The organism is Pseudanabaena sp. PCC 6802 (assembly GCF_000332175.1).
Lineage (GTDB): Bacteria > Cyanobacteriota > Cyanobacteriia > Pseudanabaenales > Pseudanabaenaceae > PCC-6802.
Genome location: NZ_KB235914.1, coordinates 4,293,277 through 4,350,947 on the forward strand (window position 1 = coordinate 4,293,277; position 57,671 = coordinate 4,350,947).

The following is a 57,671-nucleotide window of genomic DNA, read 5'->3' on the forward strand; positions in this document are numbered from 1 at the left end:
GGCTTAATCGACACTGGAATTAAGATCCTAGAGTACGCTTTCGCTCGACAAAGCGCGGACGGAAGTTTCCCAAGTTTTCTCCCAGAAGGGGCTGAAGGGATTCCACGTAGCGTTTCCTTTTTCTTTCAAGATTTAGGGCGCAGTTTTCTACTTGCCCAAAATTCTAGCTGGTTCCAAAGCAGTTCTCAAACAAAAGGTTTGCGCGATCGCATGAATAAACTCATTCCTCCCGCTACTAAATCTTTGCACTGGTTAATCTCCCAGGAAGGCACGCTCAAAAAACACGATCGCAGTGCCACGAATCGGCTCTTTTTCCATGCCCTAGCTTACTATCTGGTGGGTAAGGCAACGCGCAGACCGGATGCGATAAAAATAGGCGAAAACTTTGCGCGTATGGCTTTGAAGCAACAAAGCAAGGAAGGCTTTTTCCCTGAGAATAGAGGTTACGACACCAGCTACAATGGAGTCTCATTGCAACAGGCTTTGATTTTATATACTAACCTCGATGCCAATAGTTCGCTAAGACAGGATCTGTGGCAAGGAATCGAGCGAAGCGTAGCTTGGCAAAAAAACTTTTTCCTGCCTAGTGGCGAGCTTGCAACTACTGGCAATACCAGGATTCGTACTGGTGGTGAGAGATTCTTACGGCGCAAGAAAACAGTCGATTATGTTCCGTTAATTGTAGCTTTCAACTATTACTCCAAGCTTTCCGGCGATTCTACCGTGCAGATGCTAGCCGATCGCACCTTCGCCTTTTACCGCGAAAGTAAGGAAAGAACTACCAGGAGGGAGAGGGAGCGATAGGTTGTACGATGAAAACAGGGAGCAAGGGAGCAGAGCATGAGGATGTCAAAGATCCCGCATTATTCAGCATAGTTACGATACGAGTTGTTCATCTTATAAAAGGAAAGTTGTATGGATAGTAAATTAGTTTCTGTAATTGTGCCGACCTATAATTCTGCCAATTACATAGAAGCATGCCTGAAGTCGATCGTAGAGCAAAGCTACGAGCACATCGAACTAGTAGTTGTAGATAACAACTCTAAGGACAATACAAAGGAAATCGCCAGGAAATATACACCGCACGTATACAATCGAGGCCCCGAAAGGAGCGCTCAGAGAAACTTTGGCGTACGTCAGTCGAAAGGCGATTATCTGCTAATTATTGATAGCGATATGGAACTTACCAAAGATGTAGTAAAAGCTTGCGTGCAGTCTATCTCTATTGACGATCGCGTCAAAGCCCTGATTATCCCCGAAGAATCATTTGGCGAAGGATTCTGGACGCAATGCAAAAAACTGGAGCGATCGTTCTACAGCGGTATTGACTGGCAGGAAGCAGCTAGATTTTTTACCCGCGAGATTTATGAAGAACTGGGTGGCTACGATGAGAATCAAACTGGCAGCGAAGACTACGATCTGCCCAATCGCCTTGAATATCGCTATGGGAAAGGTAGCATTGCCAGAATCAAAGAGAAGATCTACCATAACGAGCAGAAACTGAGTTTGCGCAGGGTTTGTTGGAAGAAATTTTACTATGCCAACACCCTACGGTCGTACGTCGATCGGACTGCTAATAAAGCGAGGCTTTCTAAGCAAACTTCAGTACTCTTGAGATACTGGGTATTTTTCTCTAAGCCAATCAAACTATTTCGCAATCCTATTATTGGCATGGGCATGTTGTTTATGAAAACCTGCGAATTCGCCTCAGGTGCAGCCGGTTTTCTGTTAGGCAGTCTTGCTCCCGCCAATCAAAACAATAGTAATGCCATATAGCACTTTTCAATTGAGAACGGGTTTTATTGATGGGGTGAAGGGGTTCCACCCCTTCTTGGGGGCAACGCCCCCAAACCCCCTTCTCGTTTTCATCTGAAAACCGCTGTAACAAGTTGCCAGTGAATGATGAGTAGTAAGTAGGTGGGCATTGCCTGCCCCACCTGTGCTGCCCGTGCATAAGTCTGAATAGAGATAATACCAATTCTCTAAAGTAAAATTACAGATCGCTGGAGGGGCGAACGGCCGTTCGCCCGTACGTAGATTGATATGTAGTTCGATTTTGAAGAATTGGTATAAGCAGTCGGCTCAATATTAACAAGCTAATCTACCTTAGAATCCATGTTTAATCCCGATCGCGCCTTACCTTCTAATATCATCAACTCATTATCTGAGATAGATCCGCTCACCCCTCCCAACTATCTCCACGATCGCAATATCTCAGGGTTAGATGGCAACACTATGCTAGCTAGCACCGTCGATCGTTTGGAGACAGCAGCAGAGGATATGTCACAGCTAAATATGACCGATCGCGGCTCTAATGTCATACCAGATCGACAACTCCAATTGGATGCTTCCCAGCTTAAATATATTGACTCTCTAACTGGTTTGGTTAAAGATGAACCTACTTTCCAAAGTACTTCTAATAGCATTGTGGGAGGAGACGAGCTGTTGGAACCCAGTCGAGAATTAGCACAAACTGCTGCGGTCAATTCTGCTTCCTCTACGCCTTCAGCCTCAGAATGGCAAGTAATTTCAGAGAATCCCAGTCTCATGCGCTACTACTCGCGCTCTGTTGATGTCGATCGCAATACTGGTGCTGTTGGTTTAAATAAGCAAGGTTACATTTCTGTTGGATTGCAGCGACATTCCAGTCAGCAACTAGCTTATGGTCTGTTAACTAAGGATATCACTCTACTTGATACCAGCATAAAAGTGTTAGAGTATGGTTTCGACCGCCAACAACAGGACGGCAGTTTCCAAACTACTCCTCTTAGCCTTTCTACTGGAGTCAGCGCTCAGGATACAGCTTTCTTCTTTTATGATGTCGGTCACACCCTATTACTGGCAAAGAATTCTACATGGTTCCAAACTGCGCCGGAGACTGCCAACTTGCGATCGCGCTTGCAAAATCTGCTCGATCCCATATCCCATTCTCTCTCTTGGCTAAACCAGCAAAGTTCAACTCTACAATCAAAAGATAAAAGCGGCACCAATCGTCTCTTCATCGATGCCAATGCATATTATCTCGTCGGTAAGGCACTGGGGCGCGACGATGCGATCGCGTTGGGGAAGAATTTTGCGCGTATGGCTTTGCAACAGCAGTCTAGTGAAGGCTTCTTTCTAGAAAGAGGTGGATACGATAGCAGCTATAACGCCGTTGCTCTCCGCCATGCCATCTTGTTTTACATGAACCTGGAACCCGAAGCGAAAACCTTACGGCAAGAACTATGGCAAGGGATTGAGAAAGGGATAAACTGGCAGTTGACTCGCATTGCCCCATCGGGAGAAGTTTTAACCGCAGGCAATACCAGGATATTGCCTAGTGGCGAGCAGTACGCTTTAACTGGAACCGTGAAAAAGGTCGATTACAAAGAAGTAATCTTAGCCCTGGATTACTATGCCAAGATTACAGGAAGTGCAGTTGCTCAGGATGCGGCTAACCGCGTTCGCAATTACCGCCCCTAGCCCCCTAGAATTCTGTGCTTTTTACCCATAGCGCAGTTACCTGCTTTGAGGTACGATCTTGGGCATGACCTATTGCCTTGGAATTATTACTAGACACGGCCTGGTAATGGCTGCCGACTCCCGTACCAATGCGGGGGTGGATTACGTTTCTACCTACCAAAAATTATTTGACTTCAACCATGCCAACGAACGCACTATTCTGGTCTGTACCTCCGGTAACCTGTCCGTAACTCAGGGCGTTCTAACTTTACTGCGTAAAGATATCAAAACACAGGCGGATAACAGTTTATACACGCTACCCACCATGTACGAAGTGGCACAGTATGTGGGGCATAAGTTACGGCACATTCAGTCGCAAAACCAGGAATGGTTAGAAAAAGATGGGATCGACTATAAATGCAATTTTCTCTTGGGCGGGCAAATTAAAGGAGAAGAGCCAGAACTTTACCTGATTTACAGTCAGGGCAATTTCATCCAGGCAACTCCTGAGACTCCTTTCCTCCAAATTGGGGAGACGAAATACGGCAAACCGATCTTAGATAGAGCGCTTAATTTTGAAACCTCGCTGGAGGCCGCAGCTAAGTGTGCTTTCCTCTCAATCGATTCCACTATGAAATCAAATATTTCTGTGGGGCCACCCATCAATATCGTTGCCTACGAAACTGATGCATTCATAATTGAACGACGGCTAACCCTACGCTTGGGCGATCCCTATCTCTTCAAAACTAGAAGGCAATGGGAGACTTCTCTAAAGGATGCCTTTGTTCGCATGCCAAATATTGACTGGCAGCACGATTATGAGGTATCGGCAGAAGAACTATATACAGATCAAGTTTGATCGCATTGAATGGCGATCGCAGAATCACCTAAAACACTTCACAACAATTTACCGATTTGGGGACAGGTACAGCAAATCGCATTAAAGCGATCGCATGACAGGCGTAAATTTCATGTAGGCATTTAGTTAGGGGAAGGGGCGATCGCAGAGGTTTATGAAAAAATTTGCGCGTAGCGCTATTTGTTTTAGCTATAATATTAGTGGAATCGCATCGGGTCTCTAACATAGACTCAGTGGATACGCCTCCGACACCCCGTTGCGAGCACGAAGGGTGCAAAGGCAATACCAAACCAGGCTCAGGGAAGATGCGGCTAGGGAGATCCGGATTAGAAAGTGCGAGACCTGTACACCCTAGATTGGTTCTGGAGGTAGCCAGTGCACAATTTGGTTAATTGCTGAGCGAACCTGGTTGATACCAACTGGGTTCGCCCTTTTAGATTTGCCCTTTTAGATTTGCCCTTTTAGATTTGGTAGTGGCATCTTAAGCGGGATTATCAAATGAGAAGGAGACGGTATGCAATAAACGCGACCCACCAGAGCATCAAGCTCACGAAGATATCTACGTTGCGATTCGCGATGCCTTTGATAGCGCAGAGCGCAAGCTCAGGGATTATGCCGAGCGACAACGAGGCAAGATCGAGACTCATAGCAATGGGAGGAAAATATGATTAACGTCGTACGCTATAGCCAGATCGTTGGCCTGGTGACTGTAGACAGCTCTACATCGTCGCGTTTGGGTGCGGTAGAGGAAGTTTGGCTGGATGATTCCGGACGAATTGCTTATTTATCCGGGGTAACTGGATATCTGCCCTTGGAGCAAGTTGCCAGGATAGGAACGAGCGCTGTATCGACCTACGGGCATCTCGTGGTAAATGCACCGATGGAGCTATACCGCCTCCATCGACTAGCGGTTCGCTCGCCTGCTGGCGAGCCTCTAGGATGGGTAGAGGATTACCTTTTTGACTGGCACACCGGCGAGATCGTAGCTTATATCCTGGCTGGCGCGATCGCAGATGCTTTTGGGGAAAGGGCTGTCTTGCTACCCGGAGACGTGCAAGCAATTGCGGCGGAAACTGTAATTATTCGGGAAGATGCCAAGGCGCGTTTGAGCAGCGAAGCAGATGGCCTTAAAGGTTTCCTCAGCGAAAAATCCCACCAGGTTCGACATCTCGTGCAAGTAATTGGCGATCGCCTCCACGACCTTATTGCTCCGCACGATCGCCCAGAAGCCGTGCGCGTTAAGATTAAGATGGTAAGCGATGAGTTGACCTCCTCTGGGGAACACGATCGCCACGTTCTGCAAGAAGCCACGGACTTCTTACACGAGCAGTGGCACCACTTGCAGCAGAGCATTAGTCGGGCAAGCAGTCGAGCTAAGGTAGCTCTAGATTCAGCCTGGCAGCACTTTACAGGCAAGGCATAATTGGGTAGAGAGCGTTTATATAGCGATCGCAAATGATTCGTGAAAAAGGGGGTGTGGGGGCTGCGCCCTCAAGCAGGGGTTCTACCGCTGTACCCCGTTCGTAAATGATTTACGATCGCTATAGATATAGCCATAGACAGATCTGTTAGGACAGGGGGGTGTGGGGGCTGCGCCCCCCCGCAGGGGTTCCACCCCTGCACCCCGTCCTGAGCCTGTTGGCTATAGCTATAGATCGACAACCTTTGGGAACGGAGGAAAGAACTATGATGTCACGATTCCAAAATCGCACTGAAGCGGGTAAACTGTTGGCCGATCGGCTCAAAGAGTATACCAATCGCCCAGGTGGTTTAGTCCTGGGACTTCCCCGTGGTGGTGTTCCAGTGGCGTTTGAAGTCGCACAGGCGCTCGATCTGCCATTGGATATTTGCTTGGTACGCAAGCTTGGCGTACCGGGACATAAGGAGCTGGCAATGGGCGCGATCGCATCAGGAGGCGTGAGAGTTCTGAACTACGACGTGGTGAGTTGGTTGGGTATCTCCGGCAAGACGATTGATGGGGTAGCCGCTAAGGAATTGCGCGAATTACAGAGGCGCGATCGTGCTTATCGCGGCGATCGACCTTCCCCTGATGTTCGCGATCGCACCGTCATTCTAGTTGACGACGGTCTCGCTACGGGTTCGACCATGCGGGCTGCCATTACCGTCCTGAAATCGCAGCAGCCCCAGCAAATTATTGTTGCCGTTCCCGTCGCCCCCCTAGAAACCTGTAACGAACTGCAAGCTGAAGTAGATAAACTGGTTTGTTTGATAACGCCGGAACCATTTTATGCGATCGGTCTTTGGTATGAGGACTTCGCGCAAACTACCGATGATGAAGTACGAAAACTGCTAGCAAAGCGATTGGCTAGCAGCATCCCAATTTCGTAGGGGGTGGTGTCCCCGTGCTGCCCACATCTCTATTGATAATGACGAGAGCCGTTATACCAAACGACACGCAACAAATTGACATCCTTGCATTGTGCAATAATATACATCAGTCCATCGATCCTGTAACAGATGGAACATATCGCTTTAGCGCGATCGCATATCGCACAACAGGAGTAATAATATCAAGTAAATGATAGTTTTAAAATATAGACTTACTCAAAAGGATTACGTCGATGCACATTACTTAAACAGTATGCATAGTAAGCCTCTAAAATCAATGGTAGGAATCTCTTTAGCTATTGCTGTTATTGTGGGGTATGGATATTCAATTATCGCTTCAATTATCGCTTCAGGGATGGGGTTAGATATTTGGCTCTCAATATTGTTCTTGGGGGTAACACTATGGGTCGTTATAGACACTTTTTTTCTGATCCCCCTGCGAGCTCGTCGAGATTTCTCACGTCGCAAGCATCCTCAAGATGAAGACGAAGCAACCTTATATCCTGAAATAATTGAGCTTGTATCGAGATATGGGACAAGTAGAATTCCTATTTCTGATTTTGATAAATACAGAATTGGCGAAACTATGGTTTTGCTTTATTTACCCAACAGAGTATTTCTTATTTTCCCTCGTCGATCTTTTCCCTCGGAAGAAGATTTTCAAACCTTTCTCTCATATCTTAGAAGTAACCTTGGCAAACCGAAGTAGCTGAGAGAATGATAGCAACTAATCCCAAGTAGATAGCTCGCCGATCAGACCTCGCCACAGAGCTAACATGCGATCGCGCCGCGCCTCAAAATTCGCCACGATCAGAATCAATGCGATGCCAGCACAAATCAAAATTGCCCAAATCAAAAACGAATACTGGGCGATCAGCGACAGTACCTGCATCAGCACCACCGCTATAAAGGTAATCGTGCCCACAAATAGATATGCCCGCACGCGCAGAGCTAAGCCGGATATCACAAATACAATAGCGATCGCCGCCGCCACCAAAGACATGGGCAGATCCGATGGAGAATGGAGCAATGCCGTCAGGCCGATGGAGCCAGCAGCAAACAGGCGGAAGGTATGGCGCGTTTCTCTGGCTTCAGCAGATCGCAAGCTCGGCTCCACCTGGATGAGGTACAAAGCAGACATCCCCAATGCCAAAACATACCAGAGCGAATGCGTAAGATCTTGGGAATGATAAAAACGGAATAGCGCCCAATTGCTCAGGATAACGCTGATGTAGGTCAAGCGAATGGCGTTATAGAGACGCGCGATCGCGGCATAGAAAGTCGCCACAACTAATAAACTAGGGACGGTAGCTGTATCAGCAGTGAGAATCACCATGACTAATGGCAAACACCCCGCCGATCGCCGCCAGGGTCGAGGCGACCAACCCCATTCCCACCAGGGCAAGACGAATAATCCATAGGCAATTATGCAAGCTAATATCGACCCGTAGGGTCTGAGAATCGCCGCAACTATTTTCGATTCCGGGAAGGCAAAATAGATGAGAAAAACCAATGCCCCCATCGCAGTAATTACGCTGGCATATACCCAAGCTTCTTTCCTTGCGGTTGGGATTGAAATCCCATCGGCGATCGGTTCGGATAAGTTACCAGGGAGTGAAGCGCGATTGCGTCCTTGCCAAGCGGCATAGATTGCTAAAACTACCAATACCATACAACCCAGCCAGCCGCCTGTTTGGCTGGGACTGAATACCGCTGCTGTCAGCAATAGCGCTGCACCTGCAAACCAGTGTAGATGAGCGATTCTGGCAATCTCATGGATAGAGAGTTTGAGATAGAAGTTGAGCCAGCGAGCGCAGGTTCTGTAGGTAACCGCGATCGCCGCACTCAAACTTCCCATTAAGATTAAACCATCGCCCCAACTACCACCACTAGCACGGAATAATTGATAGATCAGAAGTTGATATAAAGAGAAAGTTATGCCTGCAACTGACAGATAAATTAAGCTCCTGAAACCAGAATTAGATTCTGCTTCTCTTCGTCCAATACCGATAAAAATCAGAACTGCGGCGAGCGAATATAAACCTGACACAGCGCTGAATGTCGATAGACTAAATATCCAACCCAGAAAACCACACGCTAATGGCATCGCCTGCCAACTCACAGGATAACTGCGCATTCCTCTACGTACGTACAACCAGTCCCCTCCTAACTGCATGGCTAGACCGACAGCGAGGTTGGCAATTCCTGCATGTTCGTTGGTACCATTGGCAGCAATTACGCCGCGCAAAATCAATAACTCCGCGCTCCAAGCCACAATCCAGGTTACCCAAGGTGCTGGGGCTTGCCAGATGCGATATATCGTCGCACCTGCGATCGCTGCCGTGCTAAAGAGAGTTTGCGTAAAGGCGCGATCGATCCAATCCGCTGCGATCGCGGGAGCCATCCCCCAAACTGGGAAAATCGCCAAAGTTTGGCAGGTCAAAATTATCAGGGAAATGGGAATTGCCCACAAATCGAATGCTCGAACGTACATTTGATTGAGGGGTAGATCTAAATTGCTGGGGGCGCGTTTCTGGCGATTTCGCAACCAATGACCGAGCAGAAATAGAATTAGAACGCTAGCAGCGGCTCCATTCGTGTAGAACGCAAGTTGAGATTCTAAGGGATCGTTCTGTTTGAGCAACCAGAGTAACGTTCCCATAAAGCCCAAACCTAATCCCACTGTGAACCAAGCAGTACTAAGATGCTCGCTTTGCCTGATATTAAACAGCATCAATATTGTGGCTGCACCTAAACTGAGGAGAAGGGAATCCGGGGCATCCCACATGAGAACCTGCGCGAGTATCAGTGCCGTAATACTGCAATCAGTAGCTAATTGAGCTTGCCGAAGATAGCGGCGGCTACCTAAAAAGGTAAGGGCAGCAGGTATGACGAGCCAGAGGACGCGCAAATTACTGGAGGTCGCACTCAAGCCATCACCCAACCTGAGATAAAGCCATTGATAGGTTAATCCCAGGATTGCGATGTAACTCAAGCCAGCTAAGCACAATCCTATATTCCAACTACTATCAGACCAAATTCCACTCCGTTGCGAGCCTGATGCTATGCCAACTAACTGGGCATTTATTTGGGCGCTACGCCTGCCTTGATAAAATACATTTCCCCACTCCACCAGCACGATCGACAGAATAATTCCGATCCAGGCAGCGGCATCTAGTTTGGGCAAGAAATAATCAATTGCCGAAGCGATCGCTCCCAACCCAGTAATATGCGCGAGATAGATTAATCCAGTCCCAGATACAGCTTGCTCGATATTTTTCTCTCTTCTCTCTAGAACTAAAAGCGTGCTAGCTGATAGGAGCAAGTCGAGCGTGCGAGTCAGCGGACTGAAGAGGCTGACATAGGTTAACAAACCTCCAAATAATAAAGCAAGTACTTCTCCATGTCGGGCTAGATCGTTATGGCGACGCGATCGCAGTCGGTTGGCGAACCATAAGGTCAACCAAACATATGGAATAAAAACTACACCTAACATGGGCGTTCCGGTTGAAGTGTTAGTAAGTCTCGCTGCCCATTCCACCAGGCTGTCCTTTACACCTGGCGGGATGAATGGGACGCACAGAGCGATTGTCTGCAATCCCAGCAGAAAGATGGCTGTTAATTGGGTTTTGGTGGGGGTATGTTGCGATCGCTCCGTTAAGAGTCGATCTGCCAATAGAACCAGTGCGATACAACTGATAATTAACGCCTGCCAAGGATAGATTTCGCCCACTGATACCAGCCAGCCGATTACGAGCAGCCCAATCCCCAGGTTTTGATTGGCTTGAACTTGAGGAATTGAGAGATTAGATCGCTCTGTCGATCCAGGTTCAGGTTGAGAATCAAATTGGGGATCGGATTGATTTTGCTGAGGTTGTTTGGGCAATGCCATCAGGTGCAGGATTAATCCGCATAGTCCGAATGCTAACCCCAGTTGACTCAATCTCACATCTGCAAACAGGAGCGATCGCACGACCAGCAAAACAATCGCAGAACCCGACGCAATTAAGTGGATGGGAAACCCTATGCCTGCACCAGTTGGACTGTTTGTACTGGCGGAATTGCGACGACTGCTTTGCTGCGGCAGCAGAGCGATCGCCATACTCACAATGCCCAAATAAACTGCGATCGCCGGATAAAAGCGCATCCCCCAACCTAAATGCAGCCAACTCAGTAGAATTAATCCGATGGCTGCGAGATTCGACGTTCGCGTTCCTGCCTGTCGTAGTAGATATACTGTAATGCCAGATAAAGATACACCTGCGATCGCGCCAATTCCAATTCCAATTGGGTTGTTGAGCAATCCCAAGCCATCAATTGCCCAGAAGTTGGCGGGAACGATCAGCAGCGTGACTAACTGTAAGGTGCGCGTGGTGAGGAGTAAGTTGCCCTGTTTCAGCGTCCAGAAACTCACACCCCAAAATGCCAACGTATAGGCAAACAGGATCAGATATTGCCCCTGAGCCGAAAATCTATCCCACTGCGTCGCAGCTAATACACCAGAAGATACGACTACTAGAAATACGCCTAAAAACAGCAACCACACCAGGCTAAATTCTGCCACCAGCGATTTCGCCATCTCACCTAAGGGGGTTATGGGGGTTGGGGGTTGAGTAACTGGAACGGTTTCGGCGATCGCGGGGATTTCAGATGCAGCTCGTTCTCGATTGCTAACAGGAGGAGTCGATACATGCATCGATGTAGTTGAGATATATGATGGACTTGCTTGCGGTGCCATCGATTCTACGCGATCGCAGGTTAATTCTCTGCCACAAAACCGAACTACATCAGCAGTAGAGAGAATGCCTAAGTTCAACCATTGCTCTAACCCTTCTAACAATTCTGGCTTGATTTCGACCTTCAGCCTGGTATAGCTAGCGTACGCTTGCTGCGTTTGAAAGCGCAAATCGACTCGATCGATCAAACCAAGCCGTTGCCAAGCTTTCAAGCCATCTAAAACTTTCTCGAAGTTAGCAACTATATCGATCGCTAGTTCGATTTGAGCATAACGATTGGGTGGTGACGACATAGGCGTATCTGCATAAAAGGGCAATATCTAAAGGTTTTACCTTAGATACGAATCGCTGTTATGGTCTACTATGCCACTTTTGCGATCGTTACATATAGCGGTTTTCACTTGAGAACGGGTTTTATTTTTGGGGTGAAGGGGTGAAACCCCTTCTTGGGGGCAACGCCCCCAAACCCCCTACTCTTTCTGATCTGAAAACCGCTATAGCTAAGTGGTATGATAAACCATGACTTCTAAGAAGTGTTTCTGGCTTGAAACAAGTTAAACAAAGCTATGCAGGCACAAACTAAGCAGCGCTATTTTACGCCCGCCGAATATTTGGAGCTAGAGGAGAAAGCTGAATTTAGAAGCGAATATCATGATGGAGAAATCGTCGCAATGACCGGTGGCTCGATTAACCATAATCGTATCGTAGGAAATCTCAATGCTGCCTTAAAAATTGCGCTTAAAGGCCAAGCCTATGAAGTATTCACAAACGACCTGCGATTGTGGTTATCGCAATATCGACGTTATTTCTACCCCGATCTGATGGTCGTAGCTGGAGAGCCATTATTTCATGAGAATCGCAATGATACGATTACAAATCCTCTAGTCATCAGAAAGATGGGTAGAAATCCCGTCCTTTAACAACGCGAAGGACGGCTTTACATTAATCAAATTGAATACTTCACAGAATGCGTGCTATAATGTAAAGTATGGAAAAAGCTTTCAAGTACCGATTCTATCCAACTCCTGAGCAAGAAACCTTGCTGAGAAAGACGATGGGATGCACTCGACTCGTCTATAACTGCGCCCTCGCCGCCAGGACTGAAGCATGGTACAAAAGACAGGAACGGGTCGGGTATATTGAAACTTCTGCCATGCTGACTCAATGGAAAAAGCAAGAAGACTTGCAATTTCTTAATGAGGTTAGCTGTGTACCATTGCAACAGGGTTTGAGACACCTCCAAACAGCCTTTAGTAACTTTTTTGCAGGAAGGGCAAAATACCCCAACTTCAAGAAAAAGCATCAAGGTGGTAGTGCTGAATTTACTAAATCTGCTTTCAGATGGAAAGATGGCAAAGTATTTCTGGCTAAAAGCTCTGAACCGCTTGCTATCCGTTGGAGTCGTCAACTGCCTAAAGGCGCAGAACCTTCTACCATTACGGTAAAGCTTTCGCCCTCTGGACGATGGACGGTTTCCCTGTTGGTGAATGTCGAGATCGAACCATTGCCTAAGTCTGCTCATCAGATTGGGATTGATTTGGGGATAACAAGTTTGGTCGCCTTGAGTAATGGCGAAAAAGTTGCTAATCCCAAAGGATTTGCTGCTAAACGTATCAAACTGCGTAAAGCACAAAAAGCTTTGAGTCGTAAGCAGAAAGGGTCTAATAACCGACAGAAAGCTCGCCTCAAGGTAGCAAAAGTGCATCAAGAAATTAGCGATGCCCGTAAAGATTTTCTTCATAAGCTGACAACTCAATTGGTGCGTGAGAACCAAACCATTGCAATTGAGGATCTCGCTGTGAAGAATATGGTCAAGAATCGGCAACTTGCCCTTGCGATCGGTGATGCTAGTTGGGGTGAATTGGTCAGACAACTTGAATATAAATCCGACTGGTATGGTCGGACTCTTGTTAAGATTGACCGTTGGTTTCCGAGTTCTAAGCGTTGTGGGCATTGTGGTTACATCGTTGATAAGTTGCCGTTAAATATCAGAGAGTGGGATTGCCCTCAGTGCGGTACACATCACGATCGCGATCTCAATGCTGCTAACAATATTCTTGCCGCAGGGCTTGCGGTTAAAGTCTGTGGAGCGAACATAAGACCTGATAGGCATAAGTCTAAAGGGCAGTTGCGAAACCCCAGTAATGGGAAGAAACAGAAACCTAAGTCGTGAGTCTTAGGAATCACCGTTGCTTTAGCTCGGTGAGCATGTCAAAGTAGAGGTTTTATCCAGGTCAACCAGCAGCTACTATCGCTCTCTCCCCGAACTGAGGGAATATATTCTCATCGACCAGTATAGCTTTTACATAGAGCAGTTCGTCAAAGCATCTGACGATCGGTGGTTGTTTGGCGATCGCGAATCAAGCGATGCCGTACTCACATTTTCGGCGTTAGATCTGCAAATTCCACTACAGGAAATTTACGAATGGGTTAAGTTTAATCCCGACTAATATGCGCCCTTACTAAATAGCACGATTCTAAGTGTTTCAATCAGGATTTCCAGATCGAGGTTGAAAGACCAGTGATCGATGTAAAAGAGATCGAGGCGAGCGGCATCGTCAATGGTATCGATTTGAGAGCGCCCGGAAATTTGCCAAAATCCAGTGATGCCGGGTAAAACCAGGTGTCTGGTGTGATGCCACTCGTCAAACCGCGCCACATCCCTAATTGGTAAAGGTCTTGGTCCTACCATGCTCATTTGTCCCATGAGGACATTAAACAGTTGCGGCAACTCATCAATGCTGGTACGACGCAAAAATCGTCCGATCGGGATAATGCGCGGATCGTGCTTAATTTTGAACATCACGCCATCTTTACTTTCGTTAAGTCGCTCTAGCCCTGCTTGTTGCTTGTCGGCATCATTACACATGGTACGAAACTTCCACATGCGAAATACCTGTCCGTGCAGTCCGACTCGTTCTTGACTGTAAAACACGCCACCTGGCGAGCTGAGCTTAATCGCGATCGCCACAAACGCAAACACAGGTGCCAAGCAAATAATGCCGAGTAACGCCCCACAAACATCAAATAAGCGCTTTAATCGATATTCCCAAATGGCAAAGAACTGCGGCTCGATCCGAATGGTGGGCATTCCTGCAAAGATCTCGGGCGCGCCGCGTCGATGCAGCATCACCAGGCTAGATGGTACTAGAAGCAAGCTAATTCTGGCATTACGCAGTTGCCAATATAAATTAGAAGCGAGTCTAGTTTCTGGTAAGCTATCCGCTAAAACTTCCCTGGCACCAGATGCTTTAATTAGCTGCATGGTCGAAGATATATGTGCTTGCGATGATTCCACCGCACCGACCACCCGATATCCCACCCGTTTTTCCACCATCTCGGTTAGTAAAGCAATGCGATCGCGAGGCGCGATAACGAAAACGGGAATTTGGGGACGTGTAAAGCGGAACTGATGTAGAAAAATCGTGATTGCCAGCCGGATACCAATTACAAAGACGATACTACTCGTCCAGGCAGTGAAGAACAGCGATCGCGGCGCATCGAGTTTAGGATCGTAAAAATAAGCAACGACCAGAGACAGTAAATAGACCGTACTGATTACCTGTGTCTGCTTGACGTAATTGCGCCACTGCGACGTTGCCGAATAAAAATTGTGGTAGGCAAACAGAACAATAATGAAAAAGGCAAATACCCAAAATAAGCTGGATAGACCCAGCCATTCCCACCACACCAACTGCTTGGGAATGGGTGCAAATGATTGGTTGAGCTTCTCGGCGAAATGCCAAGCTATAGCCAATCCAGCTATATCCCCTAAAGCTAGTACAATTGCCACAAACCAGCCAACTTCAGGCTGAGGCATAGCATGCGAATGCTTGGAGGCTCGAATATCACGCATATTTTCAGCAGAGCGGAGATCGCACTTCAGAATCACAGTAACTACCACTAAACCCTAGATCATCTTGCCCATAATTAGTAGCGCTCATAGCAAATTACTTTAAGCGATCGTTTTGTCCGAGGTCTTAATCTATTGTTTGCGATATAGCGGTTTTCAGATGAAAACGAGAAGGGGGTTTGGGGGCGTTGCCCCCAAGAAGGAGTTCCACCCCTTCACCCCGTCAATAAAACCTGTTCTCAATTGAAAAACGCTATATCTGGAGTACTCTTCGGTGTCGGTTTTGCTGGTGGGGGTCTCACAGTATGGTTGGGAAAAGGGAAGTAGGGGAAAAATATAAACGATCGCTATTGCAATAGCGATCGCGATCGCAGGGATTTCGGCAAATATACTCTTAAATAATAGTAAGTGTTAAAAACTATCAACTATTTGTTGTGAGAGTATAAATTCTAAAGCCATAGCCCCTTCCACTTTTAAGGAGGTTTTATATATGACATCACCTACTGAGCCAAACCCTGAGCAACCGTTCCATACCTCAAAAGCAGGACGGGCGGCTCAGATTGGCGTGAAGTTAGCAACTTTTAGCGGCGCTGGCAATCTCTCCCTGGCATCGGGAATTACCCTGGGGATGATTTTTGCGATCGTGCTCGTCCTGATCCTTGGAATAACCCTAATTATGGGCAGCGAAAATCCCATTGCGGGCTTAGGGGTTGCGGTTGGGATTACTGTTGTAGTTAACCTGGTAGTCTTTTTTCTCTCTCCATTCCTGATGGATTTAATGCAGCGCTGGCTGTACAACACGCGCTGGGTTTCTCTAGATGAAATTGCTCGCCGTAGCCCCGAGACCTCTGCCACGATCCGCCGCGTTTGCGCCGAAAAAAATATTAAACAGCCTCGCTTAGGCATCATTGACGATGAGAACCCCACAGCTTTTACCTATGGTTCTTTACCAAACAGCGCTCGCCTGGTTGTGAGCCAAGGGCTATTTACTTACCTCGACGACGATGAAGTTGCCACAGTCTACGCCCACGAGCTAGGTCACATCGTGCATTGGGACTTTGCTGTCATGACGCTCGCAGCGACTATGGTGCAGATTGTCTTCCTAATCTATGTCACGGCAAGGAGCATGAGTCGCGGTGGTGGTGATAATAAGTTAAAAGATGCTGCTGCGGGTGTTTCTCTAGCTGCCTACGTTTTTTACATTGTTGGTACATATTTGATGTTGTACCTATCGCGCACCCGCGAGTATTTTGCCGATCGCTTTGCGGCTGAAACCACTGGTAATCCCAATGCCCTATCCCGCGCGCTGGTCAAGATTGCTTACGGTATTATTGAGGTGGGCGAGCGCTCTCAAGAACCCAGTCGGTTAGTGGAAGGGACTCGCGCTCTGGGTATTTACGATCATAAAGCAGCAGCTTCAACCGGCACGGCCTATCGCATCTCTTCTTCTCCCGAGCAGATCGGTCGCGTATTCCTGTGGGATATGTTCAATCCTTGGGGATGGTGGATGGAATTAAACTCAACGCACCCACTCACGGGCAAGCGCGTGCGTGCTTTGAGCACCTATGCCGAACAATTGGGATTGCCGACCGAGTTCAATATGGCACGGGTTGTTGCTGATGGTAAGAGCCTGGATCGGAATAAGTTATACGGCAACTTTGCAGTCGATGTCGTTCTCTACGCCGCAGAGATAATCGGTATCTTTGCCGGGTTAGCGCTCGGGATCGCGATCGCCAAATCCTCAGGCAACAGCATGTGGTTCCTGACTGGCCCATTGGTTGGCCTCGGCGCGGGCATCTTAATCAAGGCCCTGGTGTCTTTCCCAGACTACAGTAGAGCACCTGAAACCAGCGTAATTGAGTTAATGGCAGACCCCTATGCCAGTCCGTTACGGGGCAAGCCCGCCAGACTGAATGGCGATCTGATCGGTCGTGGCGATGCAGGCTACGTGTTCGGTTCCGACCTGAAGCTACAGGAGCGCACGGGCATGATGTACCTCCACTATTCTTCTCGCTTTGGCTCAATTGGGAATTTCCTGTTTGGTATGAAGCGCGTCAAGAATCTCATTGGCATGAAAGTACAAACGGTGGGATGGTTCCGTCGCGGTGTTGCACCTTGGGTCGATCTGATTCAACTCAAGACCGACAGCGGCACAGTTGTAAACAGCTATCACCGCTTCTGGGCGTTTATCTTGGGCGGCGGTGCAATCATTCTAGGTTTATTTCTTTTATCTCTCCGCTAATCCTATAGCTATAGTCAACAGGCTTAGGACGGGGTGCAGGGGTTTCACCCCTGAGTGGGGGCGCAGCCCCCACACCCCTTGTCCTAACAGATCTGTACTATGGCTATAATTCTAGATATAGCGGTTTTCAGATTGCAAAGAGTAGGGAGGCTGGGGGCAATGCCCCCAAAATAAAACCCGTTCTCAAGTGAAACCCACTATATCCACGCTCTTTTACCCAGTCTAACTCAGTCAACTTAAGTAGGTATAACCGCGCAGACTATGCTCGTAGTTCTGTAATAGGAGCCTTGCTTCTTCGAGCGTAATTTCCTTTTTCTGAAGCGCTGCCTCGGTAGCGCGACGCATATTCTCCAATAAGGCATCGGAACTATATTGCACGTATTGCAGTACCTCGGTCATGGAATCACCTCGAATTACGTGTTCCACCTGATAGCCCGTAGGTGTAGCGTGGATGTGTACGGCATCGGTATCGCCGAATAGATTATGCAAATCGCCGAGGATTTCCTGGTACGCGCCACCGAGAAATAGACCGAGGTAATAGTTTTCTCCAGGCGTAAAGGGATGGAGTTCCAAAACAGATTTTACATCGCGCAGATCGATAAATTTATCGATCTTGCCATCGCTATCGCAAGTCAGATCGGCCAGCGTACCGCGACAGGAGGGTTCCGCATTCAAGCGATGGATGGGGGCAATGGGGAATAGCTGATCGATCGCCCAGCTATCTGGTGCCGACTGGAATACCGAAAAATTACAGTAATAGGTAACTGCCATGGATTTCTCCAGATCTTCGAGATCGTCGGGCACGTAATTTTGCTGGCGCACGATCTTGAGGATGCGATCGCAACATTCCCAGTACAGGCGCTCGGCTCTGGCTCGTTCCTGCAAATTTAAATAGCCGAAGGAAAACAGACTAACTGCTTCATCTTTAAATTGGACGGCATCGTGATATGCCTCCTGATAGTTATCTTCGTTGATTTGTTCTAATGTTTCAAATAGATTGCGGATAGTTAGATGTTCGCCCTCATCGAGTGGAGGGATTTTGCCATTAGGTGTCTCGCTGACATTGAGAACTTCAAACACGAGAACCGATTGATGCGAAGCGATCGCCCTGCCACTTTCGCTAACAATTGTGGGAACGGGGATGTTTTTAGGGGCACAGGCTTCCTTAACCGCCGCTACAACGTCGTAGGCATAGTTTTGCATGTTGTAGTTTTTGGAAGCGTAGAAATTAGTCTTAGAGCCGTCGTAGTCTACCCCCAATCCCCCACCAACATCGATGAAATGCATGTTCGCGCCGATCGCTGCTAGCTGCACGTAGATTTGGGAAGCTTCCCTCAGCGCATCTTTGATCGTGCTAATCGAACTAATTTGAGAGCCGATGTGAAAATGGAGTAGCTGCAAAGACGAGAGCAGGTCGGCAGCCCTAAGACGTTCCACTACTTCCAGGATTTCCCAAATACTGAGACCGAATTTAGCGCGATCGCCAGCGGAATCTTCCCAGCGTCCGATCCCTTTGGAGCAAAGTTTGGCACGCACTCCCACAATGGGTTGAATTTTTAGCTTTCTAGCTTCCTGAATGACGATATCAACTTCTTCCAGTTGCTCGATCACGATAATTGGCGTTTGTCCCAACCGTTGTGAGAGAAGGGCAGTTTCGATATATTCCCGATCTTTATAGCCATTGCAGATCAGTAGAGCGCCTGGTGTTTTCAGCGTGGCAAGGGCGATCAGTAATTCGGGTTTAGAGCCTGCTTCTAAGCCAAACTGGTAAGGCTTGCCGTAGTTGACCAGTTCCTCGACCAGTTGGCGCTGCTGGTTGACCTTAACAGGGTAAACGCCGCGATAGGTGCCGTTGTAGTTGTAGCGGGCGATCGCTTTGGCAAAGCAGGCATTCAGGCGTTCGATGCGATCGGCCAAAATATCAGAGAACCTTAACAGCAGTGGTAGTCGCAGATTGCGTTTTTGCAGATCTTTGACTAGTTCGTACAGATCGATACAACCACCGCGATCGCCCTGGGGGGAAACGGTAATGTGGCCAGCTTCGTTGATGCTAAAGTAGGGATCGCCCCAACCATTGATGCGATAAAGTTCCTCGCTATCCTGGATCGTCCAGGTTTTACCAGTTGCAACTTTACCATTTGCATTCAGAGTCTTTTGAATTTCCTGCACCATTGGTTAACTGTTCCTTGCAATTGAGATCGGCACTCCAAGCAGTCATCATCCCGGCTAAACAATATGGTTGTCAAGCCCATGCGATTTACTTCCGCAAATCTGCGAAACCTGTAGGGGCAACTGTTTGCCTCTGGATTAATTTGTTATAGCGGTTTTCAGATGAAAACGAGAAGGGGGTTTGGGGGCGTTGCCCCCAAGAAGGGGTTCTACCCCTTCACCCCGTCAATCAAACTTGTTCTCAATTGAAAAACGCTATACTGTAAAAATCCGCTGACGTAAGGGCAGGTTTGGCAAAAATTTGTTGACTTTCATCAATAGCGCTCTGACAAAACCTGCCCCTATATGTGGGGTATCTAATGAAAATTTACAGGTGGCATAGTTCTAACTTGCATTAGATATGGATGCTCATCATCAGCATCTCTAAAGGTAAACCTGGCTGAATCTCATCGCGCCTCTGCCACAGCAAATCTTTTAACAGCGAGCTACCGTTTTCCATAATTGGATTGTAGCGAACGCTTGAAAGAGTCCAGGTAATCAGTACCTGACCGATATTCCTTTTGGCAGCCACTGCGGGGTCGAAACTGGGATGTTTCTCATCCCACAGACCAAGTGCGGCATATTCTATATCGCCACCATCTTCGTATTGTTTGTAATTGGTCCAGGAATGTAAAAATGATGAATGATAAATGACATAGATGCAGAGTTTCTTCAGATCGTTAATATTATGAATTTTTAACGTGCCGAGTTCTCGTTTGAGAATGGAATGACCGACCAGATCCTGCGACATCCCTTCAATTTCTGCCCAATCCGATCTAATTGCCGACTCATAATCCTGGAAAAATTTCCCTACATACTGCTCGACAATCTCCCACACGGCGATCGCAGCGCGATCGTAATGGTTATTGCTGACAAAATCCTGTAGAGCTTGCATGCGAGGATGCCAGGTATGATAGTTGAGCCGACTGACCTCCTCTTTGAGCAGTTTCTCCACGTCTGTTGTACTTATAGTTGAGGATTGGGGGATAACTCCCTCGTCGCCAAAGATGATATTTGCACCTAGTTTATTAATATTGAGCAGACCCTCAAAATGAGGCTCCAGTAGCTCCGCAATTTTATTGTTTTTGACGTTGCGATAATACGCCATGGCATATTGTTCGACATTCAAATGAGTGCGCGCCAAATGTGCCTGCGTTTCTTGAAACAGAAACTCGGCACTGCGAAATAGGCGTTTTGCCCATTCCCAATCGGCATCGCCAGGAGAATTAGTAATGGGCGCATTGCTGATATTATTTCCTTCTCTCAGCACGTACTGAATGGAGTGCGCGTATAGACTATGCCCTCGCAATACAAACCTCGCTTCGATAGTCGCGGGCAAAATTCCACCTGGATCGACTGCATATTTGCGGCAATCGTAGCGAACGACGTACTGCCACTCTTGTCCGATCGTGCGATTGAGCTTACCTGGATTGAAGCCATTGAGGCGGCGATCGACGAAGAAGGCATCGCTAAACTTGTCTGGACGGCAGCGCGTTAAATTCGCCGGCATGATATTGGGGGTTGGCATTTGCTGTATGATGTCCGTCACGCCTGCAATCCCCAAGAGTGCCAGTGGTGGAACGGGTTTGGCTGGGATAGTATGCAACCCCATATTAGCTACCAACCGAGGGTTGGGTGCTACCTTTGGTGGCAAAGGCTTCTGCGGATCGAATCTGGGCAAATCTTCTCCCTCTTTGCCGATATAGGGAAAGAGATCTTTAGGCAGTGGTTGTGTACTTGCAGTCATAGCTTTACTTGGCTCCAATAGTGCATAAATCGATCGCAATGAGACTGATTCAATTAACCTGCACGCTCAGTCAAACTTGGATCGTCAACTTTCACGCGATCGCTATCCATAGAAACTTGAAATGTCAGCAATCGCTACAGCAATAGTCGATAAAAGTTTGACTTCCAACAAACTGCTACCATTTTAAATCCTACTGGGAGATAAAAATATAAAATAATAGAGAAATTATTGAGCTGGATGTTGTTTCCCGTGTATTCCCAAACTGAAGCTTTTACAACTCTACAGCAAAAACTCAATATCCCACCTCATCAATGAGTTATCGAGTTCTTATTAACCTGCTGCGTTATAGCGGTTTTCAGATCAGAAGGAGTAGGGGGTTTGGGGGCGTTGCCCCCAAGAAGGGGTGGAACCCCTTCACCCCAAAAATAAAACCCGTTCTCAAGTGAAAACCGCTATATGCTACCGCTCCAGAAACAACAATGATTGTTCGTTCTACCAATAGTGTATTTTTATAGATTTTTTTAACTTTGACCACTAAATCTAGATAATGTAGTGTATAGTTTATTGCGATCTTCAAGGATAAATTTTGACTTATGGTGCAAGAACTTGAAAGGGTAAAGCAGTCCCAGCAGTTCCCCGATAGCGCGCCTGTGGCTAATCCCGTGTTTTTCCGCACGTATAGTCGCAAAGCAGCAAAACAGCGCGAGAGTTGGGCTGAGGTGTGCGATCGCACGCTAGCAGGTCTAAAGCAACTAGGTAACCTTACTGATACCGAAGCTGACTTAGTAGATCGGATGCAGCGGCAGCTAAAAGCCCTCACCTCGGGACGGTGGTTGTGGGTGGGCGGCACGCCCTGGATCGAGCAGCCGGAAAACTTTTCGGGTGGCTATAATTGCACCTCTACGAATGTAATTGACTGGCGCGCTTTCGGCCTGATGATGGATCTGGCCATGCAGGGGTGCGGTACGGGTGCGGTGCTGGAGCCAAAATACATTAACCAACTACCCGCGATTCGCAACCGCCTGCACATTACGGTCGCGGGTGAAATTGGTGCTACGCCTGCGGCAGAACGCCGCCAGTACACCGAAGTAGAATTTAATCTCCCCCAAAATCAAGTCACTATTTATGTTGGCGACAGCCGCCAGGGTTGGGTGCAGTCTTACCAGACAGTATTGGAACTATCGACTGACGATCGCTTCACGGGTGATATCCAGGTAACTATCAACATCAGCGATGTTAGAGCTTCCGGCGAACCGCTCAAAGGATTTGGCGGCATGGCAAATCCGATCAAATTACCTGCTCTCTACGAACGCTGTGCTGGGATTTTGAATAAAGCGATCGGTCGTCAACTCACATCCATTGAATGTTGCCTTCTCATCGACGAAGCCGCAGTCACCATCGTCGCTGGGAACATCCGTCGTAGTGCTGGGATGCGGCAAGGAGACAGTAATGACGCACTGTTTGCAGGCGCGAAAGAGAATCTCTGGCAACAGGATGCTGAAGGAAATTGGCGCATCGATCCGGAACGCGATTCTCTTCGGATGGCAAACCACACGAGAGTTTTTCACCGCAAACCAACTCTAGAGGAATGCATTGAAGCGGTTCGCAAGCAATATTATTCTGGTGAAGGGGCAATTCAATGGGCAGGTGAGGTAATTGCTCGCTCCAATGCCGACATTCTCTCTAATGAGAAGTTAAAACGAGAGTTTATCGCAGTTTACGAGCAAGGAGAAGAGGCTGCTCGTGTATGGATAAAAAATCATCATCCTGACATGCAAGATCGAGAAATCGAGCATAGGCTGCAGAGGTATGGGCTAAATCCCTGCGGAGAAATATGCGGTGCGGATTTTCATTGCAATTTGTCTGAAATTCACCTAAATCAGCTAAATCCGCACGATTTTACCGAACAAGAGAAAGCATTTACTGCTGGTGCGATCTCAGTAGCGGCGTTGCTAAATCACAAATTCCAAGAGCCGCGCTATCAATACAGCCGCGAACTAGACCCCATCGTCGGTGTTTCGTTTACGGGCTTGTTTGATTTCTTTGTCAAGGCTTTTGGTGTGGAATGGTTGCGCTGGTGGGAAGCAGGTAGACCGGATACGGTGCAGGGACTCGACTTCAAACAACGTGAAGCGGAATATCTGAACCGCTGGCAGGAAATCGTACATCGGGTCGTCTGGGATTACTGCGATCGCCACGGCATTCGTCGTCCCAATCGTTGTACTACAGTGCAACCATCGGGGACAAAATCACTGCTCACTGGTGCATCGCCAGGCTGGCATCCACCTAAAGCGCAGAGGTTTATTCGGCGCATCACCTGCCGCAAGAACGACCCAGTCGCACTTGCCTGCGTTGACTACGGCTATAATATCGTGCCATCGCAATCGGATAAGGATGAGAATGGTAACTTGCTCAACGATCCCTTCGATCCTAGATGTACCGAGTGGCTGGTGGAAATTCCAGTGAGCGTCATTTGGGCGGACTTACCTGGTGCCGATGCGATCGAAATTTCCAAATTCTCAGCCTTGGCACAAATGGATTTCTACATGCAGGTACAGAAATTCTATACGCGCCATAACACCTCAGCTACGATTGAGGTACGCGAGAGCGAGATTGAGAGTTTGGGCACTCGCATCTTTGAGGCAATTCGCGATGATGAGGGTTACATTTCCGCCGCATTACTAGCCCGCTTTGACGATCTGCAAACCTTCCCCCGTCTGCCCTTCGAGCCAATTGATAAGCAGACCTACGATCGCCTGCAACGGGAGGTAAAAGAGCGCCGCATTACCAATGACTTCAATGAAGCTTTGCGACGTTACGACACGGGCGAGCATCTAGTAGAAGCAGGGCCAGCGGGTTGCGACTCGGATAAGTGTATGCTGCCAGAAGAAAAACCAAACTCATAACTCACATAGCCTTAAGAGCAGAATTAATCTGCCCTTAATAGAGCTTTGTTGTATATAGCGGTTTTCAATTGAGAACGGGTTTTATTTTTGGGGTGAAGGGGTAGAACCCCTTCTTGGGGAAAACGCCCCCCAAGTCTTCTACTTTTTTCGATCTGAAAACCGCTATAATATCCCTTTCAAAGGTCTGTAGAATTGGGGTTTTATATTAGACTTAATCGGAAATAGTCAAAGCCATGTTACACAAGGCTTTCAGGAACGACCTGAAACTAAGCGAAATGCTTACTGCATAAGCTTTTGATGGTATTTTACCCTTTTTATTGCTGATAAAGTCTATTCTATACTTGCAGTCTTCTATGAATCCAAACATCATTGATATCTACTCAAAAAGGCAACAGCGTCTTCGTGGAGAAGTACCTGATGTATATCAATATGAGGATATACCAGAACCACTCAGAGTTCAAGTAGTTTATATAGTGGCAGATTTCTTTGATCCTCACAATTTTGTTCTCGAAAATATTTATAGCAAACTACTTAGAATACTTTGTGAGGAATATGGTGTGCTCAATCTCATTAATGATCGCTTTCGCAATCATCCCTTTATTGAGGTTTTACTGTCTCCAGACAATCTTTCACTCCCCTTAAGGATGAGGAATTATACTGAAATAGTACTTGACATAATTGAAATCGTATTCAAATCGATGGAATCTGTCATCTCCTCTGACATGTCGGCTAAAGCTATTTTAAAATTAAATGAGAGATTTAAGGAACATAGTTTTGGATTTGCATATCGCAATGGGCAGATTATTCGTATTGATTCAGAACTAGTTCATGCTGAAGTTGTCAAGCCAGTTTTATTTCTATTATCTGATTTAAAATTTAAAGGAGCTAACGAAGAATTCCTTAAAGCTCATGAACATTACAGGCATGGGAAGTATAAAGAGTGCCTTAACGAATGTCTTAAGTCCTTTGAAAGCACTTTAAAAACAATTTGTAATATTCGCAGATGGCAATATAACCAGAATGATACGGCAAAGAAGTTAATTGATATCTGTTTGATGAACGGACTGATCCCACAATATCTCCAGTCTCAATTTGCTGCTGTTCGTACAATTCTTGAGAGCGGAGTACCAACTATTCGCAACAGGTTAGGAGGTCACGGACAGGGAACACAACAGATTACGGTTTCACAAAATATGGCATCGTACATGCTACATCTTACTGCAACAAACCTGTTATTTATCATTGAAGCTGAGAAGAATTTGCCATAGTTGGTTGGCGATGATAAATCTTCATTGCTATTTACTAACAAGTCTAATAGATACTTGGAGTTGCATGCTCGGAGGAGCAATAATTTTTTGATCGCTAATGTTTATTAAGAGGATTTATAGAGGTTTTCAGATTAGATCAAGAAGGGGTTTTGAATCATAGTCCCCAAGAAGGGGTTATGCCTCTTCGCCCCACACAAATAAATTCGTTGCAGAGCAACGGTGAATCTACCCTTAGAGATTGAAAAGCGCTATACTGAGTGGGAGAGACGTGCGATTTGGAGAGGATAAATCCATGACTAGCTTCTCATTCAAACCAAACACAACCAGATACGAGCCTCAAAATGCTCTGTGGTTGGGGCAGTCTGCCAGATTAGTTTACAGCGATTCAAAAACGATACAGGCAGAAACGGCTACCTGGGGATTTAGCAAGTTCCGCTTTTTCGATAAAGAAGGGACGCAGGCATTTGCGATCGCTAATGACGAACTCGCGATCGTCGCCCTGCGAGGCAGCGAGGAGGTTATTGATTGGGTGACAAATGCAAAGTTTAATCTAGTTGATGGGATGGGGGGCAAAGTGCACCAGGGATTTAACCAGGCTCTGACCTTAGTTTATGCAGATATCCGCCAGACTATAACAGAGTTTCAAGATAAGGGGCAATCGCTGTGGTTTACCGGACATAGCCTGGGGGGTGCCCTTGCGACGCTGGCAGTTGCTAAGCTGCGCTACGAAGAGGATAAACCCGTTTACGGACTTTACACCTACGGTCAACCGCGCTCTGGCGATCGCAATTTCGAGCGCATTTTTAATGCAGATTTCAAGTCTAGAACTTTTCGCTTTGTCAATCACAATGATATCGTATCGCGCATTCCACCGCGATCGCTCTCTTATAGCCATGTCGGTACTTTTCTCTACTTTGACGAACAAGGCAATATCCACAGTGACGCTGCCTGGTGGTACAGATTTCTGGATCTAGTCAAGGTGGATATCAATGACCTCCAAAAGACGGTGAACGACCCGATCGAGGATCATGAGATGGATAGATACTTGAAAAATCTTCAGAAGAATATCAATGTATATCCAAGAATTTAACTGCTAATTCGGTGCATCTCACATTTGCAGGTTAATTACCCCACCCATTTTCCCTTACTAAGCAGAGGTGCCGGAGGCGGAGGAGTAATTGCACAACTGGGATGCTCCCCAATAGACTTTATTGGAAATAAGAGCAATAAAATTCGCAGTAATCTCGTTACAAATTATAAATTACAGGATCTTTTTATGCGCTCATGAGAAATGTAAATCAAAGAAATCCTAGAAACTATCAAGCCCCAACTCGATAATTTCTGGCAACATAAGAATTATCATCCCTTTAAACAGTTGACTTCGCCATGCCTTTATAGCGTTTTTCAATTGAGAACAGGTTTTATTGACGGGGTGAAGGGGTGAAACCCCTTCTTGGGGGCAACGCCCCCAAACCCCCTTCTCGTTTTCATCTGAAAACCGCTATAATGCAAGAGATTTAATCTGTCAAACTCATAAGCGAGTTGCGCTTTCGATTAGGGCTAACCGAAGAACAAAACGTAGCAAAATCTAGCAGCCCATTCTCAATAACAAAGCTGCGAGCTGGTATATATAAAAGCTAAAACCTCTTCTGTGCAAGTCTTTTGAGGAATGGACACAACTGGACTCGAACCAGTGACCCCTACGATGTCAACGTAGTGCTCTAACCAACTGAGCTATGCGTCCTGCCGGATAGTCAGTATAACACAATGCCTACTATTTCTACCAAGACTCGATCGAAAAATCTACCAAAAATAAGGCAATGCGATCGCCACAAACCAGAGACTTGCCTTACCTGACGACTGGGGGGTGGCTACACAAACAAAGTCCACTTGTGTGGACTTCAAACAAAGGAGGATAAAAAAGTTTGGCTCCCCTTTGAGGAGAGGAGTTAGGGAAGAAATCTAATAACCAGCGGCTATATACTTAGCGATCGCGGTTTCCACTACTTCCTTCATGCTCTTTTGTTCCTTATCGGCGGCTTGTTTGAGTTGCTCGTACACTGATGTTGAGAGCGTGATGCGATGCCGTCGATCCTTGCGCTGGGAGGTTTTGGCCTCGCTCGCGTCGATCGCTTCAGGAACGTAGGTGGCAGCAAATTGTTGTAAATCCTCATTGCCTTTACGATCGCAGAAATCACCAAAGCCTTCACCTACCTGGCGATCGCGCTTAAAGTAGGCGAATAGAGGTTCGAGCGTTTCCTCTAATTTCTCTGCTGGCATCCGCTGCATGTAAGGCTGTGCCAAGCGGGTAGAGTTAAAGCTACCACCCAACCATACTTGATAGGCATCAGTAGCACTGCCGACAAAACCTAACTCTGCCATGTAAGGACGAGCGCAGCCGTTGGGACATCCAGTCATGCGCGTGACGAACTGCTCGTCACCTAAGCTCAAGCGATCCAATAGAACTCTGATGCGTTGAATTATACCTGGAATAGCGCGTTCCGATTCCGTAATAGCTAAGCCGCAGGTGGGAAATGCGGGACATGCCATAGCGTAGCGGGTGAGCGGATCGATCTTTTCCGGTGGGAGTACGCCACAGCGATCCAGGATGGATTGAATTTCGTTCTTTGCCGTGGGAGAGATTTCACCGAGTAAGAGATTGTGGTTGGGAGTGAGATAGATGGGGAGATGGAATTTTTCCTCGATCTCGCGCAGGGCGGTTTTGAGGTGCAGGCCATCGCGATCCAAAATACGTCCGTTCTCAATTGATATACCGAGGAAATAGTTGCCGTCACCCTGCTCGTTCCAGCCTAAATAGTCCAGATATTTAAACTCCGGTAACGGCCTAGCTGGTTGTAGAGGAGTGGGATAGTAATCCAATAAGACTTGCTTGAATTTTTCTACACCCCAATCGTGCAGGATGTACTTAAATCTGGCATGGCGGCGGTTGTGGCGATCGCCGTAGTCTCGTTGTACTGCTACTACTGCTTTGATAGCCTCGTAAAGATCGGCTAGGGGAACAAACCCAATACAATCTGCCATGCGAACGATAGTAGCATCGTTATTATGCGTGCGCCCCAGCCCGCCACCTACGTAGAAATTAAAACCTTCTAACTGCTGGCTGCTATCTAAGATCGTTACCAGTGATAGGTCGTTGGTGAATAGATCGACGGAATTGTCACCCGGCACCGCGATCGCGATCTTAAATTTACGCGGCATGTAGTAGGTGCCGTAAATCGGTTCGGGGTTGTCGGGAACGTTCGTACTGGTTTTGCCCTTGCCTGGGTGCGATCGCGCTGCCGTTACTTCTGGCGCTTCAGATGTCATGACCTTCTCGCCATCCAGCCAAACATCATAATATGCGCCTGCTTGCGGTGCCAGCAGATCGGCAATTTTAACCGCGTATTCCCGCGCTATTGCATATTCCGGCTTGTTTTTAAATGGAGCTGGTGGAGCCATGACGTTACGGTTAATATCGCCGCAGGCACCCACGGTCGAACCCATATTATTTACGATATCGGCGATTACCGTTTTCAAGTTTTGCTTCAGAATGCCGTGAATTTGGAAGCCCTGGCGGGTAGTAGCCCGCAGTGTACGGTTGCCATAGCGATCGCATAGCTTGTCCAGCGTGAGGTAGAGTTGCCAGGGGATGTATCCACCTGGACTGCGAGTGCGCAACATCATGCTGTAGGCTGCTTCTTCGCCTTTAGCCTTAGCTTTCTCTAGATCGCGATCCTTCTGTTGGTAGGAACCATGAAACTTGAGGATCTGCGTGCCATCCTGACTGAAATAACTGTGCCCGTCATTTAGCTCAGCATCAATGGGGCCGCGGAGGAAATTGCTTTGCTCTTTGAGATTTTCAACCTTGGAGCGTTTGATGGTGTTAATCATATGCGATCGCTAAATTCAGTCAGTAGGACTTTAATTACTTGCCCCACCTATTATATTTAAGTTGGGACTAAACACGCATAGCCCCATCGGAATTCAGGGAAATTCTTAAGATAACTTTAAAGAGTTAAGCTTTTATAGCCGTAGGGTAATGCTGCGCTGAATCTGTGGTTGCTGTTTCTTTGCAAGCTCTGTCCTCCTTAATTTCATAATGTCAGCCCACAGAATCTGGGACATTACCAAAATTGCTTAAGCAACATGTAGCCATTCAGTGATATTTTGAGGATTGGTTGAGATTGGCTCTAAATCTCTAAAAGATGATTGCGTCAAATATTTTCCACTATTTAATCGAATTAATAAGCTGGAGCAAGCAGCAAGCATGGTCACTACCGCAGAAAAAACTAATACTGGTTACATCACTAAAATTATCGGTCCCGTTGTAGACGTAGAATTCCCCAATGGCAAAATGCCTGCGATCTACAATGCCCTGGTTGTCCAGGGTAAAAACGAAGCAGGTCAGAATGTGAATGTTACCTGTGAAGTTCAGCAACTCTTAGGTGATAATCAGGTGCGCGCTGTCGCAATGAGCACTACAGATGGCATCGTGCGCGGCATGGAAGCTTTAGACACGGGTGCAGCCATTAGCGTACCTGTTGGGAATGCTACGTTGGGGCGTATTTTTAACGTTTTGGGCGAACCTATTGACGAGCTAGGTCCGGTTGAAACCGAGGAGAAATTCCCGATTCACCGTCCAGCCCCCGCATTTACAAGTTTGGAAACAAAGCCTTCCACCTTTGAAACTGGTATTAAAGTGATCGACCTGTTAGCTCCTTACCGTCGCGGCGGCAAGATCGGGCTATTTGGCGGTGCTGGTGTGGGTAAAACTGTGTTGATTCAAGAACTGATCAACAATATCGCCACCAAGCACTCCGGTGTATCTGTATTCGGCGGCGTGGGCGAGCGCACCCGCGAAGGTAACGACCTCTACCAAGAAATGAAGGAATCGGGCGTGATCAAGTATCTGGCTCTGGTTTACGGTCAAATGAACGAGCCGCCTGGAGCCAGAATGCGCGTCGGTCTTTCTGCACTCACGATGGCTGAGTACTTCCGCGATGTGGCTAAGCAGGACGTGTTGTTGTTTATCGACAACATCTTTCGGTTCGTGCAAGCAGGTTCTGAAGTGTCGGCATTGCTCGGTCGGATGCCATCCGCTGTAGGTTATCAGCCCACTCTGGGTACAGAAATGGGCGATCTGCAAGAGCGGATTACCAGTACCCGCGACGGTTCGATTACATCCGTGCAGGCTGTATACGTACCTGCGGACGACCTGACTGACCCTGCTCCTGCAACCACCTTTGCCCACCTGGACGCTACCACTGTATTGTCCCGTTCCTTGGCATCTAAGGGGATTTATCCTGCTGTCGACCCACTGGATTCCTCTTCCACGATGTTGCAGCCAGGTGTGGTCAGCGACGATCACTACCGCGTAGCGCGTGCAGTACAGCAAACCTTGCAGCGTTATAAAGAATTGCAAGATATTATTGCCATTCTGGGCTTAGACGAACTATCTGAAGACGATCGCGTGATCGTAGCTCGTGCCAGAAAGATCGAGCGCTTCTTGTCGCAGCCCTTCTTTGTGGCTGAAGTATTTACGGGTTCGCCTGGGAAGTACGTCTCCCTCGAAGAGAGCATCAAAGGTTTCGACATGATTCTCTCCGGCCAGCTAGACGAGCTGCCAGAGCAAGCTTTCTACCTGGTTGGCAATATTGAAGAGGCGATCGCCAAAGCTGAAAAGCTTAAAGCATAGGCAGATTAAGCAACCAGGAAGTAACAACGATGACACTAACAGTAAAAGTGATCTCACCAGATCGAACCCTAGTCGATGCTTCTGCTGAGGAAGTAATTCTGCCCAGCATTACCGGTCAGCTTGGTATTCTAACCAATCACGCACCGCTGATTACCGCTTTGGATATCGGCGTGATGCGGTTTAGGCAAGAAAAAGCCTGGACGGCGGTCGCCTTGATGGGTGGATTTGCTGAAGTCGAGAGTAATGAAGTCACGATTCTAGTCAACGCGGCGGAAGCAGGTAGCGACATCAATGCTGAGGTAGCCCGTAATGAGCTAGCCGCAGCAGAAGAGCGCCTGAAAAACATCAAAGAAGACGACAAACAGGGCAAAATTCAAGCCGATCAAGAAATGCGTCGCGCCCGTGCCCGTTTACAAGCAACAGCCACATTCTAAGTAGCTGCGGAATTTATTACATTTATTTAGAGGGCTGGAGTTAACTTTTCCAGCCCTTTTTTATAGTTATGCCCTTTCGTGGGGTCAACGCTCCGCCCTCTCTGTAACCCAAACAATTTAAATTGGTATAAGTATTTGCAGAATATCAAAACGCAGAAATGGATAAGCCAGACGAAAATAAGCCACCAGTTGAAGGTCAAACTCAGCCACAGCTTCAAAAGCAAACCATTTGGGGTGAAATCGTGAAGGGATGGTATTGGGTAGTATTCAGTTGGAAAATGTTGCAGCGTATGGGTGGTTTCAGAGCGATCGCGCGATCGCTCGCCACTACTTTAGGAATTTTACTGAAACGATCTAAAGATAATAAATAGTTAACAGGATACTCAGATTACTCAGATTACTTAGATTACCATGTACTACAAAACCGAAGATTTTGAATTTACTTCCGATCTAGAGGCAAACTGGCAGAAAGTCAAGCAAGAAGTAGAGCAAATTAACAGCCGTGACTTTGTGGAATGGCCAGAAAGACACCTGTACGGTAAGGGGTGGGATGTATTTGGTCTATATGCTTTTGGCCTAAAACTAGGCAAGAATTGCGATCTTTGTCCGGAAACCACAAAATTAGTAGAAGCCATTCCTGGCCTCGTAACGGCAGGCTTTTCATCCCTCCAGCCTGGCACTCATATTGCTGCACACACGGGCTACCCGGATGGCGTACTGCGCTGTCACCTCGGTTTAATTGGCTGCGATGGTTGCTCTCTGCGCGTCGGCGACGAAACGCGTAGCTGGCAGGAAGGCAAATGCTTTGTTTTCGACGACACCACCGAGCACGAAGCATGGCACAGGGGCGATCGCACCAGAATTGTTTTACTGCTTGATTTTAAGAATCCGGCTTTGGTTAATAAACAGAGCGATCGGCAGTCTGAGAGTACTGAGAAAAAAGGCTTTTGGCAAAAAATATTTGGCAGTTAAATCAATTCTTAATCATGTCTTTAATCTAAAGGTGTAACCATGATTTGCTTGAGGGTAGTTATGCCCTTTTTGACCTGCCTGGATACAGTAACGGCACTAATCCCTAACATTTCTGCTACTTCGCGGTGGGTAAATTCTTTAATAAACACAAACTCAACCACCTGCCTCGTCCGTTCCTCTAAATGGGATAAGGCTTGGTACAGCCTCATACTATCTTCTTGAGCTAGTTGAAAGCTCTGATATTTAGAATCGGCCATCAAATCGCCCAAGGACGAACCCTGATCGCTATCATCGCTAATTGGCGTGTCCAGACTAACGGGAGCGCGATTTTGACAAGCTAGCTTAATTTCTTGCCATTCAGTTAATGGGATCTCCAGGTGCTCGGCAATTTCCCGATCGGTTGGCTCGCGTCCCTTGGCCTCCCTCAGTTGCCGTAAAACTTTGCAGCCATTGTTATACATCACTAACCAGCGGCGCGGCGTGCGCACGGTTGGGCTTTTGTCGCGTAAATAGTGCTGGATCTCGCCGCGAATGTAAGGTACGGCAAACGAGCTAAATGCGTGCCCCCGCACCGTATCAAACCGCTCGATCGCTCTGATTAAACCCATTAAACCTACTTGCAGGAGGTCGTCAAAGGTTTCGGTACATTGACTGGTCCAGTGATAGGCTTCTTTTCTGGCAAGACCCATATTTAGCTGCACCAGGCGATTGCGCAACTGTACGGAGGGCCTCTTCCTATATTCCTGCAAGAGATCGAAGGTCTCTGATTTAATGCTGAACTGTTCCGATTCGTCCGTTGACGAATTTTTGTTCAGGCGATCTAGTCCAATTGCTAAGTTTTGCAAGCGTTTTGTATCCTCCGCAGCCAACCTAAAACTTTGATATTTTTTGTCTTTCTGCTCAGCCGTTTGCGATGCTAAGTTGTTTTCGTCATCTCGATCGGAAGAATCATATTCATAGTGAAGAGGCTCGGCATGGTGGGCAGGGGTAGAACCACTGCCTGGGGGCGCAGCCTCCACACCCCCTGTACTAGCAGATTTGTCTATGCCTATAACCGAGCGATTAAAATAATCGTGAATTTTTTCTTGAATATACGGGGTAGCAAACGCGCCAAAGTCTTCTCTGGAACTAAGGTCGAACTCTTGAATTGCGATCGCAAAGCCATCAACCCCCGCCATCATTATTTCTTCACGATCCCCCCCCCTAGTCCTGACCGTATCCTGCACGATTTGTTGTAAGAGAGCGATATGTACTTGCACCAATCGATCTCTGATCCGAGTAGATGGGTTATCCTGAAAAGCCCTCACTAAATCTAGGGTTCGAGCCTCAACTTGTTTAGGAATATCTGATGACATGGACACTCTCTTAGATAGCTCCGATAGCAGGATTAAAAGCTTGCATCATTACTAATCTGAGATTACTAAAGCGATCGTTAGAGCAATTCATTGGTATAACCTCACTTCCCAGACTACCACTAAATTAGATATGTACATTTACATACATAAACTACCTCTATCAACAGCAACTATAAATAAATCTATTGCTGCCAAGTAGACTGCTAGTTTCTACTAGCGATCGGGTTCAACAGTTAATGCGAGTTAAATGCTGAAACCGCATGACTTTTAGTGAGTGTGAAGGAGTAAAAAGGCTAAGTCCAGCTTATCTTATTCTTAGATATAGCTAGCCAATAGGCTTAGGACGGGGTGCAGGGGGAGAACACGACAGTGGCTCTAGGGGGAAACCCCCAAGACCGCCCTGCCTCCCCTGCGTGGGGGCACAGCCCCCACACCCCCTGTAATAACCGATCTGTCTACGGATATAATACTACTTATCAATTTTTGATGTCGAATATTGTTCCGAAATTATTGACAAAAATAGCGGCTATTCGTCAAATTGCCAGCGATCGCGACCTATCTCTTCATCAAGCACGCGCTTTTGACGCATCACGAGTACAACACAACCCAGGAGCGGTAATTCAGGGAGTCGATCGAACCATTGAAATTTAAGTACCCCATCCTGCTCGACTAGAAAATACCTGTCATCCTGCCAAGCCCTTTGGGCGCGATCGATTAAAACAACGATTTCCTCAGGCTTATCGGGAAAACTGCTGGGTAACTCCTGGTCTGATGCTGTCTTGAGCGTATCGGTGTCGCACAGGATCGCAACTCCATCCTCGCTCTCGCGCACGACCTGCCAACCTGGTAAAGCTAACCAGGCGCAGTCCCCAGAGTACTGCACCATACCAAATGGCTCAATTTCATCTACCATAGGCACCGCTTTCAGATCGGCGGCGCTTAGAGGTAGCCTGCCAACCACAGGAATTATCCTGGGTAGTTCGTCATCTGCTTCTAAACGAAAGACAGGGAGGCGAGGGGCTTTTTTCGCTGTGGGCGCGACTAGGTTGCTCAGCAGTTGCTCTATAGTTGCGCGAGCGGAATCGCTATGGGCAAATTTTAGCCCGCGCGAAATTAGTCTGGCTTTTTCTTGAGGATCTTTTTGATTGGTGGCCGATTTCCAAGCTTGATAGGCGATCGCATCGCCGGGGTGCTTGGAAAACCCATCTGGCAATTTTGATAGTACCGCAAATTCTTTCATTGCTTTGGCAATGTCTTTGGCCGTTAGAATGTCGAGTTTATCCCTAACCACTAACTCGGCAGCATCTACCCTTTCAGCTTGTGGCAGAATGCGGAATTCGTAGAGGATGTCGCTACCCTTCGGCTCAAAGTACTCTAAAACATGGCCAGGGGCGTTGGCAGTAACTAAGCCTTCATAGACCTGTGCTGCTACGACCAATTGGTTCTGGTGAATTGGCTCAAACCCTGTTTGCTCGAAAATAGCCTGGGGATTGAGTCCAGATTTTTGTAATTGCTGACATGCCTTCCCCCATTGCACCCACGTCCCTTCCTTGCGCAGGAGGGAACCGATTAGTGCTTCAGTGTCTAGATCTTGAGTTAGTTCTTCTGATTCTGTCATAGCTTAATATTGTAGCTAATGCCGTACGCAATTTTGATAGGGCAATTCCCTGAGGGTAACGCTATGACAGTTTCTGCGGAACGCAAAGTTTGGACAGATGAGGAGTTTATGGCGCTGCCGGATCGCGGCGATCGCTACGAGTTAGTTAATGGGGAGGTGAGGGCGATCGGTAATTCTGGCATGGAGCACGGCAATATCGGTATGTTTCTGGGTGGCGCGATCGAATTGCACGCTCGCGCTCGCAAATTAGGCGTAACCTGCGATTCCAGTACGGCTTTCGCATTGAAGTCGGGGAACAAGCGTTCTCCAGACATTTCATTTGTGGCAAAGGAAAGGTTACAAGGCGTGCGGCAGTTGCCAAAGGGCTTTTTTCAAGGCGCTCCCGATCTAGCCATTGAGGTAATTTCGCCCAGCAACACATTTGCAGAAATCCACAACGTACTCCCTCATCCCCCAACCCCTTCTCCCATGACAGGGATTTAGGGTGAGGGCAATGGGGAAAGTTGCACATCACGTTATAGCTATAAAATATAATTGGGGTGATAATTGGGGCGAAACTCTTTGGAGCTACTAACTTGTCAACAATCTATGAGGCTGTATGCGACAGCGAATTTGTTGAAGAGCTTCACCAAACTGATGCTAAAGAGTTCTGGTTTAGAGCGATCGCAGTTCTAGAACAGTTATGTCGCTCTATGCCAGTGGAAGGGCTATTCTTTACCCATAACCCTCAGATTCTAGCTAATAGCTACTCTCTACATAATCTGCAAATCTGGTTTTTTACACCCAGCCATACTGCTCTCCTGGCTACTAAGTCCTTACCGATTCAAAATACGCAAACCATCCGGTTGGCTAAAAATGATGCGATCGCGCATGAATGGTTTTGCTTGCTAGTTTCTCGATCGTTTAGCTTGTTAATTTTATCTTCCGAGCAGAGTCGGAGCTGCATCTATTCTTTTCACCCCGAACCGCTTCAAAAGGCAATCGCCGTCCTCCGCCAAAAAATACACCAGCCAGCCCAGATTAGTCTCCTATCGCAACAGCTAGAGCAGTTTTCAGTGCAGATGCCCGAGTATCGAGCGATCGCTAAATTTGGGACGCTGCTACTATCGCAGTCATTTCAACAAGAGTTGCCCATACCAGAAATTCGGGAAGTAGATCTGATCGGGGCAATTACGCATGAAGTGAAAACGCCACTGACAACGATCCGTACTCTGGTGCATTCGCTACTGCGACGCAAAGATACCACTCCCGCGATCGCAACTCGCCTGAAGCAAATTGCCATGGAGTGCTCCGACCAAATCGATCGCTTTAACTTGATCTTTGAGGCGGCACAGTTAGCTGCTTCCCCCGTACCGCTAGAACGAATTCAATTTCAGGACGTTTTGCTGCAAAGCATCGAGCGCTGGCAAGAGCAATCGCAACGCCGCCAAATCGAGATTCATCTAGACGTGCCGCAAGAACTTCCGGCTGTGATTAGTAACTCTAATTTGTTACAACAGGTACTGAATGGGCTGGTGGATCGTCTTACCCGTGGGTTGCCTACTGGTAGCCATATTTTGATTCAAGTATCGGCGGCGGGCGAGCATCTGAAACTGCAATTTCAATCGCAGTCTGAAGATGGTATGCACTCAGGTGAATCACCCCTACTGCGGGCTGTGGGACAGTGGCTGATGCTGCAACCAGAAACTGGGACGCTCAGCCTGAGCTTACCGATTACAAAAACTCTATTTCAGGCGATCGGCGGTAAGTTCACAGTGCGCTTGCATCCCACCAGTGCAGAATACGATGGCGAAATTCTTACCATCTTCCTCCCGATAGATCGAGGTTAGAGCGATTCAGACGATTATTGCCTGGCGATTTCAATCGCGGCTACACCAACAAAGTCCGCCTGCGCGGACTGCAAAAAAAGGGGTTAACAGACGGGTATTTTGTATTATAGCTATAGCCAACAGGCTTAGGACGGGGTGACCCCTGCGTGGGGGCTGCGCCCCCACACCCCCTGTCCTAACAGATCTGTCTATGGCTATACATAGAGAATCTACCTTACTGAATATATTTATATATCTGCTATGCTCCTAATTAATAGTTATTCTCAATTTATTAATGCCAGAGCATAGACCTGTTCGTCGAGGAATTGTATGGAATCGCCGCCACATCCTGAAAGTTGGACTAGCAGGAATGGGGCTGGCAGGTATAGCTACAGGTGTCTACCAACTTCAACAACGCCAGGGAACTGCGGTTGCCGCCATCCCCCCCATCCCAGAGAACACACCAACGGCAGGTAACGGTTTGAGTCCGATGGCGTTGCTGCGCAACTTTGACTATGGCACGCTAAGGCAGGAAAACGGACGTACGATTAGAGAGTTTAAAATTACGGCGGAAAACACGACGTTGCAGTTAAATAGCGTAGTGTCCTACGTCTCTTGGAACTACAATGGTCGGGTGCCTGGGCCTGTTTTACGAGCAACCGAGGGCGATCGCGTCCGCATAGTTTTCCTCAATAAGAGCGGGCACGCTCATACCATGCATTTTCATGGCGACCATCCCGCTGAAATGGATGGTATCCGCCCTGTACGCAACGATACGGCAACCATTTACGAATTTGATGCAGAACCATTTGGAATTCACCTGTATCACTGCCACATTCCACCTGTAACGCGCCATATTGGCAAGGGTTTGTACGGCATGTTTATTATCGATCCGCCTGGTGGAAGACCGCCTGCGGATGAAATGGTGCTGGTGATGGGAGCCTATGATATCAATGGAGACAAACGCAACGAACTATATGCGTTCAATGCCATTCCCAACTATTACAAGCAATATCCCATTCCCATTTATCAACATCAGTTGGTGCGACTATATCTGCTGAATGCGATCGAATTCGATCCGGCTGTCACATTCCATCTCCACGCCAATTTTTTTAAAGTTTATCCTACTGGCCGCACCCTGACTCCTACTCAAGAAACTGATGTAATTACAATGGGCACGACCGAACGGCATATCTTAGAGTTTACCTATCGATTTCCGGGTAAGTATATGTTTCACCCCCATCAAGATGAAATTGCGGAGGCAGGATGCATGGGACTATTTAACGTTATTCCGAAAAAAAACTAAAATTTTTTCATGTTAGTTGACAATAACTCTTAAAAAGGTTGACAATAGCGGCTGGATATTTGACAACACATCTTAGCTAGGCAATCGGGTTGTATCCGCTTGTGCTTGCTCGCATTCGTGTAATTTCAGGAGAGGATTATGGTACGCATTTTTCGGTATTTGATGCGCTATTTGGCGATCGCTGTGGCGATCGCTGGTCTGGCAATCGGCTTAAATAACTGTGGAGTCCCGCCTTCGACAAATACAGTTACCTCTCCACCTGTTGCCACTAATCCAGCTACCTCCCCAACTGCACCTACTACCAGTAGTGCTAAAAGCAGCGAACCCAAAATTAACATTAACTCTGCGATTCTGTCGGAGCTTGACAAACTGGAAGCCGAACTTGCGGTTCCAGCCCTATCGCATCAAATTCAAGCGAGCCGCCCCTATGCCAGCATTGAGGAGCTAGTCGGTAAGAAAGTACTGACTCAGCCGCAATTCGATCGCATTAAAAATCGGGTCACAGTTGAGGAAATTGTTCTGACTGGTGAAGCCAAGGATGTAGACTACCTGACCAAGCTGGGCTTGATGAAGGGACACATGCTCGTGGCCGGACAATTGCTCGATCTCAAACTGCCTAAGCAAGCCGAACCTCATTTAGGGCACCCGGTAGAGGAAATTTACGTGGATCTGGCCGAGCAACTGCAAGAGCGCAAAGTAGCTGAGTTTAAAGATGTTTTGACCAGGACTCAAGATTTAGTTAAAACAAAAGCCAACGACCCTCAAGTCAAACCAACCTACGAGCAAGCAATGGCCGCAATCGATCGGGCGATCGCCGCGTTGCCTGCCGACAAACTACAATCTCCTCCGTTCGTGTTGAAGGCAGTGACGGAAATATTAGAGACAGCCGTGGCAGAATATACCGCTGCAATTAGTGGTGGCAAAATCAGCGAAGCGATTGAATATCAGGATTCGCGCGGCTTCGTGGAATATTCTAAAGATACTTTACTCAAGCAGATCGAACCAAAGCTAGAGCCTAAGCTGGCCAGCGACCTCACTGCCAAAATGGATAAATTGTTCAAGGCATGGCCCGAACCAGTTCCTCCAGCTACTCCAGTTGTCAGTGCTGACGAGGTTGCCAATCAAGTAAAAGCGATCGAGCAGACAGTGGCTCCAGCTATAAGCTGATGGGTGCTGGCGAATAAATTCGCCCCTACACAAACAAAGCCTGCCAACCAGTGAGTGCACTTTAGCTGGAGAAAGCGATCGGAAGCTTCTACAGCTAGTTAAAATTAGGGATATTATTATTTGCGAGTACTCAAAGATCGATGGATTTCAGTTCTGCTTTACCCACATTTGTAATTACCCTGCGTGAAGGAGTAGAAGCGGCGATCGTGGTTGGCATCGTGCTTGCCTGTCTCCAAAAAGCACAGCGCGCCTATTTAAATCACTGGGTTTACCTGGGCATTGCAGTGGGAATTTTAGTAAGCGCGCTAATTGGCATGCTATTTAGCTGGATTATCCAGGCGTTGGGAGTATTGAGTCCAGCAGCAGAGCCATTGATGGAGGGGATGTTTAGTCTCGTAGCCGTGTTTTTGTTGAGCTGGATGTTGATCTGGATGACGCAGCAAGCCCGCTTTATGAAAAAGATGGTGGAAGGCGAAGTGGAATCGGCTTTAGATCGGGGTACAAGTGCTGCTTGGGGGGTGTTCGGTCTAGTTTTTATTGCGGTATTGCGAGAGGGCTTTGAGACGGTTGTATTTATTGTTGCTAAATTCAATCAAGGATTGGTGCCAGCCTTAGGTGCGCTGTTAGGTTTAGCAGTGGCGGCTTTCATAGGGATTTTATTGTTCAAATGGGGAGTTCGCCTCAATCTGCGCCGATTTTTTACGATCGTCGGAGTTCTATTATTGCTTCTGGTGGCTGGACTGGTTGTGACGGCATTGGGGCATTTTGACACTGTTGCCCAAACACTCGCCAGTCAAAATCGAGCTTCGCAATCAATTTGTTTCTACTACGAACGGTTTGTCAAACATCCATCTTGTATTTTGGGGCCGGATGTTTGGAATCTGTCAAAAGTACTGCCAGACGATCGCTTTCCTGGAGTAGTGCTAAGGGCTTTATTCGGTTACACGGATCGGCTCTACCAGGTGCAGGCGATCGCATATCTGTCATTCCTCATCGTCATTGGTGGAGTTTATTTTCAAAGCCTTTTCGGTTGGCAGCAGTTAACCAAGAAACACTCCAATGAAAGCTAGCGGTTGATATCTTCTGATTGCAGGGGGGTAAGCTTATAATGAAGCTTAACTGAAGACGCAGAGCTACCAACTATTAGGGTACCCTGTGTTTCCTAGGGGCTATCCTTAATCTCGGTAGATTTTACCCAAATTATCAAGCTATGCACAAGTTTCAGGTGACCTTGGCCGCGATCGGTATTTCCCTCTTGCAACCCTTGTTGCAACCGCATATCCCTCAGGCGCTCGCCCAGGCTGAAGCCTGTTATATGGTCGATGCCAAAGGTCGAGTAGTAGACCTTGCTGGTATTTGCGGTAACAGTACGCGACCGTCCATCCAATCTGCACCAACTCAAACGCGCAACTCAAATGGGGTATTTCAAACCAGAATTAAACGGCGGCAGCGCGGCATCCCGGTCATTGATGTCGTGTTTAATGGCAGGAACGGCGCGCAGGTCTACGAGATGATCGTTGATACGGGTGCTAGCGGTACGGCAATTACGCTGCCTATGGCGCAGGCTCTGGGCATTAAGCTCGTTGGGGTAGCCCGAATCAACACCGCCAGCCAGGAAGGAGTGAAGATGCCATTGGGTTATGTGAACCGAATTGAGGTGAATGGGGCAACAGCCGATAATGTATTGGTGACGATTTTGCCCGTTTCCGATATTGGTTTGTTAGGGCATGATTTCTTTGGACAGTATGAAGTAACCGTCAAGCGCGACGTGGTTGAGTTTCGCTTACCTTAAATAGCCTGCATTATTCATGAGGTGAGGCAGGAGTTTCTAGTTTTAGCAAATTTAGGAAAGAAGTGATAGTAGAGAAGAAGAGAAGAACATAAAAGGAGTATAAGCTGGCTCAAAAAGGCTAAGCATGCCACAATAGCCTGTAACATAGACACACGAATCCTATGCCAGGTTGGAATTATCGAAATTTGAACGCCCGAGCCTGGGGTAATCGCTGTGTAATCTGACGCAGTGCCTCGGCAAGCGGTTGCGGGCATCGTAGCGATTTTGCGTCACGCGATTCAGTGCATCCGTCGATGCCTCAGTTTCTATGCTAAGTTAAACTTAGACTGTAAGAGTCTTGGAGTAACAGTATGACGGTTTCTAGTCAACCCAAGCTAAACCCTACAATAGAATACCTGGAAGAGAACTTTGAGCCAATGCCGGAAGGCGATAAACAAAGACGTAATCTTAGCTATACAACTGAAGCCCTCAGAGTTTGGTTTGAGCCACAAGAGAATGTCTATGTTTCTGGCAATTTGTTTATCTATTATGAGAAAGACAATCCTGACAAAAAGGTGGCGCCAGATACGTTTGTAGTGTTTGGTAGTAATAAGTCAGATCGCACTAGTTACAAGCTATGGCTAGAAAACAATAAAGTACCTGATTTTGTTTTAGAAATAACTTCTAAAGGGACAGTCATCAAAGACCGTGACGATAACCCATTGCTCTATCGTACTTTAGGAGTGAAAGAATACTTTCAGTATGACCCGACGGGAGAGTATTTGAAACCAACTTCGTTGCAAGGAGTGCGATTGGAGCAAGGGAAGTATGTAGAGATTGCATCTCGAATTTTGTCTGATGGAGTTTTGTCACTGCATAGCGAGACGTTGGGATTAGATCTGCACTTATATCCAGATCGGCGGTTTCGTTTTTATGACACAAAGTCCAATCAGATTTTGCGATCGCATGGGGAAGCAGAACGAGATCGCTCGCTCGAACGACAAGCTAGACTGCAGGCGGAAGCAAAAGCTCAAAGGTTAGCAGAACGTCTAAAAGCGCTTGGGATTAATCCTGATGAGATTTAGAGCGATCGCATTGAGAAACATCTATTGAGCGATCGCTGCGATGATATCCCTGAGTAAATGGGCGATCGTCATTAGTATCTAAGAAGCCATTTAGGAAGTAAAAGGCGCACCAAAAGCAGGTATAAATACTGATGAAGTCTAGTATAAACCTGAAGAGATGCGCCGATCCTATAATACCGATTTATCCAACCAAGAATGGGAAATTATCGCACCCATGCTACCCAAACCATCAAAATGGGGTAGGCCACCCAAAACAAATATGCGAGAGTTACTGAATGCCATTTTCTATATACTCAAAAATGGTTGTACATGGCAGAATCTACCCCATGACTTTCCGCCTTACTCAACGGTCTATTTCTACTGGCAAAGGTGGGAAAGAACTGGGCTACTGGAGGAGATTAATCGCAAATTGAGCCAACAATTTAGGGAAAAGGTTAGTAAAGAGGCGACCCCAAGCTTGGTGAGTATCGATAGCCAGAGTGTGAAGACAACAGAAAGTGCGGGCAGTCGAGGTTTTGATGGCGGTAAGCAAATCAAGGGCAGAAAACGCTTCGCTATGGTTGACACCTTGGGCTTAGTTGTAAAGGTGTTGGTGTGTGCAGCTAACATCGGTGAAAGAGCAGGAGCTAAGCAGTTGTTACAGAATCTCACATCTCCATTACCACGATTAGAGAAAATTCTGGTTGATGCTGGATTCTCTGGTGATGAAATCACACAATGGGTCAACGACAACTTCGGATGGCTTTGGGAAGTTAGCAAACGGGCAGACAATCAGAAAGGTTTTGTAGTGGAGTCAAAGCGTTGGGTGGTAGAGCGAACCTTTGCTTGGTTAGGTAATTGTCGTAGACTAAGCAAGGATTATGAATTTTATGAGCAAATGTCTGAATCGTTTATTTACTTGGCTTTAATCCGCAAAATGCTAAGAAATCTGGCAACTGCGACTTCCTAAATGGGTTCTAAGTATAAGCTTCATCATTTTGAATTTCAATCTAACTTTTTCTACTCAATACCATTTCTTCCCTCTGTGCAATGCAATCTTGCAGATTGGAATATAAATCTGCTAGCATTTGAGAGATATCTTGTTTTTTGCAAAGTAGTGATACGCTGATTGCTCCAGTATCCTTTGGTTGATAGTTATCCATTAAGATAAATTCAGGCATATTCACTATAACGCCGTATACTTGAGGATCTGCAATTGGTCCTTCGATCTCTAATGATACTTCTGCCATTGGTCCAAAAAATACAATGGCATCAGTGCTAATATCTTGTGTTTCAAAATCACTGCAAAATTGTTGAAAATCATCTATTGGGTTCCAATTTTGATAAATTTTAAGGGTGGACTCACTATACTCCCTCAAGTCTCCATTCCTTAAGACGATCGTGTCTTGCGAATCAATAATCTTTACAAGAAAAATTAGAGATGTATCTTCAGCAACATAAAAACTAGCTTCAAAGGACAAATGTTTGTCTGGAGCGTATAAGCTTCGATTGCAATCTGCGATCCGATGAACTCTCCCTTTCATATTTTCTATTCCTACTTACATTGCTTTAAGCTTGCGAAAGTCAAATAGCTCGTCGCCAATTAAAGTCACAAAATGGCGGGAAACAATGACTGAAAAACAATTGCACGTTAGAGTTTCTGAGGAAGAAATGAATGTCATTAAAATAAGGCAACGACCAAGCCTGTAGGGTTAGCGTCCCCGTGCCTACCCCAGAATTTCGGGGCGATTCCTGTCAGGATGCGTGCCGCCGCAAGGGATTACACCCCCCACGAGATCTGTATAATTATCTTCAAGTAAATTCCCGCGCCCTATGCCCTACAACAATTTGTGCAAAATTCTGTTCGAGGAATATCCCGATCGCTTTACCACCTGGCTATTAGGTGAAAAATATTAAAGATGTAACAGCATGTGCCAAGATTATGGCAGGTCTGAGATACAAAAAGATACTGAATTGAAGGTTATTAATGAATGCACTTTCTCTTCCCACCTGGATTATCCACATCTCTAGCGTGCTGGAATGGACGCTAGCAATCTGGCTGATCTGGATCTATGCCAAGCTCAGCCAGAACTTGGCATGGCGCGGCCTGGCGATCGCCATGTTTCCTGCTTTAGTCAGTGCTATGTGTGCCTGTACCTGGCACTTTTTTGACAATGCCATTTCTTTGGGATGGCTGGTGACCGTCCAGGCTACCACGACCTTACTAGGAAATGTCGCGATGGCGATCGCTGCCTACTTCATCTGGAAGCAAGCGCAGGTTTCGACCTAGAAACTATTCCTTAGGCGCACCACTAAATTCTCGACGGTGGCATTGTCGGGGCCTGCTACCGCAAAAAAGACGATTCTATTATCTGTAACGCAGCGAATAATGGCGCTGTAGCGACCTTTGACCCCAAAGGCACCGGTACGCAAAAATTCAAAATTTTCGGTGAATCCGGCTCGCTTCATGGTAGCGCCAGCATTGTCAATGCAACGCGCCTGAGTCATATTCGTATCCTTAATGTGATTAAAAATAATGGGATACTGGGCGGAAGCTGCTGCTGGGAATAAAACTACACCTAGTAGGGGGATTAGTTTGAGAAATTTCATTTTTAGTTCTCTGGGACATATAAACAAAATATAGCAATCACAAATGATTTGTGAAAAAGGGGCCGTGGCAGTGGTTCTACCCCTGCACCCCGTTCATAAATGATTTAGCATCGCTATATATAATTTTGACTCAAGAAAATAACCTTGAGTTTCGCATTTATATGCGATCGGCTGTGATTATTTAGACGCGATCCCGCGATCGCGATCGCTGCTTTTTATTGATATAGCTATAGTCAACTAGGCTTAGGACGGGGTGCAGGGGTGAAACCCCTGCGTGGGGGCGCAGCCCCCACACCCCCTGTCCTAACAGATCTGTCTATGGCTATACATAACACTCCTATTCGCGATGCAACTAGAATAAAGGGCATATGGCGAAAACCTATCGAGCTACTGGTATTAACCTCAAGAGCATGGCTCTGGGCGAACACGATCGCCTCCTGACAATTTTGACCAAGGAGTGCGGTCTGGTCAAAGCTGTGGCAGCAGGGGCGCGGAAACACCGCTCTAGCATGGCGGGAAGGTCGGGGCTATTTGTAGTGAACGATTTATTAATCGCTTCGGGGCGAAGCATAGATCGCGTAACTCAAGCGGAAACCATCCAGTCCTTTGTGGGTTTGGGGCAAAATCTGGCTAAGCTCACCGCCGCTCAGTACCTGGCAGAACTTGCACTCTTTCAAGCCCTGGTTGCTCATCCTCAAGAAGAATTATTTCTCCTCCTCACCGAACACTTATTGCGGTTGCAGCAGGTGAATGGCGTGAAGCATATTCTGGCGTGTTTGAATCATGGCACTTACCATCTTTTGGCGATCGCCGGCGTAGCTCCACAAGTACACAGTTGTTGCCTGAGCCAACAACCAATTGCCCTGATGCCAGAGTATTCTAAATGGCAGGCTGGATTTAGTATTGCAGGTGGTGGCGTAGTTGACCTCCAGACAAAACCCGATCTCGGCGATGCTAAAATCAGTCATTTCCTCACTGCCACAGAACTATTAGCACTGCAAGAGTTAGCCCAAATGGATTTATCCGAAGATATTTTTAGTATTCATGTCAGTGCCTGGTTGACAGTTGAACGTTTATTACGTGCCTATGCCCAGTATCATTTTGATAGGCCGATCCAATCCGCTGCCCTGATTGATAGCTGCTTTAACCTATGACTCATCTGTTCGACCCACCCACCGTTCCCCCCACTACAGGGTCACCAGAACCTACGACCGAACCTTCAAAGTCGGTATTAACTAACCCTAACTTCCTATCCCTGTGGAGCGGTCAAGTTTTTTCACAGATTGCCGATAAGATATTTCTTGTTTTAGCGATCGCGATTGTTTCGACACGATTCCAGCAGGAGGGCGAGCCAATTAGCGGCTGGGTTTCGGCAGTGATGGTGGCATTTACGATTCCAGCGATTCTTTTTGGTTCGATTGCTGGGGTTTATATCGATCGCTGGTCTAAGAAGTTAGTTCTGGTGGCATCGAATCTATTACGCGGCGTATTAGTGCTGTCGATCTCGCCTTTGCTATGGCTGACTAAGGATTTTGCACCTGTGGGCGGCTCCTCCGTTAGTTTTTGGAGCCTTCTAATCGTCACGTTTCTCGTCTCTACGTTCACGCAATTCTTTACACCAGCGGAACAATCAGCTATCACCCTGGTGGTCGAACGGCCTAAGCTGCTCTCCGCAAATTCGATCTACACGACCACGATTATGGGAGCGCTAATTTTGGGCTTTGCTTTGGGCGAGCCACTGTTAGCCTTTGCCAATCACTTAATTCCAAAAGTCGGACAAGAAGTAGTAGTTGGAGGCAGCTATTTATTAGCAGGCTTTATCCTACTACTACTCAAAACCGGCGAATCAGCCGAAACGTTTAACAAGCAAGATATCCACATCTGGACCGATATTAAAGAAGGCTTGCAGTACTTGGGCGAGAATCGCGCTGCCAAGGCAGCTTTGCTACAGCTCGTTTGTACTTTTTCCGTAATTGCCGCACTCACGGTTTTGGCGGTGCGTCTAGCCGAAGTCATACCCGAAATTAAAGCCGAGCAATTTGGCTTTCTACTAGCCGATGCCAGTGTTGGCATGGCAATAGGAGCAGCAGTCGTAGGCAGGTTTGGGCATTACATGAGTCGGCAGCGGTTTGCTTTAGTCGGCTCGATTGGTATGGCAGTATTCCTGGTGGTGTTAGCCTTTTTTAACGCGCGATTCTTTCCCGCTCTGGGGGCGATCGCCGGCATCGGGCTATTTGCAGGTCTTTGCGTTATCCCCATGCAAACAGTGATCCAGGAAGAAACCCCCGAGGAAGTACGCGGTAAGGTATTTGGCTTGCAAAACAATGCTGTGAATATCGCCCTGAGCTTACCGCTAGCATTAGCTGGCATTGCGGAGTCCTATTGGGGCTTAGAGACTGTAATTTTAATCTTGAGCGCCCTTGCGCTTGTGAGTGGCATTTTTACCTGGCGGATTTCGCGTTAGCTGGCGTGGTGGTGAAGATCGCCCTCAAAATAGTCAGGCGATCTTCATCCCGCAAACAGCGTTACAAACTGGGCAACCAAATAGTTGTTGCAATTCTTAGTTATTTACCCCCTATACAATTTTCTACAATATAGTTATAGCCGTATGCAGATCTGTTAGAACAGGGGGAGTGGGCGCTGTGCCCCCACGCAGGGGTAGAACCCTTGCACTCGGTTCTAAGCCTATTGAATACAGCTATATCACCATATACGGAGCTATTAATACAGGCATCTATGGCAACAAACCAAATCAGTGTATTTTCCGAGCAAGACTGGCAGCTAAATCCCCAACGAGATGACATATACCAAATGTCGCTAACAGCAGCAATGGCAGCGGAGGATCGCAAAGCGGAGGATATCCTGATTCTGGCGGTAGGTGAGGTGTCGGTACTGGCTGACTATTTTGCGATCGCGACGGGATTCTCGAAGGCGCAAGTAAGAGCGATCGCCAATGCCGTGCGCGACAAAATTGCCGAACGCTTCCAGCGCGAGCCGATACATTCCAGCGGTGAAAGCGATGCTAGCTGGATAGTACTGGACTATGGCGATCTGATCGTGCATATTATGATGCCCAAAGAAAGAGAATTTTATGGTCTAGAAGCTTTCTGGGGACACGCACCAAGGTTTATGCTATCTAAGGCATCTTAATTTGCAGATAGTATAAATTTAGGAGAATTATGAAAGTTGGCGATCGCGTCCGCGTTGTCGAGTCGGTAGTGGTCTATCACCATCCCGATCGAGCGAAACAGGCCTTCGATCTTAAAGGTAGTGAAGGAGAAATTGTCGAGATTTTGTCAGATTGGCACGGCAGACCTATCAGCCCCAACTACCCCATCTTGATCGAATTTCAAGGCAGTAAAAAAAGATTCAAGACGCACCTGAGCGATCGCGAACTAGAAGTCGTTTAGGTAATTTCCACAAGGAAATCTACCCTCAAATAACCAGGGCGATCGCGCCCAACCTAGCGCAACTGCGTGAGCGGGCAAGATAGCAAAAGCTCTTCTTCGTCAGCTCCCACCCGGTTAATTTCAGCGATTAACTCGTTGAGGCGACCGTAACTTATCTGGTTAAAGTACATGATCAAGCGCGGCAAATGCAAAATGTGCTCGTCCTGCTTTTCTGCCTCTAAAGCATTGCTGCGTTCGATCTTGCCGGACACCAAAATATCGCTGAAATTTTGATTGAGACGATCCAGATGGGAGTCAGAGATATTGCAGTTCAGCCTGATCGCAAACAAGTTCCCAACCCAGCGACTAGAGTGGTAAATGCTGTAGAAGTTGCCGATCGCTTCGCAGGCAGCCCCCACATCATCCACAATTGTATAAAGACTGCGGTCTTCTTCACTGATCAAGCGGCGCTCTAGCAAATGCTTCCGCATATATTCATCCCACTGCAACCAGTAGTCGCCGCCTGGTTTATCTACCAACACCAGTGCTTTGGGGGTCGATTTCCCCGTTTGGCAAAGCGTCAGGCACTCAAAAAACTCGTCCTGCGTACCAAAGCCGCCCGGAAATAGAGCGATCGCATCGCTCTCGCGCAAGAAGAACAACTTGCGCGTAAAAAAGTACTTAAACTGAATCAGCCGCGCGTCATCCTGCAAGTGTGCGTTTGTGGTTTGTTCGAACGGCAGATCGATATTTAAGCCAAAAGAATGAGCCTGCCCCGCCCCCTCATTACCCGCTGCCATAATGCCGCCACCCGCACCAGTGAGCACCATAAAACCCTTGGCGGTAATGCAACGGGCAAAATTCACAGCCTGGATATATTCCGGCTCGCTCGGTGGCGTGCGGGCAGAGCCAAAGATGCTGACTTTGCGGGTGTAGCGATAGGGATGAAAAGCTGCGATCGCCTTACGCATATCCTGGAGCGAACCAACGATCACTTTCCAATCCAACTTCTCGGTTTGCGTCTGACTAATTTGCAAAATCGAGGCAAGCGCCTGAGCTACGATCTCGCCATGTTCTACATCCTGGATGCGATCTAAAAGGCTATTTAGCTCTGCTCGGAGGCTAGCAGTATTTTTGGGATCTTTAAAACCATTTCCATTCGTCATACAGCACATTGTAGCGAATCCCCGCTAAATCATCTAAGTTGCCGCGAAAAAAAATGCCCCCACCGTAGTGAGAGCGCACCGAACTAAAAGACCCTCATATGGGCGATCGCTATCTTTCTTGGGTTATGGTGCGATCGCTCATCAGGTTTTACAAAAAGCTACCGCGACGAATGTAGATTTGTTAAGAATGATTCCCCAATTACAAGCTTGATGGCGACATTTAAATCTAAAGTCCGAAAATTTAGTCTTATTTTCCTCACAAATTCCTCAAAATTTATGTCTACTATACGATATCAATATCAATATCGATATCAGTATTTTAATCTGCTAGATCGCATCCCTATCAGAATCGTCAGAATTGCCGCGATCGTCGGTCGGGATATCGATCCTATAGCGTTTTTCAATTGAGAACAGGTTTTATTGACGGGGTGAAGGGGTGGAACCCCTTCTTGGGGGCGTTGCCCCCAAACCCCCTTCTCGTTTTCATCTGAAAACCGCTATAGCTCCGGATTGTTCAGAAGCTAGCCTGGATTATTCACCAACCCATGAAACCCTGACAGCAGTTGTACTCCCAAAAATGGACTGTATTCCGAGTAAATTGCTGGATTGTTTCCCCAGTGAGGCTTTTGAAGATTTTTGGCGGATCGTATATGAATAACCCAGTCTAGGCAGTTGGCCTGAAATTTACTCATACGATCGTTTTCAGGTAACAGCTATTGCCCTCTTTTGGTGTAATGACTCCCTATCTAACACGAGGCAAACCAATGGTTAATGCTCGAAGTAAAGAAAGCGTTAGTGAATCAGCCGAGTCCGATAAAAGCTATTTTTCTGCTCCTCCTGCCGTGTCGCTGCCTAAAGGTGGAGGGGCAATCAAGGGGATGGGCGAGAAGTTTGCTGCCAATCCTGTGACAGGTACGGGTTCGATGACAGTACCCCTTGCCACCAGCCCCGGTCGCTCAGGCTTTGGACCGCAGTTGTCGCTGTCCTACGACTCTGGGGCAGGCAATGGCATCTTTGGGTTTGGCTGGAGTCTGTCACTGCCGTCGATTACTCGAAAGACGGATAAGGGGCTGCCTCGCTATGACGATGCCACCGAATCCGATGTCTTTATCCTGTCGGGTGCGGAAGATCTGGTACCTGTCTTGGTTCAGAATGCTCAGGGGGAGTGGGTACCCGAAAGTCTTTCCAACCGAACCTTTGATGGCAAGACCTATGCCATCAAACGCTATCGACCCCGTATTGAGGGGCTGTTTGCCCGCATCGAACGGTGGACTAACGTCGCTGATGCTAGCGATGTGCATTGGTGCTCTATCTCCAAAGACAATATCCTTACGCTCTACGGTAAGGATGGGAACTCCCGCATTTTCGATCCAGAAGATCCGCAACGCATTTTTAGCTGGTCGATCTGCGAGACTCGCGACGATAAGGGCAATGCTGTTCTCTACAACTACAAATCAGAGGACGGGGTGGGTGTGGATCTGAGTTTCGCCCGAGAGCGCAACCGGGGCGATCGCGTTGACCCACGCCGTACTGCCAACCGCTACCTCAAGCACATCTACTACGGCAACCGCACACCTTTGCTGGATGCCACCGGACACCGCCCCCGTTTCCTGACCCAGGCTGAAATCAACAGGGCTGGCTGGATGTTTGAGGTGGTGTTCGACTATGGCGAGCACGATGCTAACGTACCAACTCCGGTCGATTCAGGGGATTGGGACTATCGCAACGATCCCTTTTCAACTGGAGTTTAGACTAAAAGGCAACAAGAAGCATCTCGCTAGATAGAAACTAGCGAGAGAGAGGATAAAAGGGAAGAAGTTGAGCTAAGCAGTTGCAGCGGAAGCTTTTTTGAGGGGCTTGGCATAGCGTTTTTTGACAGTAGGATAACGAATCCGTTGGGTTCGTTTTTTCCCAAGAGGCCAACCTGGAGACTTACCGCGAGGTTTAGGGTCAGGGGAAGGAGAGCCAATCCTGACCAAAACTAAAGCAAAAGCATTTGCAACTCGACCAGGAGACAATTTAGTCATCGGTTTCTGCCAAGGCAGAGGAGAGTCTTGGACAAGTTCACGAGCGAGCCACAATTGCCAAGTAAGTAAAGGCATCAAGTCCGACCAAGTCTCCATCTGAGCAGGGGTAGAAAGCTGAGGGATTGTCCAATGGAGACGTTGACGCACCAAGCGATACCAATGCTCAATGGCAAATCTGCGCAGATATTTTTGCCATACCTCACTCAAGATTGGCTCGTCTTTAGCGACCCAAATCAACCACAGGGGTTTCGATTCAGGCATATCAAGACGTTCGACCAGAATGAGTGTAAAGGGATGGTCTGCGGCTTGCTTTAAGTGCAGGTTTGGCCATCGACGAATTTGCAATCGTCCCAGTTTAGGCTCTGCAATTGTGATGTCTGCTTGGGGAATAGACCAAGTGTCAGAGTCTTTGAGGCTAAATTTCTCTCCATGCTTATGGGGTCGCCCATGCCCCTCGTAATCCTTTGGGGCATGATACAGAACCCGGTTGGGGCGTAGCCTGAGCAGCTTGATACACGGGATGTCTGCTGTTTGCTGCAAAAATGGTGCGCACCCATACTCGCCATCCCCCAGGAAAAGCACAGTCCCAGGAATTTCCGCACAAACCAAGCGTAACTGACTAGCGGCTTTCTGAATCGGGTTCTCGAAACTGGTGATCCGCTCATGCCGCAACGGTAAGGCAAAACTCCCTTCTGACTCTGGAATCCAGGCAATTGTGCTGTATCCTTGCCCCACCGTAACAGGTTTGCTTCCTACTCCCGGTTGAGGTTGATGTTCGTAGGTGCGTTCTTGTAATGTCACCGCATAGGGACGCGACCAGGCTGTATGGTCGCCCGCCAATATCGTCACCTCTGCTGCCGGCATTTGCTGTATGTATTGCTTCATCAAGTCTTCACGTGGAGGATGACTATCTTGCAGTGCTTCATAGATACTCGACCACTCCCTCCGAAATAATGGGCTTAACGAAAGTTCCACAAACGATGAAACACTCCGACTCGTCAGTACCGCATCCATCAAGTCGAACAGCGCATCTCTCCCGTTCCCTATAATTTCGTACGTGTACTTGCGAAATTGCTCAAGTTTATCCAAACTAATCATGATGAAGCTGTTGATTTTATAGTCTTTTCAGCTTCCATCATCAAGCGGTCAGTCTGCAATGGCTGGCTGCTTTTTACCACTTTTTAGTCTAAACTCCAGTTTCAAGCTACCGTGCGGGGTTTGAGGTACGCACCACGCGCCTGTGCCAACGGGTGTTAATGTTCCACCACATTCCGGATCTGCCGGATGGCACTGAGGGCTATGAAGGGTTGGTGCGATCGACTGATTTCACACGACTTGGAAGGTTATTTTGAAAACCTTACCAAATAAGGGTCTCAGAGGATGAGCACTTTAGCCTTTTCAACGAGGATACTGGGTTTCAGCCCTGTAACTGAGTGCTAACCTTCCAAGTCGTGTGCTCAACTACTGGAGTTGGCTCATGGCTTGTTTGCCAACGGACGTTCTATAGCTCAGGTATTGGAGGTGCTTATGCCTGCTTAGATTCATCTGACATTCTGTCCTCGGCTTGAATAACCTTCCAAGTCGTGTTTAGGTAGACGCAAAGTGACGAACCGAGAGGGTCGCTACGAAATCACCTACACTCGCGCTCAATTCTGTCGCGCAGATAAGGACAGTGCTGATTTAATCGTGCGAGTTTATGGCGGTACGGGTGACGCGTTGCTTGCTCAATCCGATATTAGACCTCTTGCAGATTAGGTTGAGGTTGAGTTGCCAAAGAACCCCAAGATAGGAAAATATCAGGACATAGCAATAACGAAAAAGCGTCCTGATGATGAACTATATAATAGCGCAAACCCTACCTGCTGCACACTTTAAGCGTCGATTTGGTATCGAGACTAATACGTTCAAAGCAATTGTGAAAGTGCTTAAACCAGAGTGGCGAGCAACGCCAACACCTGGAGCCAAGCCTAAACTCGGACTAGAAGACCGCATATTGGTTGCCTTCGAGTATTGGCGGGAATATCGCACCTACTTTCACATCGCCACTAGTTGGGGCATCAGCGAGTCTACAGTTTGTCGAATAGTGCATTGGGTAGAGGAGACTTTAATCCGCTCACGTCGCTTTCGACTACCTGGGAAGCGCCAGTTGGTGCGGGGCTTTGGGATACCTACAGTCGCGACGTTGATGTGACTGAAACTCGCATTGAGCGTCCTAAGCGGCACCAACGTGCCTTTTATAGCGGCAAACAGAAAGGGCACACGCTCAAATGTCAACTCATAATTGACGCTCTTACTGGGCAGATTATCTGTACGTTTTTCGGCAAGGGGCGACGGCATGATTTCAAGCTGTTCAAAGCTTCTGGCATCCATTTCCATCCTCAAACCGAGAGTTTGCAGGACAAGGGTTATCAAGGCATCCAGAAACTGCATCTCTACTGCCGCTTACCCCACAAGAAACCGAAAGGTGGTCAGCTTACGCCTGAGCAGAAAGCGTTCAACCGCCAACTTGCGCGCCAACGGGTTGGCATTGAGCATGTTAATCGCCGCTTGAAGATCTTCCGCATCTTATCTGGACGCTATCGCAATCGTCGTCACCGCTTTGGTTTGCGTTGCAATCTAATTGCTGGTCTCTACAATTTTGAACGCTCTCAAGGCTCCTCAGTTGGCTAATTTGCAAGAGGTCTAATGACTACACTCGTTTCTGAGAAATTCTTGGCATTGCTGATTTGTCACCGAAAAAATCAAAGTCAAATCAACGTACTAAAGCAAATCCCGCTCACCTTGTGACAGCAGTTAGGCGAAGCCGAGGCAACAGAGCATCGTTTTGAGTAGCTTATAGTCAAAAGGCTTAGGACAAGGTGCAGGGGTTCCACCCCTGCGTGGGGGCTGCGCCCCACGCACCCTGTAATAACCGATCTGTACTATGGCTATAAAAGGTGGTAGCTAAACAGAGTTTGGTATAAAGTGAAAATGCTCTCTCTAGCTACAATCGGGAATCAAAATAGGCTATAAACTAATAAAAGCTCTGTAACTTTTGTTACCTTTGACACTTGTCAAAGGCTTTGGTAGTCTGACTAGTTAAGGTTTAGGAGCAGGTACATAGTTGTGGATATTCAGATTGGACGAGGTAAGTCTGCCAGAAGGGCGTACGGTATTGATGAAATCGCCCTAGTACCAGGTCGTAGTACGTTAGATCCCGTCTTAGCTGATACGCAATGGGAAATTGGTGGCATCAAGCGCGAGATCCCGATTATTGCTAGTGCTATGGATGGCGTTATCGATGTGGGCATGGCCGTTCGCATGTCGCAGTTGGGTGCTCTAGGTGTAATTAACCTGGATGGCATTCAGACGCGATATACCGATCCGTCGGTCGTGCTGGATAAAATTGCATCGGTAGGTACGACTGAATTTGTGGCATTGATGCAAGAACTTTATGCTGAGCCAGTTAAACCGGAACTAATTCAGCAAAGAATTCGCGAAATTAAAGACCGGGGTGGCATTGCCTGCGCTAGTTCTACCCCAGCTAATGCTGAGAAATACGGCAAGTTAGCTGCTGAAGCAGGTTGCGATTTGTTTTTCGTGCAGTCTACGGTTGTTTCTACTACGCATCTTTCTCCGGAAGGCTTATCTGCACTTGACCTGGCGGAATTCTGCCGCAGTATGCCCATTCCCGTTCTATTGGGTAACTGCGTTACCTATGAAGTGACAATGGAATTACTCAAAGCCGGGGCAGCGGGTGTCCTGGTTGGCATTGGCCCAGGTGCAGCCTGCACGTCCAGGGGTGTTTTAGGTGTGGGCGTGCCGCAAGCAACCGCGATCGCCGACTGTGCCGCTGCCAGAGATGACTATTTCAACCAAACGGGACGGTACGTGCCGATTATTGCCGATGGTGGTCTGATTACTGGCGGTGATATTTGTAAATCCATTGCTTGCGGGGCTGATGGCGTAATGATTGGTTCGCCACTGGCACGAGCCCAAGAAGCTCCCGGTCGAGGATTTCATTGGGGCATGGCAACGCCCAGCCCCGTGCTGCCGCGCGGTACGCGCATTCGGGTCGGCAGCACCGGCACGATCGAGCAAATCCTGCGCGGGCCAGCGGGCTTAGATGATGGTACTCATAATCTGCTGGGAGCTTTAAAGACCAGTATGGGGACTTTAGGTGCCAAGAATATTAAGGAAATGCAGCAGGTAGAAGTAATTATTGCTCCTTCGCTGTTAACAGAAGGCAAAGTTTACCAAAAAGCCCAGCAACTGGGAATGGGCAAATAAGTAATGGTATCGCCGTAGACAGATCGGTTATTACAGGGGGTGTGGTGGTGCAGCCCCCACGCAGGGGTTTCACCCCTGCAACCCATCCTAAGCCTATTGGCTATAGCTATAAATAGGCGAACAGGCGATCGCATAGATTGCGATAGAATAACTACAGTGCTTTAAGTACGTATCGCTAATTAGGGAGCTAGTAAAACAAGTGCCTCAGGCAAAACAACTGCTGATTGGTTCAACCAGAGCGTATAGTGGCAAATCAGCGACAATTTTAGGTCTAGCTCTTCATCTGCAAACTTTGGGTTTAAAGATTGGCTATGGTAAACCCTTAGGGACTTTTACCACGCAAACCTTGCCCGAATCATCGCCGGGAGTGGATGCTGATGTTGAGTTCATTACCCAAACCTTGAAGTTGCCTGAGGCATTGGTCAAACCAACTTTGCTCAGCCTGGATAAGCAAACATTGAGGCAGCGCCTCACTCGCGAGGATACTACTGACTATAAAGCAGTATTTAAACAACACTATCAAAGTGCTGATGGCGATCTAGTGCTTGTCGAAGCTCCAGCTAACACGGCAGAAGGGGCTCTATTCGGCCTATCTTTGCGGGAGATGTCTGACTGCATTGGCGCGCCAATTTTGCTTGTGGTCAGGTTTGGTTCTTTGTTAGTAGCCGATCACGTACTTAAGGCCAAGGAAAGACTGGAAGATCGCCTGCTAGGTGCGGTAATTAATGATATCCCCGAATCGCAGCTAGAGACGTGTAGAGATATTGTGTTGCCTTATTTGGAGTCGATGGGCGTACCTGTACTCGCAATTATGCCTGAGGATAGAATCCTGCGTAGCGTCAGCGTGCAGGAGTTGGTGGAGCAACTGGGAGCATCAGTACTCTACAGTCCAGAACACAGTAGTTTGTCAGATCTAATGGTCGAAGATCTCAAAATTGGCGCGATGGATGTCAACTCCGCCCAACTCTTCTTCCGTAACTCCTATAACAAAGCCGTAATCACGGGTAGCAATCGCCTGGATATTCAGCTTGCTGCTCTGGAGACTTCCACTAATTGCCTGGTTCTAACTGGCCCGCCCAGTATTAGTGCTGAAGTACTGCAACGCGCCACAGAGTACGAGGTCCCAATTTTATCAGTAGCCAAGGATACCTTAACTACCGTAGAAGTAATTGAAAGTTGTCTCGGTCAGGTACGCTTGCATGAGGGCGTGAAGGTGCGATCGATCCGCAACATGATGGCTAAACATTTCGATTTCGATCGCTTGTTAAGCACCCTGGATATTAGACCCACAGTTCCCGTCTAGTTGTAGGGTGAGATAACCTCTAACTTAGCCAACCGTATGTAGCTCTGGTCGGACTCTAACTTTTCACGTATAGCCGTAGACAGATCTATTAGGACAGGGGGTGTGAAG

Annotated in this window: 46 protein-coding genes, 1 tRNA gene and 3 pseudogenes (1 of these 50 running past the window's edge); 38 read left to right on the forward strand and 12 right to left on the reverse strand. The window is 47.5% G+C overall.

Translation table 11 applies throughout. The features are described from left to right. The 8 genes and pseudogenes from PSE6802_RS0125870 to PSE6802_RS0125900 all read left to right on the forward strand — a co-directional run. Positions 1–804: the 3' portion of a hypothetical protein gene (locus PSE6802_RS0125870; RefSeq protein WP_156815659.1), read on the forward strand. 195 nt of this gene lie to the left of the window's left edge; the window shows 804 of its 999 coding nt (coding positions 196–999); its start codon lies off the left edge, out of view; the stop codon is at positions 802–804. Between the two features lie 111 nt (positions 805–915). After that, positions 916–1,776: a glycosyltransferase family 2 protein gene (locus PSE6802_RS30390; protein WP_019502921.1), complete on the forward strand. Its 861-nt coding sequence runs from the start codon at positions 916–918 to the stop codon at positions 1,774–1,776. A gap of 339 nt (positions 1,777–2,115) precedes the next feature. Further along, positions 2,116–3,462 carry a hypothetical protein gene (locus PSE6802_RS0125880; protein ID WP_019502922.1) on the forward strand — a complete coding sequence of 449 codons (1,347 nt, stop codon included), beginning with the start codon at positions 2,116–2,118 and terminating at the stop codon, positions 3,460–3,462. A 64-nt stretch (positions 3,463–3,526) separates the two neighbouring features. Continuing rightward, the gene (locus tag PSE6802_RS0125885; RefSeq protein WP_026103575.1) at positions 3,527–4,300 is read left to right on the forward strand and encodes a proteasome-type protease; all 774 of its coding nucleotides are present in this window, start codon (positions 3,527–3,529) and stop codon (positions 4,298–4,300) included. Between the two features lie 551 nt (positions 4,301–4,851). After that, a pseudogene (locus PSE6802_RS36040) lies at positions 4,852–4,968 on the forward strand (HPF/RaiA family ribosome-associated protein); the annotation flags it as partial. After that, positions 4,965–5,723, forward strand: coding sequence for a PRC-barrel domain-containing protein (locus tag PSE6802_RS0125890; protein WP_019502925.1), 759 nt, complete (start codon positions 4,965–4,967; stop codon positions 5,721–5,723). The pseudogene PSE6802_RS36040 and the gene PSE6802_RS0125890, both read left to right, overlap by 4 nt. A gap of 263 nt (positions 5,724–5,986) precedes the next feature. Then, positions 5,987–6,649 (forward strand): phosphoribosyltransferase, encoded by a 663-nt coding sequence (locus tag PSE6802_RS0125895; RefSeq protein WP_026103576.1) that lies wholly within the window; start codon positions 5,987–5,989, stop codon positions 6,647–6,649. Positions 6,650–6,839: 190 nt separating this feature from the next. Further along, a complete protein-coding gene (locus PSE6802_RS0125900; protein WP_019502927.1) occupies positions 6,840–7,358 on the forward strand; it encodes a YcxB family protein in 519 nt (172 codons plus the stop codon). A gap of 18 nt (positions 7,359–7,376) precedes the next feature. On the opposite strand, the gene PSE6802_RS0125905 is transcribed toward PSE6802_RS0125900, so the two are convergent. Then, positions 7,377–11,678 carry a hypothetical protein gene (locus tag PSE6802_RS0125905; RefSeq protein WP_019502928.1) on the reverse strand — a complete coding sequence of 1,434 codons (4,302 nt, stop codon included), beginning with the start codon at positions 11,676–11,678 and terminating at the stop codon, positions 7,377–7,379. A gap of 273 nt (positions 11,679–11,951) precedes the next feature. Between PSE6802_RS0125905 and PSE6802_RS30395 the strand changes: the two genes are divergently transcribed. Beyond that, positions 11,952–12,305, forward strand: coding sequence for a Uma2 family endonuclease (locus PSE6802_RS30395; RefSeq protein WP_019502929.1), 354 nt, complete (start codon positions 11,952–11,954; stop codon positions 12,303–12,305). A 68-nt stretch (positions 12,306–12,373) separates the two neighbouring features. Next, on the forward strand, positions 12,374–13,558 hold the full coding sequence (locus PSE6802_RS0125915; RefSeq protein WP_019502930.1) for an RNA-guided endonuclease InsQ/TnpB family protein: 1,185 nt from the start codon (positions 12,374–12,376) through the stop codon (positions 13,556–13,558). A 273-nt stretch (positions 13,559–13,831) separates the two neighbouring features. Here PSE6802_RS0125915 and PSE6802_RS0125925 read toward each other — a convergent pair whose 3' ends face one another. Beyond that, positions 13,832–15,205, reverse strand: a complete 1,374-nt coding sequence (locus tag PSE6802_RS0125925; protein ID WP_019502932.1) for a sugar transferase — start codon at positions 15,203–15,205, stop codon at positions 13,832–13,834. A 523-nt stretch (positions 15,206–15,728) separates the two neighbouring features. On the opposite strand from PSE6802_RS0125925, the gene PSE6802_RS30400 reads away from it, so the two are divergent. Continuing rightward, complete coding sequence (locus tag PSE6802_RS30400; protein ID WP_019502933.1) at positions 15,729–17,480, forward strand: zinc metalloprotease HtpX; 1,752 nt, start codon at positions 15,729–15,731, stop codon at positions 17,478–17,480. A 231-nt stretch (positions 17,481–17,711) separates the two neighbouring features. On the opposite strand, the gene speA is transcribed toward PSE6802_RS30400, so the two are convergent. Both speA and PSE6802_RS0125940 read right to left on the reverse strand, forming a co-directional pair. Continuing rightward, positions 17,712–19,652: a biosynthetic arginine decarboxylase gene (speA, locus tag PSE6802_RS0125935; protein WP_019502934.1), complete on the reverse strand. Its 1,941-nt coding sequence runs from the start codon at positions 19,650–19,652 to the stop codon at positions 17,712–17,714. Positions 19,653–20,043: 391 nt separating this feature from the next. Further along, on the reverse strand, positions 20,044–21,435 hold the full coding sequence (locus PSE6802_RS0125940) for a lipoxygenase family protein (protein WP_019502935.1): 1,392 nt from the start codon (positions 21,433–21,435) through the stop codon (positions 20,044–20,046). A 593-nt stretch (positions 21,436–22,028) separates the two neighbouring features. Between PSE6802_RS0125940 and nrdJ the strand changes: the two genes are divergently transcribed. The 3 genes from nrdJ to PSE6802_RS30405 all read left to right on the forward strand — a co-directional run bounded on the left by nrdJ (position 22,029) and on the right by PSE6802_RS30405 (position 26,699). After that, positions 22,029–24,341: a ribonucleoside-triphosphate reductase, adenosylcobalamin-dependent gene (gene nrdJ, locus PSE6802_RS0125945; RefSeq protein WP_019502936.1), complete on the forward strand. Its 2,313-nt coding sequence runs from the start codon at positions 22,029–22,031 to the stop codon at positions 24,339–24,341. 353 nt (positions 24,342–24,694) lie between these two features. Beyond that, positions 24,695–25,609: an STM4504/CBY_0614 family protein gene (locus tag PSE6802_RS0125950; RefSeq protein WP_019502937.1), complete on the forward strand. Its 915-nt coding sequence runs from the start codon at positions 24,695–24,697 to the stop codon at positions 25,607–25,609. Between the two features lie 292 nt (positions 25,610–25,901). Beyond that, positions 25,902–26,699, forward strand: a complete 798-nt coding sequence (locus PSE6802_RS30405; RefSeq protein ID WP_019502938.1) for a lipase family protein — start codon at positions 25,902–25,904, stop codon at positions 26,697–26,699. 580 nt (positions 26,700–27,279) lie between these two features. On the opposite strand, the gene PSE6802_RS0125960 is transcribed toward PSE6802_RS30405, so the two are convergent. Further along, a tRNA-Val gene (locus PSE6802_RS0125960) sits at positions 27,280–27,353 on the reverse strand. 218 nt (positions 27,354–27,571) lie between these two features. Continuing rightward, positions 27,572–29,500: a sulfite reductase, ferredoxin dependent gene (sir, locus tag PSE6802_RS0125965; protein ID WP_019502939.1), complete on the reverse strand. Its 1,929-nt coding sequence runs from the start codon at positions 29,498–29,500 to the stop codon at positions 27,572–27,574. 376 nt (positions 29,501–29,876) lie between these two features. On the opposite strand from sir, the gene atpD reads away from it, so the two are divergent. The 4 genes from atpD to PSE6802_RS0125990 all read left to right on the forward strand — a co-directional run bounded on the left by atpD (position 29,877) and on the right by PSE6802_RS0125990 (position 32,710). Further along, the gene (gene atpD / locus PSE6802_RS0125975; protein ID WP_026103578.1) at positions 29,877–31,304 is read left to right on the forward strand and encodes a F0F1 ATP synthase subunit beta; all 1,428 of its coding nucleotides are present in this window, start codon (positions 29,877–29,879) and stop codon (positions 31,302–31,304) included. Between the two features lie 29 nt (positions 31,305–31,333). Continuing rightward, positions 31,334–31,738 (forward strand): ATP synthase F1 subunit epsilon, encoded by a 405-nt coding sequence (gene atpC, locus PSE6802_RS0125980; protein ID WP_019502942.1) that lies wholly within the window; start codon positions 31,334–31,336, stop codon positions 31,736–31,738. A gap of 158 nt (positions 31,739–31,896) precedes the next feature. Continuing rightward, entirely contained in the window at positions 31,897–32,109 is a 213-nt protein-coding gene (locus PSE6802_RS0125985) for a hypothetical protein (RefSeq protein WP_019502943.1), read from the forward strand. A gap of 40 nt (positions 32,110–32,149) precedes the next feature. Further along, the gene (locus tag PSE6802_RS0125990; protein WP_019502944.1) at positions 32,150–32,710 is read left to right on the forward strand and encodes an aspartyl/asparaginyl beta-hydroxylase domain-containing protein; all 561 of its coding nucleotides are present in this window, start codon (positions 32,150–32,152) and stop codon (positions 32,708–32,710) included. A 20-nt stretch (positions 32,711–32,730) separates the two neighbouring features. Here PSE6802_RS0125990 and PSE6802_RS35675 read toward each other — a convergent pair whose 3' ends face one another. Next, positions 32,731–34,065 (reverse strand): RNA polymerase sigma factor SigF, encoded by a 1,335-nt coding sequence (locus PSE6802_RS35675; protein WP_019502945.1) that lies wholly within the window; start codon positions 34,063–34,065, stop codon positions 32,731–32,733. A gap of 526 nt (positions 34,066–34,591) precedes the next feature. After that, a complete protein-coding gene (locus tag PSE6802_RS0126000; RefSeq protein ID WP_019502946.1) occupies positions 34,592–35,683 on the reverse strand; it encodes a RuBisCO accumulation factor 1 in 1,092 nt (363 codons plus the stop codon). Between the two features lie 63 nt (positions 35,684–35,746). On the opposite strand from PSE6802_RS0126000, the pseudogene PSE6802_RS30410 reads away from it, so the two are divergent. The 8 genes and pseudogenes from PSE6802_RS30410 to PSE6802_RS0126040 all read left to right on the forward strand — a co-directional run. Continuing rightward, positions 35,747–36,121 (forward strand): annotated as a pseudogene (locus PSE6802_RS30410) (Uma2 family endonuclease); the annotation flags it as partial. A 137-nt stretch (positions 36,122–36,258) separates the two neighbouring features. Next, positions 36,259–37,512, forward strand: coding sequence for a sensor histidine kinase (locus PSE6802_RS0126010; protein ID WP_156815660.1), 1,254 nt, complete (start codon positions 36,259–36,261; stop codon positions 37,510–37,512). A 274-nt stretch (positions 37,513–37,786) separates the two neighbouring features. Continuing rightward, on the forward strand, positions 37,787–38,797 hold the full coding sequence (locus tag PSE6802_RS0126015; RefSeq protein WP_019502949.1) for a multicopper oxidase domain-containing protein: 1,011 nt from the start codon (positions 37,787–37,789) through the stop codon (positions 38,795–38,797). A 138-nt stretch (positions 38,798–38,935) separates the two neighbouring features. Then, on the forward strand, positions 38,936–39,964 hold the full coding sequence (locus tag PSE6802_RS0126020) for a ComEA family DNA-binding protein (RefSeq protein ID WP_019502950.1): 1,029 nt from the start codon (positions 38,936–38,938) through the stop codon (positions 39,962–39,964). Positions 39,965–40,104: 140 nt separating this feature from the next. After that, on the forward strand, positions 40,105–41,034 hold the full coding sequence (locus tag PSE6802_RS30415) for an FTR1 family iron permease (protein ID WP_019502951.1): 930 nt from the start codon (positions 40,105–40,107) through the stop codon (positions 41,032–41,034). Between the two features lie 140 nt (positions 41,035–41,174). Then, complete coding sequence (locus PSE6802_RS0126030; RefSeq protein ID WP_019502952.1) at positions 41,175–41,756, forward strand: retropepsin-like aspartic protease family protein; 582 nt, start codon at positions 41,175–41,177, stop codon at positions 41,754–41,756. 350 nt (positions 41,757–42,106) lie between these two features. Next, positions 42,107–42,820: a Uma2 family endonuclease gene (locus PSE6802_RS0126035; protein WP_019502953.1), complete on the forward strand. Its 714-nt coding sequence runs from the start codon at positions 42,107–42,109 to the stop codon at positions 42,818–42,820. A gap of 157 nt (positions 42,821–42,977) precedes the next feature. After that, on the forward strand, positions 42,978–43,769 hold the full coding sequence (locus tag PSE6802_RS0126040) for an IS5 family transposase (RefSeq protein WP_019498649.1): 792 nt from the start codon (positions 42,978–42,980) through the stop codon (positions 43,767–43,769). A gap of 40 nt (positions 43,770–43,809) precedes the next feature. Here the strand turns inward: PSE6802_RS0126040 and PSE6802_RS0126045 are convergent, their stop codons facing one another. Next, entirely contained in the window at positions 43,810–44,343 is a 534-nt protein-coding gene (locus PSE6802_RS0126045) for a hypothetical protein (protein ID WP_019502954.1), read from the reverse strand. 443 nt (positions 44,344–44,786) lie between these two features. On the opposite strand from PSE6802_RS0126045, the gene PSE6802_RS0126050 reads away from it, so the two are divergent. Then, the gene (locus PSE6802_RS0126050; RefSeq protein WP_019502955.1) at positions 44,787–45,089 is read left to right on the forward strand and encodes a DUF2499 domain-containing protein; all 303 of its coding nucleotides are present in this window, start codon (positions 44,787–44,789) and stop codon (positions 45,087–45,089) included. Here PSE6802_RS0126050 and PSE6802_RS0126055 read toward each other — a convergent pair. Continuing rightward, positions 45,086–45,409: a hypothetical protein gene (locus PSE6802_RS0126055; RefSeq protein WP_019502956.1), complete on the reverse strand. Its 324-nt coding sequence runs from the start codon at positions 45,407–45,409 to the stop codon at positions 45,086–45,088. The genes PSE6802_RS0126050 and PSE6802_RS0126055 overlap by 4 nt on opposite strands. A 368-nt stretch (positions 45,410–45,777) precedes the next feature. On the opposite strand from PSE6802_RS0126055, the gene recO reads away from it, so the two are divergent. From recO to PSE6802_RS0126075, 4 genes are all read left to right on the forward strand, one after another. Then, positions 45,778–46,563 (forward strand): DNA repair protein RecO, encoded by a 786-nt coding sequence (gene recO, locus PSE6802_RS0126060; protein ID WP_019502957.1) that lies wholly within the window; start codon positions 45,778–45,780, stop codon positions 46,561–46,563. Next, positions 46,560–47,873: an MFS transporter gene (locus tag PSE6802_RS0126065; RefSeq protein WP_019502958.1), complete on the forward strand. Its 1,314-nt coding sequence runs from the start codon at positions 46,560–46,562 to the stop codon at positions 47,871–47,873. Before recO ends, PSE6802_RS0126065 begins: the two co-directional genes overlap by 4 nt. 272 nt (positions 47,874–48,145) lie before the next feature. After that, positions 48,146–48,559 (forward strand): ribosome silencing factor, encoded by a 414-nt coding sequence (gene rsfS / locus PSE6802_RS0126070; protein ID WP_019502959.1) that lies wholly within the window; start codon positions 48,146–48,148, stop codon positions 48,557–48,559. Between the two features lie 29 nt (positions 48,560–48,588). Further along, positions 48,589–48,819 carry a ferredoxin-thioredoxin reductase variable chain gene (locus PSE6802_RS0126075; RefSeq protein WP_019502960.1) on the forward strand — a complete coding sequence of 77 codons (231 nt, stop codon included), beginning with the start codon at positions 48,589–48,591 and terminating at the stop codon, positions 48,817–48,819. Between the two features lie 53 nt (positions 48,820–48,872). On the opposite strand, the gene PSE6802_RS0126080 is transcribed toward PSE6802_RS0126075, so the two are convergent. Next, positions 48,873–49,964: an LOG family protein gene (locus PSE6802_RS0126080; protein WP_019502961.1), complete on the reverse strand. Its 1,092-nt coding sequence runs from the start codon at positions 49,962–49,964 to the stop codon at positions 48,873–48,875. A 276-nt stretch (positions 49,965–50,240) separates the two neighbouring features. Between PSE6802_RS0126080 and PSE6802_RS35585 the strand changes: the two genes are divergently transcribed. Continuing rightward, positions 50,241–50,372: a hypothetical protein gene (locus tag PSE6802_RS35585; protein WP_263970399.1), complete on the forward strand. Its 132-nt coding sequence runs from the start codon at positions 50,241–50,243 to the stop codon at positions 50,370–50,372. Positions 50,373–50,728: 356 nt separating this feature from the next. Continuing rightward, complete coding sequence (locus tag PSE6802_RS0126085) at positions 50,729–51,715, forward strand: SpvB/TcaC N-terminal domain-containing protein (protein ID WP_156815662.1); 987 nt, start codon at positions 50,729–50,731, stop codon at positions 51,713–51,715. A 72-nt stretch (positions 51,716–51,787) separates the two neighbouring features. On the opposite strand, the gene PSE6802_RS0126090 is transcribed toward PSE6802_RS0126085, so the two are convergent. Continuing rightward, complete coding sequence (locus PSE6802_RS0126090; RefSeq protein ID WP_019498766.1) at positions 51,788–53,089, reverse strand: NF041680 family putative transposase; 1,302 nt, start codon at positions 53,087–53,089, stop codon at positions 51,788–51,790. Positions 53,090–53,184: 95 nt separating this feature from the next. Here PSE6802_RS0126090 and PSE6802_RS36045 point away from each other — a divergent pair. From PSE6802_RS36045 to PSE6802_RS0126110, 5 genes and pseudogenes are all read left to right on the forward strand, one after another. Next, positions 53,185–53,322, forward strand: a pseudogene (locus PSE6802_RS36045) (SpvB/TcaC N-terminal domain-containing protein); the annotation flags it as partial. Between the two features lie 271 nt (positions 53,323–53,593). Continuing rightward, on the forward strand, positions 53,594–53,746 hold the full coding sequence (locus PSE6802_RS33935) for a hypothetical protein (RefSeq protein WP_019502963.1): 153 nt from the start codon (positions 53,594–53,596) through the stop codon (positions 53,744–53,746). A 76-nt stretch (positions 53,747–53,822) separates the two neighbouring features. After that, positions 53,823–54,661, forward strand: a protein-coding gene (locus PSE6802_RS30420) for an IS5 family transposase (protein ID WP_156815411.1) whose coding sequence is annotated in 2 segments (ribosomal slippage) — positions 53,823–54,171 and positions 54,171–54,661 — 840 coding nt in all. Because the reading frame shifts where the segments join, the coding sequence is not laid out codon by codon here. 435 nt (positions 54,662–55,096) lie between these two features. Continuing rightward, the gene (locus tag PSE6802_RS0126105) at positions 55,097–56,260 is read left to right on the forward strand and encodes a GuaB3 family IMP dehydrogenase-related protein (protein WP_019502964.1); all 1,164 of its coding nucleotides are present in this window, start codon (positions 55,097–55,099) and stop codon (positions 56,258–56,260) included. Positions 56,261–56,459: 199 nt separating this feature from the next. Continuing rightward, the gene (locus PSE6802_RS0126110) at positions 56,460–57,563 is read left to right on the forward strand and encodes a phosphotransacetylase family protein (RefSeq protein ID WP_019502965.1); all 1,104 of its coding nucleotides are present in this window, start codon (positions 56,460–56,462) and stop codon (positions 57,561–57,563) included. Positions 57,564–57,671: the final 108 nt, after the last annotated feature.

What these genes read in the sequence shown, in the direction of transcription:
- PSE6802_RS30390 (WP_019502921.1), top strand. Translation starts at nt 916, where the DNA reads ATGGATAGTAAATTAGTTTCTGTAATTGTGCCGACCTATAATTCTGCC.
- PSE6802_RS0125880 (WP_019502922.1), top strand. Translation starts at nt 2,116, where the DNA reads ATGTTTAATCCCGATCGCGCCTTACCTTCTAATATCATCAACTCATTA.
- PSE6802_RS0125885 (WP_026103575.1), top strand. Translation starts at nt 3,527, where the DNA reads ATGACCTATTGCCTTGGAATTATTACTAGACACGGCCTGGTAATGGCT.
- PSE6802_RS0125890 (WP_019502925.1), top strand. Translation starts at nt 4,965, where the DNA reads ATGATTAACGTCGTACGCTATAGCCAGATCGTTGGCCTGGTGACTGTA.
- PSE6802_RS0125895 (WP_026103576.1), top strand. Translation starts at nt 5,987, where the DNA reads ATGATGTCACGATTCCAAAATCGCACTGAAGCGGGTAAACTGTTGGCC.
- PSE6802_RS0125900 (WP_019502927.1), top strand. Translation starts at nt 6,840, where the DNA reads ATGATAGTTTTAAAATATAGACTTACTCAAAAGGATTACGTCGATGCA.
- PSE6802_RS0125905 (WP_019502928.1), bottom strand. Translation starts at nt 11,678, where the DNA reads ATGTCGTCACCACCCAATCGTTATGCTCAAATCGAACTAGCGATCGAT.
- PSE6802_RS30395 (WP_019502929.1), top strand. Translation starts at nt 11,952, where the DNA reads ATGCAGGCACAAACTAAGCAGCGCTATTTTACGCCCGCCGAATATTTG.
- PSE6802_RS0125915 (WP_019502930.1), top strand. Translation starts at nt 12,374, where the DNA reads ATGGAAAAAGCTTTCAAGTACCGATTCTATCCAACTCCTGAGCAAGAA.
- PSE6802_RS0125925 (WP_019502932.1), bottom strand. Translation starts at nt 15,205, where the DNA reads ATGCCTCAGCCTGAAGTTGGCTGGTTTGTGGCAATTGTACTAGCTTTA.
- PSE6802_RS30400 (WP_019502933.1), top strand. Translation starts at nt 15,729, where the DNA reads ATGACATCACCTACTGAGCCAAACCCTGAGCAACCGTTCCATACCTCA.
- speA (WP_019502934.1), bottom strand. Translation starts at nt 19,652, where the DNA reads ATGGTGCAGGAAATTCAAAAGACTCTGAATGCAAATGGTAAAGTTGCA.
- PSE6802_RS0125940 (WP_019502935.1), bottom strand. Translation starts at nt 21,435, where the DNA reads ATGACTGCAAGTACACAACCACTGCCTAAAGATCTCTTTCCCTATATC.
- nrdJ (WP_019502936.1), top strand. Translation starts at nt 22,029, where the DNA reads ATGGTGCAAGAACTTGAAAGGGTAAAGCAGTCCCAGCAGTTCCCCGAT.
- PSE6802_RS0125950 (WP_019502937.1), top strand. Translation starts at nt 24,695, where the DNA reads ATGAATCCAAACATCATTGATATCTACTCAAAAAGGCAACAGCGTCTT.
- PSE6802_RS30405 (WP_019502938.1), top strand. Translation starts at nt 25,902, where the DNA reads ATGACTAGCTTCTCATTCAAACCAAACACAACCAGATACGAGCCTCAA.
- sir (WP_019502939.1), bottom strand. Translation starts at nt 29,500, where the DNA reads ATGATTAACACCATCAAACGCTCCAAGGTTGAAAATCTCAAAGAGCAA.
- atpD (WP_026103578.1), top strand. Translation starts at nt 29,877, where the DNA reads ATGGTCACTACCGCAGAAAAAACTAATACTGGTTACATCACTAAAATT.
- atpC (WP_019502942.1), top strand. Translation starts at nt 31,334, where the DNA reads ATGACACTAACAGTAAAAGTGATCTCACCAGATCGAACCCTAGTCGAT.
- PSE6802_RS0125985 (WP_019502943.1), top strand. Translation starts at nt 31,897, where the DNA reads ATGGATAAGCCAGACGAAAATAAGCCACCAGTTGAAGGTCAAACTCAG.
- PSE6802_RS0125990 (WP_019502944.1), top strand. Translation starts at nt 32,150, where the DNA reads ATGTACTACAAAACCGAAGATTTTGAATTTACTTCCGATCTAGAGGCA.
- PSE6802_RS35675 (WP_019502945.1), bottom strand. Translation starts at nt 34,065, where the DNA reads ATGTCATCAGATATTCCTAAACAAGTTGAGGCTCGAACCCTAGATTTA.
- PSE6802_RS0126000 (WP_019502946.1), bottom strand. Translation starts at nt 35,683, where the DNA reads ATGACAGAATCAGAAGAACTAACTCAAGATCTAGACACTGAAGCACTA.
- PSE6802_RS0126015 (WP_019502949.1), top strand. Translation starts at nt 37,787, where the DNA reads ATGCCAGAGCATAGACCTGTTCGTCGAGGAATTGTATGGAATCGCCGC.
- PSE6802_RS0126020 (WP_019502950.1), top strand. Translation starts at nt 38,936, where the DNA reads ATGGTACGCATTTTTCGGTATTTGATGCGCTATTTGGCGATCGCTGTG.
- PSE6802_RS30415 (WP_019502951.1), top strand. Translation starts at nt 40,105, where the DNA reads ATGGATTTCAGTTCTGCTTTACCCACATTTGTAATTACCCTGCGTGAA.
- PSE6802_RS0126030 (WP_019502952.1), top strand. Translation starts at nt 41,175, where the DNA reads ATGCACAAGTTTCAGGTGACCTTGGCCGCGATCGGTATTTCCCTCTTG.
- PSE6802_RS0126035 (WP_019502953.1), top strand. Translation starts at nt 42,107, where the DNA reads ATGACGGTTTCTAGTCAACCCAAGCTAAACCCTACAATAGAATACCTG.
- PSE6802_RS0126040 (WP_019498649.1), top strand. Translation starts at nt 42,978, where the DNA reads ATGCGCCGATCCTATAATACCGATTTATCCAACCAAGAATGGGAAATT.
- PSE6802_RS0126045 (WP_019502954.1), bottom strand. Translation starts at nt 44,343, where the DNA reads ATGAAAGGGAGAGTTCATCGGATCGCAGATTGCAATCGAAGCTTATAC.
- PSE6802_RS0126050 (WP_019502955.1), top strand. Translation starts at nt 44,787, where the DNA reads ATGAATGCACTTTCTCTTCCCACCTGGATTATCCACATCTCTAGCGTG.
- PSE6802_RS0126055 (WP_019502956.1), bottom strand. Translation starts at nt 45,409, where the DNA reads ATGAAATTTCTCAAACTAATCCCCCTACTAGGTGTAGTTTTATTCCCA.
- recO (WP_019502957.1), top strand. Translation starts at nt 45,778, where the DNA reads ATGGCGAAAACCTATCGAGCTACTGGTATTAACCTCAAGAGCATGGCT.
- PSE6802_RS0126065 (WP_019502958.1), top strand. Translation starts at nt 46,560, where the DNA reads ATGACTCATCTGTTCGACCCACCCACCGTTCCCCCCACTACAGGGTCA.
- rsfS (WP_019502959.1), top strand. Translation starts at nt 48,146, where the DNA reads ATGGCAACAAACCAAATCAGTGTATTTTCCGAGCAAGACTGGCAGCTA.
- PSE6802_RS0126075 (WP_019502960.1), top strand. Translation starts at nt 48,589, where the DNA reads ATGAAAGTTGGCGATCGCGTCCGCGTTGTCGAGTCGGTAGTGGTCTAT.
- PSE6802_RS0126080 (WP_019502961.1), bottom strand. Translation starts at nt 49,964, where the DNA reads ATGACGAATGGAAATGGTTTTAAAGATCCCAAAAATACTGCTAGCCTC.
- PSE6802_RS35585 (WP_263970399.1), top strand. Translation starts at nt 50,241, where the DNA reads ATGTCTACTATACGATATCAATATCAATATCGATATCAGTATTTTAAT.
- PSE6802_RS0126085 (WP_156815662.1), top strand. Translation starts at nt 50,729, where the DNA reads ATGGTTAATGCTCGAAGTAAAGAAAGCGTTAGTGAATCAGCCGAGTCC.
- PSE6802_RS0126090 (WP_019498766.1), bottom strand. Translation starts at nt 53,089, where the DNA reads ATGATTAGTTTGGATAAACTTGAGCAATTTCGCAAGTACACGTACGAA.